This is a genomic window from Streptomyces sp. NPDC004721 (genome assembly GCF_053601495.1).
On sequence record NZ_JBSGBZ010000054.1, the window covers coordinates 1 to 52,022 of the forward strand.

45 protein-coding genes and 11 pseudogenes are annotated in these 52,022 nt (G+C 69.8%); 29 read left to right on the forward strand and 27 right to left on the reverse strand.

What is annotated here, in order from left to right; all coding sequences use genetic code 11:
• Positions 1 to 100 precede the first annotated feature (100 nt).
• Positions 101 to 334: pseudogene (locus ACWEK3_RS33630) on the forward strand (helicase associated domain-containing protein); the annotation flags it as partial.
• A gap of 334 nt (positions 335 to 668) precedes the next feature.
• Here ACWEK3_RS33630 and ACWEK3_RS33635 read toward each other — a convergent pair.
• On the reverse strand, positions 669 to 1,844 hold the full coding sequence (locus ACWEK3_RS33635) for a hypothetical protein (RefSeq protein ID WP_453251395.1): 1,176 nt from the start codon (positions 1,842 to 1,844) through the stop codon (positions 669 to 671).
• Between the two features lie 297 nt (positions 1,845 to 2,141).
• On the opposite strand from ACWEK3_RS33635, the gene tpg (ACWEK3_RS33640) reads away from it, so the two are divergent.
• Together tpg (ACWEK3_RS33640) and ACWEK3_RS33645 are read left to right on the forward strand one after the other, a co-directional pair.
• On the forward strand, positions 2,142 to 2,894 hold the full coding sequence (tpg, locus tag ACWEK3_RS33640; RefSeq protein WP_453251396.1) for a telomere-protecting terminal protein Tpg: 753 nt from the start codon (positions 2,142 to 2,144) through the stop codon (positions 2,892 to 2,894).
• 653 nt (positions 2,895 to 3,547) lie between these two features.
• Positions 3,548 to 4,990, forward strand: a pseudogene (locus ACWEK3_RS33645) (bifunctional metallophosphatase/5'-nucleotidase); the annotation flags it as partial.
• 138 nt (positions 4,991 to 5,128) lie between these two features.
• On the opposite strand, the gene ACWEK3_RS33650 reads toward ACWEK3_RS33645, so the two are convergent.
• Positions 5,129 to 6,628 carry an alkaline phosphatase D family protein gene (locus ACWEK3_RS33650; RefSeq protein WP_450546701.1) on the reverse strand — a complete coding sequence of 500 codons (1,500 nt, stop codon included), beginning with the start codon at positions 6,626 to 6,628 and terminating at the stop codon, positions 5,129 to 5,131.
• A 379-nt stretch (positions 6,629 to 7,007) separates the two neighbouring features.
• On the opposite strand from ACWEK3_RS33650, the gene ACWEK3_RS33655 reads away from it, so the two are divergent.
• Entirely contained in the window at positions 7,008 to 7,292 is a 285-nt protein-coding gene (locus ACWEK3_RS33655) for a putative quinol monooxygenase (protein ID WP_450546708.1), read from the forward strand.
• A 411-nt stretch (positions 7,293 to 7,703) separates the two neighbouring features.
• Here ACWEK3_RS33655 and ACWEK3_RS33660 read toward each other — a convergent pair whose 3' ends face one another.
• The 3 genes from ACWEK3_RS33660 to ACWEK3_RS33670 form a co-directional block, all read right to left on the reverse strand.
• Positions 7,704 to 8,978, reverse strand: a complete 1,275-nt coding sequence (locus tag ACWEK3_RS33660; RefSeq protein ID WP_453251397.1) for an RNA polymerase sigma factor — start codon at positions 8,976 to 8,978, stop codon at positions 7,704 to 7,706.
• A 9-nt stretch (positions 8,979 to 8,987) separates the two neighbouring features.
• Positions 8,988 to 9,389, reverse strand: coding sequence for a YciI family protein (locus ACWEK3_RS33665; RefSeq protein ID WP_376408818.1), 402 nt, complete (start codon positions 9,387 to 9,389; stop codon positions 8,988 to 8,990).
• Positions 9,390 to 10,278: 889 nt separating this feature from the next.
• Entirely contained in the window at positions 10,279 to 10,461 is a 183-nt protein-coding gene (locus tag ACWEK3_RS33670; RefSeq protein ID WP_450546710.1) for a hypothetical protein, read from the reverse strand.
• 1 nt (position 10,462) lies between these two features.
• On the opposite strand from ACWEK3_RS33670, the pseudogene ACWEK3_RS33675 reads away from it, so the two are divergent.
• Positions 10,463 to 10,619: pseudogene (locus ACWEK3_RS33675) on the forward strand (MFS transporter); the annotation flags it as partial.
• An 82-nt stretch (positions 10,620 to 10,701) separates the two neighbouring features.
• On the opposite strand, the gene ACWEK3_RS33680 reads toward ACWEK3_RS33675, so the two are convergent.
• From ACWEK3_RS33680 to tap, 4 genes are all read right to left on the reverse strand, one after another.
• Positions 10,702 to 11,001 carry a hypothetical protein gene (locus ACWEK3_RS33680; protein ID WP_450546709.1) on the reverse strand — a complete coding sequence of 100 codons (300 nt, stop codon included), beginning with the start codon at positions 10,999 to 11,001 and terminating at the stop codon, positions 10,702 to 10,704.
• Positions 10,998 to 11,774 carry a heavy metal-responsive transcriptional regulator gene (locus ACWEK3_RS33685; RefSeq protein ID WP_450546699.1) on the reverse strand — a complete coding sequence of 259 codons (777 nt, stop codon included), beginning with the start codon at positions 11,772 to 11,774 and terminating at the stop codon, positions 10,998 to 11,000. Before ACWEK3_RS33685 ends, ACWEK3_RS33680 begins: the two co-directional genes overlap by 4 nt.
• A 409-nt stretch (positions 11,775 to 12,183) precedes the next feature.
• The gene (tpg, locus tag ACWEK3_RS33690; protein WP_453251398.1) at positions 12,184 to 12,741 is read right to left on the reverse strand and encodes a telomere-protecting terminal protein Tpg; all 558 of its coding nucleotides are present in this window, start codon (positions 12,739 to 12,741) and stop codon (positions 12,184 to 12,186) included.
• A gap of 9 nt (positions 12,742 to 12,750) precedes the next feature.
• Entirely contained in the window at positions 12,751 to 14,985 is a 2,235-nt protein-coding gene (tap, locus tag ACWEK3_RS33695; RefSeq protein WP_453251399.1) for a telomere-associated protein Tap, read from the reverse strand.
• Positions 14,986 to 15,107: 122 nt separating this feature from the next.
• On the opposite strand from tap, the gene ACWEK3_RS33700 reads away from it, so the two are divergent.
• Together ACWEK3_RS33700 and ACWEK3_RS33705 are read left to right on the forward strand one after the other, a co-directional pair.
• Positions 15,108 to 15,368, forward strand: a complete 261-nt coding sequence (locus tag ACWEK3_RS33700; RefSeq protein WP_453251400.1) for a type II toxin-antitoxin system Phd/YefM family antitoxin — start codon at positions 15,108 to 15,110, stop codon at positions 15,366 to 15,368.
• The gene (locus tag ACWEK3_RS33705; protein ID WP_450547718.1) at positions 15,365 to 15,610 is read left to right on the forward strand and encodes a type II toxin-antitoxin system RelE family toxin; all 246 of its coding nucleotides are present in this window, start codon (positions 15,365 to 15,367) and stop codon (positions 15,608 to 15,610) included. The genes ACWEK3_RS33700 and ACWEK3_RS33705 overlap by 4 nt, the downstream gene beginning before the upstream one ends.
• 88 nt (positions 15,611 to 15,698) lie before the next feature.
• Here the strand turns inward: ACWEK3_RS33705 and ACWEK3_RS33710 are convergent, their stop codons facing one another.
• Positions 15,699 to 16,388, reverse strand: a complete 690-nt coding sequence (locus ACWEK3_RS33710; RefSeq protein WP_453251401.1) for a restriction endonuclease — start codon at positions 16,386 to 16,388, stop codon at positions 15,699 to 15,701.
• 76 nt (positions 16,389 to 16,464) lie between these two features.
• Positions 16,465 to 16,674 (reverse strand): hypothetical protein, encoded by a 210-nt coding sequence (locus ACWEK3_RS33715; RefSeq protein ID WP_453251402.1) that lies wholly within the window; start codon positions 16,672 to 16,674, stop codon positions 16,465 to 16,467.
• A gap of 293 nt (positions 16,675 to 16,967) precedes the next feature.
• On the opposite strand from ACWEK3_RS33715, the gene ACWEK3_RS33720 reads away from it, so the two are divergent.
• The 3 genes and pseudogenes from ACWEK3_RS33720 to ACWEK3_RS33730 all read left to right on the forward strand — a co-directional run.
• The gene (locus ACWEK3_RS33720; RefSeq protein ID WP_453251403.1) at positions 16,968 to 17,555 is read left to right on the forward strand and encodes a Tn3 family transposase; all 588 of its coding nucleotides are present in this window, start codon (positions 16,968 to 16,970) and stop codon (positions 17,553 to 17,555) included.
• Positions 17,530 to 17,709, forward strand: coding sequence for a hypothetical protein (locus tag ACWEK3_RS33725; RefSeq protein WP_450547722.1), 180 nt, complete (start codon positions 17,530 to 17,532; stop codon positions 17,707 to 17,709). The genes ACWEK3_RS33720 and ACWEK3_RS33725 overlap by 26 nt, the downstream gene beginning before the upstream one ends.
• A 668-nt stretch (positions 17,710 to 18,377) precedes the next feature.
• A pseudogene (locus tag ACWEK3_RS33730) lies at positions 18,378 to 18,766 on the forward strand (transposase); the annotation flags it as partial.
• Here the strand turns inward: ACWEK3_RS33730 and ACWEK3_RS33735 are convergent.
• Positions 18,744 to 18,911, reverse strand: a pseudogene (locus tag ACWEK3_RS33735) (IS5/IS1182 family transposase); the annotation flags it as partial. The pseudogenes ACWEK3_RS33730 and ACWEK3_RS33735 sit on opposite strands and share 23 nt — an antisense overlap.
• A gap of 22 nt (positions 18,912 to 18,933) precedes the next feature.
• Entirely contained in the window at positions 18,934 to 19,137 is a 204-nt protein-coding gene (locus ACWEK3_RS33740; RefSeq protein ID WP_450547723.1) for a hypothetical protein, read from the reverse strand.
• Between the two features lie 370 nt (positions 19,138 to 19,507).
• Between ACWEK3_RS33740 and ACWEK3_RS33745 the strand changes: the two genes are divergently transcribed.
• Positions 19,508 to 19,846, forward strand: a complete 339-nt coding sequence (locus tag ACWEK3_RS33745) for a hypothetical protein (protein WP_453251404.1) — start codon at positions 19,508 to 19,510, stop codon at positions 19,844 to 19,846.
• Positions 19,847 to 20,383: 537 nt separating this feature from the next.
• Here ACWEK3_RS33745 and ACWEK3_RS33750 read toward each other — a convergent pair.
• Positions 20,384 to 20,641: pseudogene (locus ACWEK3_RS33750) on the reverse strand (hypothetical protein); the annotation flags it as partial.
• 319 nt (positions 20,642 to 20,960) lie between these two features.
• Here ACWEK3_RS33750 and ACWEK3_RS33755 point away from each other — a divergent pair.
• The 3 genes from ACWEK3_RS33755 to ku all read left to right on the forward strand — a co-directional run bounded on the left by ACWEK3_RS33755 (position 20,961) and on the right by ku (position 22,568).
• Positions 20,961 to 21,383, forward strand: a complete 423-nt coding sequence (locus ACWEK3_RS33755; protein WP_453251405.1) for a DUF6233 domain-containing protein — start codon at positions 20,961 to 20,963, stop codon at positions 21,381 to 21,383.
• Between the two features lie 50 nt (positions 21,384 to 21,433).
• Positions 21,434 to 21,643 (forward strand): DUF6207 family protein, encoded by a 210-nt coding sequence (locus ACWEK3_RS33760; protein ID WP_453251406.1) that lies wholly within the window; start codon positions 21,434 to 21,436, stop codon positions 21,641 to 21,643.
• A gap of 64 nt (positions 21,644 to 21,707) precedes the next feature.
• Positions 21,708 to 22,568: a non-homologous end joining protein Ku gene (gene ku / locus ACWEK3_RS33765; RefSeq protein WP_450546168.1), complete on the forward strand. Its 861-nt coding sequence runs from the start codon at positions 21,708 to 21,710 to the stop codon at positions 22,566 to 22,568.
• A gap of 4 nt (positions 22,569 to 22,572) precedes the next feature.
• Here ku and ACWEK3_RS33770 read toward each other — a convergent pair whose 3' ends face one another.
• The 9 genes from ACWEK3_RS33770 to ACWEK3_RS33810 form a co-directional block, all read right to left on the reverse strand.
• The gene (locus tag ACWEK3_RS33770; protein WP_453251421.1) at positions 22,573 to 24,033 is read right to left on the reverse strand and encodes a protein kinase domain-containing protein; all 1,461 of its coding nucleotides are present in this window, start codon (positions 24,031 to 24,033) and stop codon (positions 22,573 to 22,575) included.
• Positions 24,034 to 24,849: 816 nt separating this feature from the next.
• Positions 24,850 to 25,146, reverse strand: a complete 297-nt coding sequence (locus tag ACWEK3_RS33775; RefSeq protein ID WP_390878766.1) for a hypothetical protein — start codon at positions 25,144 to 25,146, stop codon at positions 24,850 to 24,852.
• On the reverse strand, positions 25,143 to 25,340 hold the full coding sequence (locus ACWEK3_RS33780; protein ID WP_376407062.1) for a toxin-antitoxin system HicB family antitoxin: 198 nt from the start codon (positions 25,338 to 25,340) through the stop codon (positions 25,143 to 25,145). The genes ACWEK3_RS33775 and ACWEK3_RS33780 overlap by 4 nt, the downstream gene beginning before the upstream one ends.
• A gap of 155 nt (positions 25,341 to 25,495) precedes the next feature.
• Entirely contained in the window at positions 25,496 to 26,449 is a 954-nt protein-coding gene (locus ACWEK3_RS33785) for a PIN domain-containing protein (RefSeq protein WP_453251407.1), read from the reverse strand.
• 17 nt (positions 26,450 to 26,466) lie between these two features.
• Positions 26,467 to 27,216: a response regulator transcription factor gene (locus ACWEK3_RS33790; RefSeq protein WP_453251408.1), complete on the reverse strand. Its 750-nt coding sequence runs from the start codon at positions 27,214 to 27,216 to the stop codon at positions 26,467 to 26,469.
• A gap of 38 nt (positions 27,217 to 27,254) precedes the next feature.
• Positions 27,255 to 29,978, reverse strand: coding sequence for an ABC transporter permease (locus ACWEK3_RS33795; protein ID WP_453251409.1), 2,724 nt, complete (start codon positions 29,976 to 29,978; stop codon positions 27,255 to 27,257).
• Entirely contained in the window at positions 29,975 to 30,673 is a 699-nt protein-coding gene (locus ACWEK3_RS33800; RefSeq protein ID WP_453251410.1) for an ABC transporter ATP-binding protein, read from the reverse strand. Before ACWEK3_RS33800 ends, ACWEK3_RS33795 begins: the two co-directional genes overlap by 4 nt.
• Positions 30,670 to 31,374, reverse strand: coding sequence for an ABC transporter ATP-binding protein (locus ACWEK3_RS33805; RefSeq protein WP_384089925.1), 705 nt, complete (start codon positions 31,372 to 31,374; stop codon positions 30,670 to 30,672). Before ACWEK3_RS33805 ends, ACWEK3_RS33800 begins: the two co-directional genes overlap by 4 nt.
• Positions 31,375 to 31,388: 14 nt before the next feature.
• Complete coding sequence (locus ACWEK3_RS33810; protein ID WP_453251411.1) at positions 31,389 to 32,033, reverse strand: hypothetical protein; 645 nt, start codon at positions 32,031 to 32,033, stop codon at positions 31,389 to 31,391.
• Between the two features lie 184 nt (positions 32,034 to 32,217).
• Here ACWEK3_RS33810 and ACWEK3_RS33815 point away from each other — a divergent pair, with 184 nt between their 5' ends.
• The 3 genes and pseudogenes from ACWEK3_RS33815 to ACWEK3_RS33825 all read left to right on the forward strand — a co-directional run bounded on the left by ACWEK3_RS33815 (position 32,218) and on the right by ACWEK3_RS33825 (position 37,415).
• Positions 32,218 to 33,528 (forward strand): sensor histidine kinase, encoded by a 1,311-nt coding sequence (locus ACWEK3_RS33815; RefSeq protein ID WP_453251412.1) that lies wholly within the window; start codon positions 32,218 to 32,220, stop codon positions 33,526 to 33,528.
• A 732-nt stretch (positions 33,529 to 34,260) separates the two neighbouring features.
• Positions 34,261 to 34,969 (forward strand): annotated as a pseudogene (locus ACWEK3_RS33820) (aldehyde dehydrogenase family protein); the annotation flags it as partial.
• Positions 34,970 to 36,278: 1,309 nt separating this feature from the next.
• Positions 36,279 to 37,415 carry a hypothetical protein gene (locus ACWEK3_RS33825; RefSeq protein ID WP_453251413.1) on the forward strand — a complete coding sequence of 379 codons (1,137 nt, stop codon included), beginning with the start codon at positions 36,279 to 36,281 and terminating at the stop codon, positions 37,413 to 37,415.
• A 902-nt stretch (positions 37,416 to 38,317) separates the two neighbouring features.
• On the opposite strand, the gene ACWEK3_RS33830 is transcribed toward ACWEK3_RS33825, so the two are convergent.
• Both ACWEK3_RS33830 and ACWEK3_RS33835 read right to left on the reverse strand, forming a co-directional pair.
• Positions 38,318 to 38,518: a hypothetical protein gene (locus tag ACWEK3_RS33830; protein WP_365437305.1), complete on the reverse strand. Its 201-nt coding sequence runs from the start codon at positions 38,516 to 38,518 to the stop codon at positions 38,318 to 38,320.
• A 253-nt stretch (positions 38,519 to 38,771) separates the two neighbouring features.
• Positions 38,772 to 39,020, reverse strand: a complete 249-nt coding sequence (locus ACWEK3_RS33835; protein ID WP_453251414.1) for a Tn3 family transposase — start codon at positions 39,018 to 39,020, stop codon at positions 38,772 to 38,774.
• Positions 39,021 to 39,241: 221 nt separating this feature from the next.
• On the opposite strand from ACWEK3_RS33835, the pseudogene ACWEK3_RS33840 reads away from it, so the two are divergent.
• The 9 genes and pseudogenes from ACWEK3_RS33840 (at position 39,242) to ACWEK3_RS33880 (ending at position 46,751) form a co-directional block, all read left to right on the forward strand.
• A pseudogene (locus ACWEK3_RS33840) lies at positions 39,242 to 39,696 on the forward strand (SDR family NAD(P)-dependent oxidoreductase).
• A gap of 494 nt (positions 39,697 to 40,190) precedes the next feature.
• Entirely contained in the window at positions 40,191 to 41,201 is a 1,011-nt protein-coding gene (locus ACWEK3_RS33845) for an aldo/keto reductase (protein ID WP_450546151.1), read from the forward strand.
• A 56-nt stretch (positions 41,202 to 41,257) separates the two neighbouring features.
• Positions 41,258 to 41,677 (forward strand): SRPBCC family protein, encoded by a 420-nt coding sequence (locus ACWEK3_RS33850; protein ID WP_453251415.1) that lies wholly within the window; start codon positions 41,258 to 41,260, stop codon positions 41,675 to 41,677.
• Between the two features lie 183 nt (positions 41,678 to 41,860).
• Positions 41,861 to 41,962: pseudogene (locus tag ACWEK3_RS33855) on the forward strand (oxidoreductase); the annotation flags it as partial.
• A 363-nt stretch (positions 41,963 to 42,325) separates the two neighbouring features.
• Positions 42,326 to 42,793 (forward strand): MarR family winged helix-turn-helix transcriptional regulator, encoded by a 468-nt coding sequence (locus ACWEK3_RS33860; RefSeq protein WP_358862811.1) that lies wholly within the window; start codon positions 42,326 to 42,328, stop codon positions 42,791 to 42,793.
• 690 nt (positions 42,794 to 43,483) lie between these two features.
• Positions 43,484 to 44,455 (forward strand): annotated as a pseudogene (locus tag ACWEK3_RS33865) (MFS transporter); the annotation flags it as partial.
• Between the two features lie 239 nt (positions 44,456 to 44,694).
• Positions 44,695 to 45,741, forward strand: coding sequence for a TIGR03571 family LLM class oxidoreductase (locus ACWEK3_RS33870; protein ID WP_453251416.1), 1,047 nt, complete (start codon positions 44,695 to 44,697; stop codon positions 45,739 to 45,741).
• Positions 45,742 to 46,057: 316 nt separating this feature from the next.
• Positions 46,058 to 46,489, forward strand: coding sequence for a hypothetical protein (locus ACWEK3_RS33875; protein ID WP_453251417.1), 432 nt, complete (start codon positions 46,058 to 46,060; stop codon positions 46,487 to 46,489).
• 4 nt (positions 46,490 to 46,493) lie between these two features.
• Positions 46,494 to 46,751 carry an IPT/TIG domain-containing protein gene (locus ACWEK3_RS33880; protein ID WP_453251418.1) on the forward strand — a complete coding sequence of 86 codons (258 nt, stop codon included), beginning with the start codon at positions 46,494 to 46,496 and terminating at the stop codon, positions 46,749 to 46,751.
• Between the two features lie 12 nt (positions 46,752 to 46,763).
• On the opposite strand, the gene ACWEK3_RS33885 is transcribed toward ACWEK3_RS33880, so the two are convergent.
• Positions 46,764 to 47,399, reverse strand: a complete 636-nt coding sequence (locus ACWEK3_RS33885) for a helicase associated domain-containing protein (RefSeq protein ID WP_453251419.1) — start codon at positions 47,397 to 47,399, stop codon at positions 46,764 to 46,766.
• Between the two features lie 339 nt (positions 47,400 to 47,738).
• A complete protein-coding gene (locus ACWEK3_RS33890; protein WP_450547582.1) occupies positions 47,739 to 48,296 on the reverse strand; it encodes a hypothetical protein in 558 nt (185 codons plus the stop codon).
• 99 nt (positions 48,297 to 48,395) lie between these two features.
• Between ACWEK3_RS33890 and ACWEK3_RS33895 the strand changes: the two genes are divergently transcribed.
• From ACWEK3_RS33895 to ACWEK3_RS33905, 3 genes and pseudogenes are all read left to right on the forward strand, one after another.
• Positions 48,396 to 49,094 (forward strand): TetR/AcrR family transcriptional regulator, encoded by a 699-nt coding sequence (locus tag ACWEK3_RS33895; RefSeq protein WP_450547583.1) that lies wholly within the window; start codon positions 48,396 to 48,398, stop codon positions 49,092 to 49,094.
• A 1,327-nt stretch (positions 49,095 to 50,421) separates the two neighbouring features.
• A complete protein-coding gene (locus ACWEK3_RS33900) occupies positions 50,422 to 51,183 on the forward strand; it encodes an SDR family NAD(P)-dependent oxidoreductase (protein WP_453251420.1) in 762 nt (253 codons plus the stop codon).
• A gap of 485 nt (positions 51,184 to 51,668) precedes the next feature.
• A pseudogene (locus ACWEK3_RS33905) lies at positions 51,669 to 51,908 on the forward strand (IS982 family transposase); the annotation flags it as partial.
• Positions 51,909 to 52,022 lie beyond the last annotated feature (114 nt).

Sequence of the window (52,022 nt, forward strand, 5' to 3'; positions counted from 1 at the left end):
AGCGGCCTGGATCAACAAGCCGGCACCAGACGGTCCACTGATCCCGGCACAACGTTAGAACGATCTATCTGCCTTGATCCCTTTGACAGGTTCCGCGGGCAAGGCGCAGCAGGCGTTTCAGCGAGGTCTGGCGGCCCTCGCCCAATGGGTCGACCGGGAAGGCGCCACCCGGCCGGTACCACGCGGCCACAGCGAACAGATCACGGTCAACGGCGAGGCGGAGCCGACGGTTGTGAAGCTCGGTGTGGGGGTCTCCAACACCAAAACCCGCCGCGACAAACTCACCCCCGAACAGCGCAACGCACTACGAGAGTTGGGCGTCAACTGGGCCTGACCGCCTGCGGGCCGGTGATGCCCAGCCGAGCCCGCACAAGCGCAGACGCCAAGGAGCGAGCACTCAACCTTGCCGTACCGCTGCGAGTTACTGCCCGGGGCGGTCCCGTGCAACGTGCGACCGGGCACGGGACCGCCAAGCCCTGCCCTCCTGTCCGAGCCGGGCACTGAAAACCGTACGAAAACACACTGCCAAGCGCACCCTCAACAGCGCACAGGAAGCCGCAGGGGGCTGAGCCGGCAGACACACGGCCGTCGGGGCCGTTCCGGCTGTACCGGCACCACCCGGATCAAGGTGCCCTCAGCCCCACTGCCGCGCTGCGACAGGGGCGTCGTCAGGTCAGGGGCGTGAGCGCGGGCCTGCCGTTCGGGGCGATGCTGATGCGGTGGGCGGTCCAGGCGCCGTCCGTCGTCTGTCCGACGGCGACGGCGCCACCGGACGGGATCTGCGCGATCTCGGGCTCCGCGGCGGGAAGCAGGGTGCGCGACTTGCCGCCGTTGAGCGGGGTGGCCTGGAGCGGGCCGCCGGGTCCCGCGGACGTGCCGTACGGCGGCCGGTAGCTGGTGAGCAGCCACTCGCCGGCCAGACCGACGAAGGCGGTGCCGCTCGCGTACTGCGGTACAGGGACCACGGTCTGCGCGCCTGTCGGGTCGTCGCGGCGTACGACACGGGCCTGGTTCGCGCCCTCGTGGTACACGGCGATGTGCGTCGGGGAGAGCGCCGCCTGGAGGTAGAGCGAGTCGTCGTCGGTGGCGTGCGTGCTGATGGTGGTCATCGTGCCGGTGGCGAGGTCGAGCAGGCCGATGTCGAGTGCGTGGCGGAACCGGATGAGCGCGGACCTGCCGTCACCGGCCAGCACGGGCTGGTTCCTGGGGAAGAACTGGTTCTCCGGTGGGTCGACCGGAATGTCGCTCTGGATCGCCCCGTCCTCCGCCACGTGCAGGACGTGCAGGCGTGCGACCTGCCATACGTCGTCGAGCTCCTGAGTGATCAGAGTGGAGCCGAAGACGGCGGCGACGTCCTGCCCGGCGGGGAGGGTGACGTCGGTGGTCGCGCCGGTGGCCATGTCCTGCGTCTGGATCTGCCCGCTGGAGTAGAGCGGAGAGGTGAGGACCGTGTCGCTTCCGGCGGCGTAGTACCCGTATTGTCCCTGCGGAGCTCCGCCGTAGGTGTCCAGTGACCGCTCGCTGCCGTCGTAGCTGCGCCAGGTGTAGGCGCCTTCCGACCCGTCGGCATTCGCGCGGCGGTGCAGGTAGCCGGTGTTGCCCGCGGCGTAGAGGGAGTCCTGTACGTACTGGACCTGATCGGAGCTGCCGGTTGCGGCTGCTGACGGGGCGACGTCTCGGGCGGCGAGGGTGACACCGGACGTGCTGACGGCGCGCGCGTCGGGCGCGGCCTCGGCTGTCGCCCCGGCGGCGAGTGTGAGCGCCGCCAGTGCGGCCAGCGTCGTGGTGCCGCGGCGCAGGGCCAGGCGGTTGGGGGTGGCGGGAGGGAGCGGGTGCTTTCGCAAGTTCTCGAGCCTCCAAATGCATTGCGGTGAAACGACGTTGAAGCAGTCGACAGCAGGCGACTGCTTCTGTGGCGCGTGAAGCTAACACGTCACACAGTCGCACGTCTATTCGAATAACGTTTCACCGGAAAAGGGACTTACCTGGACTCACCGCTGCATGGGAGGCGGACAAACGGAGCCCACTCCGAGGTGGTGCCGGGGGCTGACCACTCCTTCGAGCCTGAGCCGTACGCCCCGAAACTGGACGCCATCCCGTGCGGGCCGACCGCACGGACAGGACCACGTCGCGTTTCCGACATGGCGAGAACGCGACATCGCAATGGATTGATCCGCCACGGGGCAGCGGGAAGCCGGCCCTGTCGGCAAGCCGCTTGGAGACCGGACGTGGGAGAGATCGCGCAGGGGCTGGAGCGTGCCTTGCGCACCCGCCCCGTCCCCTCAAGCACCGAGGCCCGCCTGCGGTTTCTGCTCGTAGCGCACCAGGGTTCCACCCGGAGGGTCGCCGCCGTGCTGGGGGTGTCGCAGCGCACCGTGCAGCGGTGGGTGACGAAGAAGCCCGGAGCGCGGCGTCCGCCGGGTCCGCTGCAGGTCCGGGCGATCGAGGAAGCGGTCCTGGCTCGATGGCAGCCCCGGATACGGGCCCGCCGGCGTGCGCAGGCCGAAGCGGAAGGCTTCGTCTTCCACACCAGGGCGCGATTCGGGTTCGCCGCACAGGCAGGATCCTCGGACGATCCGCGGGTGCGGTGGATCACCCAGTACCTACCAGGAGAGGTCGCCCGCGAGCTGTTCGCCGCCCGAGACGCCGGCGCGGGCGAACAGCAGCAGATGGTGATCCTCGCCCGCGCGCTGGGCACACCTACTTCCGCGACGGGTAAGCCGCGCCCACGGCCTGCCCATCGCCTTCAGCGACCTCGAGTTCGCCGACTTCTCGATCGGATGACCTCCCCTCCGATCGGGAATCGGCAAGGCGCGTTGAGCGGGCGCGTGTTCTCGGGCTCCGGCCGGGGCGTCCGGGTGCGTGGGCACCCTCCACGACCGCCGTCACGCTAGACAGAGGTGTGCTGCCGTTATCTCGCTATGCCCGCACCCGACCCCACAAGCCGCCAACCAGCACAGACGCCGGAACTACAACTGCCGTGGCTGACCTTTCCGGCCGGACATCGAATGGGTGGGAGCCCACTCCGCCGACCACGAGCACATCAGGGACGTCAACGACCGTAGCCCTGAACACCCGTGAGACTTCCTCACTCCCAATCTCCACCGCCGCTCGTCGGGTGACGAGATTCGAACTTGCGCTTTCAGCTTGGGAATCGGATTGATCACGGTGGTGAGTGGTCGTGCTACCTGGCTGTCGCGCACGAAAGGGACCAGTCGATGTCGTGCAACAGGTCAGCAACAGGCCGCCGTTGACTCCCGCTGACCGATCCATCAGGCACGGCGAGGCAGGAAAAGAATTTCCGGCTCCTGGCGCTCGTAGGTCACCCAGAGTTCGCATCTCGACAGAACACTCACGGCGGCCGTTACCTCAGCGTCGCGTTGCCTGGATGTGGGCATGACGAGTCCTCAGCGGCCACTTACCTCTCACAAGGAGCCGTAACACGATGTCCAACGCCCGCTTGCGGAGCAGTCGCCCTTGGTGGCGTCGACTGGCCACCGCGATTACCGCAGGCCTCGTCCTGACTTTGGCGTCGCCCACTGTCGTCATGGCGGATGACACCGTCGCCGAAGCGATTGACCCCGTCCCGGTGCAGCTGCTGTCGATCACCGACCTCCACGGCTACTTCGGCGACTACACCACGACGGTGCCGGGCGCCCACGCCGGTGAGGCGACCCAGACCGTCGGCGGCGGCGCCTACCTTGCAGCCCACCTGGACCGTCTCCGCGACCAGGCCGCCCTGCCCGAGAAGAACTCGATCCTGTTCTCGGCTGGGGACGACTTCTCCGGCTGGCCGTTTGAGACTGCGTTCTTCTGGAACGAGCCGACGATCGAGTACCTCAACCACATTGGTCTGCAGTTCTCGACGATCGGGAACCACGAGCTGGACCGCAACCTCGACTACCTCCGCCACATAATGGAGGGCACGTGCAAGGGCCGCCCCGACGGCGACCTGTGCTTCACCGACTCCACCGGGAAGCGGTTCCACGGTGCCGACTACGACTACTACTCGGCCAACGTCGTCGACGGCGCGACCGACAAACTGGTGGTGAAGCCGTATCACATCGAGCAGGTCGACGACGGTCATGGCGGCACGCTGCCTGTGGGCTTCATCCACGCCACCACGACCACCACGCCCGACGGAGGGCTCTCGTACTGGCCCTCTAACCAGTTGCGGGTTCTGCCGGAGGCGCAGGAGATCAACCGCTACGCGGCTGAGCTGCAGGCCCAGGGCGTGAAGGCCATCGTCGCGGTGGTGCACGAGGGATTCGCGCAGGCTGGCGACTTCTACAACGACTGCACGAAACCCTCCGGACCGATGGTCGAGATGAACAAGCAGATCGCGCCCGCCGTCGACGCCATCGTCACCGGGCACTGGCACGCCCTCGGCAACTGCATGCTGCCCGACCCGGCAGGCAACCCCCGCCCGGTCGTCGAGGCTGCCAACCACGGCCGCCTTATCAGCGAGATCAACCTCCATCTGGACCCCAAGACCGGCGACGTCCTGCGCGACCGCACCGTGGCCATCAATCACGCCAACACCCGCACCGTGACGCCGGACCCCGAGGTTCTGCGGATGGCGCAGTACTGGCGCGACCGGCTCGCTGCGCGACGCAACGAACCTGTCGCCGACATCGCTGGCGACCTCACCCGTACGTCTGCGGACGCGGAGGAGTCGACCCTGGGCAATGCCACCGCCGACGCGTTCCGGTGGGCAGCGCAGAAGGACGGCGGTGCCGACGTCGGGCTCGTGTTGCCGAACACCCTGCTGCGCGACCTTACCTACGCGCCGACGGCGAACCGACCCGCCGACGCCCCGGGCCGCGTCCTCTTCGATGAGATCATGTTCGGGTTGATCCACGAGACCGGTGGTTTCGGCGCGGCGCTCACCAGCGGCAAGGTGACCGGCCGCGAACTCGACCAGCTGCTGGAGAGCCAGTGGCAGCAGGGCGCCGGCGGTACTGTCACCTTCCGACCGCTTAGCGTCTCGAAAAACGTCAGCTACAGCTACGACCCAAAGGCGCCCGTCGGTCAGCGCGTCAAGCCCGTGGCTGCTGCGGCGCGGCTTCATCCATGCCTCGGACGCCGAGCGGCTGCTGGACAGCCCGGTGGCCCGGCCCCGTCTCGGCTACAGCAGCTGGACGCCAGGCTTTCCGGCCTGGATGTAGAACTTCTGGGCGTCCCACGCGGGCGCGTTCGGCCGGGTGACGAACTTGACGTCGCGTTGCGTGCTGGCAACACCCGTCGGCGTGATGACCGTGCGGATGTAGCCGCGGTAACCGTCGGCGTACTTCACCCAGGGGTTCTTCAGCCAGTTGTCCTTCGTGGTCTGGCTGCCCGGGCCGTCACCGGTCGAGGTGATGGACGTGACGATGAACTCCGTGCCGACGATCGGGCTGGTGGCGTCCGGAACTGCGAGCAGGGAGTCCTGGACGAGGGTCCAGTGCAGATCGCCGCTCAGGATGATCGGGCTGACCTGCCGGTCGTAGTAGGCCCGGTAGATGCGGTTTCGCGTGGGGCTGTTCGCTGTCACACCGCCCAGCTGCTGGCCTTGGGCGAGCACGTGCCAGGTCGTGCCGTGAGAGTTGATGCCGTCGATCAGCCACGCCTCCTGCTCGTTGCCGAGTTTGGAGACGGCCGGGTCATTGTCGGCGATCCGGTACTGCCGGCTGTCCAGCAAGTCGAACTGGGCCAGGTTCCCGACGGCGAACCGGCGGTAGATGCGCTGGTTGGGCCCGACGGGCGGGTCGCACCGGGTGGGCATGTTCTCCCACCACGCCTTGTACCCGGCGGCCCGACGGGCCAGCTGCTTCTGCCCACGGTCGACTCCGCCCAGGTAGTCGTTGACGACCTCGTGGTCGTCCCTGGTGACCGCCCACGGGAAAGCCGCGTGCGCGGCCTGCAGGTCCGGGTCCGTCTTGTACAGCGAGTAACGCAGGCGGTATTGGTCGAGTGTCTGGCAGGCCGTGCGGATGTCGTCCGGCACGAAGGTGCCGCCGCGGGGCGCGGCAGCGGTGATCGCGCCTTCGTAGATGTAGTCGCCCAGGTGGAATGCCAGGTCGAGGCCGTCCTCCGCCATGTACCGGTGCGCCGTGAAGTAACCGGTCACCCAGTTCTGGCAGGACACGTGGCTGATCGTGAACGAGTCGACGGGCGCGCCGGGTGAGGGCAGGGTCCGCGTGCGGCCGACCGGGCTCAGCTCGGAACCGCAGCGGAAGCGGTAGTAGAACCAGCGGTCCGCCGGCAGACCGCGCACGTCGACGTGGACGGAGTGGTTGTGCTCGGGCAGTGCGAAGGTCTCGCCTTCGCGGACGATCCGGCTGAAGGCCTCGTCGTGGGCCACCTGCCAGTGGACTGGGACGGGCTTGTCCGGCATGCCGGAACCGATCTCGAGCGGCCGCGGAGCGAGTCGGGTCCACAGGATCACAGAGTCGGGCAGGGGATCACCGGACGCGACACCGAGAGAGAAGGGGTAGCCGCCGAGATTGCCGATGCCGCCACCGGGTGCGGCCGCGGCGGGTGCGGCCTGGCCGATGGCGGTGGCCGCGGCGACGGCACCGGACAGCATCAGGAAGTTGCGGCGATTGGGCCCATGCGTGGCAGGGCCTGCGGATATATCGCTGGACAAGGTGGAGTCCTCGGTTCAGTGAGGCCGACAGGGCGAATGGTGATGACACACCGTTGACCAAGCTATGGATCTTGGTGACCCTTTCGATGACGCTCACGGGCTGAGATGAGCAACCCCGGATGAACACCACGTCAGTGGATTCGCCCGCTCCCACGCGCGCCCTCGGGACACGGCTCCCCGCGCACGCAACAGCGGCGCGTTACGGCGCCCCTGACTCCCGCTCGACCTCGGCCGAGCCCGAATCCACAACCGCATGCGGACTGTCCCTGGAGCGATACGCCCGGCCCGGCGTCGACGCCGTCGTGCTGGAGGCGATCCCCGCCGGTGCGGGGCAAGCGCGGTCGGCCCCGCAGGCGGCCGGATGTGGTCCTTGCCGACCGTGGCAGGCGAACTCGCCACTGTCCCGCTGGGGGTGGCGGAGAGGCTGCACGGCTTCCCCGGCTGTGAGCTCTACCTGATCAGCCAGGACGCAGCCGATCCGGACACGGTGCATGTCACCGAAGTCTGGCGGGACCAGGCCAGTGCGCAGGCAGCCCTCGCCGCTCCGTCGCTCGCCGACGGTCCCACCCCCGCAGATGTCCTCGCACTGCTGTCGACTTCGCCGCACCGCACGGACCTCACCATCCTGGGCAGGGTGGGTCTCCCGGCCGACGGCCAGCCCTGACGAACGAGCCTCCGACCATAGGCATGGGCCCCGCCCCGGGCCCATGCCTATGGTCGGTGCCCGGCGGCGAAGCTCAACGCCACCACCCGAGCCGGAGCCGCCCAGCGGATCAAGGACGGCGCGATCCCCGCCTCGGCATCAGCCGCTCCACGCTGTACCGAGAACTCCGCAAACACCGCGAAGGCGCCGCTGCCGAACCCATCGTCCAGGAAGGCTGACCAACGGGCCAGGCCATCACACTGCTGGTCAGGGATATCCGTTGTTTTTGCGGCCATTGCTACGGCGACCCCGAGTGGGTCTATCCTCCAGCTGTCCCGTCTCCAGAGATATGGTCCCTGTCTCAAGTGATCTGGTCCGATTCGCTTGCGATCTCAGGTGACCTGGTCCGCCGACGTCAGGAGCTGTCCTGCCTCACCGGGCTTTTACCGGTGGCTCACCTCCCGGTCGCGCGGCCAGTCGGGCGGCGCGCAGGCTGAGGTGGTGCCGCTCTGGGAGGCTGGTGGTGCGGCGGGCAGCGGTGCGGTAGTCGGCGATGGCGGCCTCCCGGTCTCCGGCGAGTTCGTGCAGATGGGCGCGGACCGCGTACAGCCGGTGGTGGCCGGCGAGCGCGGGCGTCGGGTCGGCGAGCATGGTGATGCCGGCGGCGGGGCCGTCCACCATGGCGGTGGCGACCGCCCGGTTCAGGGGGATCAGTGGGTTGTCGGAGATGCGGGCGAGCACCCCGTACAGGGCGAGGATCTGCGGCCAGTCCGTCTCGGCGGCGGTGGGCGCCTCGTCGTGGACGGCCGCGATGGCCGCCTGCACCTGGTATGGGCCGACCGGGCCGCGCGGCAGGGCGGCGGTGATCAGCGCGATGCCCTCGGCGATCGCGGCGGTGTCCCATCGGCTGCGGTCCTGCTCGGCAAGCGGGACGAGTTCGCCTTCCGGGTTGCTGCGGGCGGGCCCGCGCGCCTCGGTGAGCAGCATCAGCGCGAGCAGGCCGGCCACCTCGGCGTTGTCCGGCAGCAGCGTGTGGACGGCCCGGGTGAGGCGGATCGCCTCCCGGGCGAGTTCGACGCGCCGCAGCTCGGGGCCGGTGCTGCTGGCGTAGCCCTCGTTGAAGATCAGGTAGAGGACGTGCAGCACCGCGTCCAGCCGTGCTGGCCACTCGGCGTTGTTCGGCATCCGGAACGGGACTCCGGAGTCCTTGATCCGCTGCTTGGCCCGGCTGATCCGCTGGCCCATGGTCGCCTCAGGGACGAGGAAGGCGCGGGCGATCTCGCCGGTGGTCAGGCCGCCGACTGAGCGAAGGGTGAGCGCGATCGCCGAGGCCGGCGAGAGCACAGGGTGGCAGCACAGGAACAGCAGCGTGAGGGTGTCGTCGTGCGCGCCCTCGTCTCCGGCGTCGGCCCCGGGTGCGGACCGCCGGTCGGCCGGGACCTGCCCGGCCACCAGCTCCTCGCGCCGGCGGCGTGCCTGGTCGCTGCGGACCTGCTCGGTCATCCGTCGGCCGGCTACCTGAACCAGCCAGCCGCGCGGGTTGCGCGGCACACCCTCGGCCGGCCACTGTGCGGCGGCGTTCAGCAGGGCCTCCTGGACGGCGTCCTCGGCGGCGGCGAAGTCCCCGTAGCGGCGGGTGAGCACGCCGACGACCTGCGGCGCGAGCGTGCGCAGCAGGTCGTCGACGGCTGGTCCAAAGGTCGTCATAGAGGGTGTTCACAGCTCGGTGGGCGGGGCCGCCATGATCTGGCGCACCTCGATCGGCATGTTGAGCGGCCGCCCGCCCGGGCCGGGAGCGGCGGAGACGGCGGCGGCGATCTCGATCGCCCGCTGCTCGGTGTCGCAGTCCACGATCCACCAGCCGGCCACCCACTCCTTGGACTCCGGGAACGGGCCCTCGGTGACGACCGGCGCGCCGCCGCTGTGAGAGCGCACGATCCGGGCGGTCTCCGGCATGGCCAGGCCCTGGGCGTCCACCAGTTCGCCGGCGGCGGCGAGGCCGGCATTGGTCTCCTTCATGAACTGGATGTGGGCCTGGATCTCCTGGGGCTTCCACTCGTCGAGCTTGGGGAAGTCGACGTTCTTCTCGCTGAACTGCATCAGCAGCATGTACTTCATGGTTCTGCTCCTCGTTCGTCGTGCCCGCCCCCGGGCGGGGGCTGTCACGGGTAGGTAGAAGCACGCCCGGCGTTTTCGACATCCACGGCGGGAATCCGCGAAAAAACTTAGCGGCTGCCCCCAAGGGGGACGAACCCGCAGCGGCCCCGCGACCCTCAGCGCCCTCGCAGCCGCAACGATCGTGCCACCAGCCGACCACGGCCGCGCCGCCACCCCGTGTGTAGAGCCGACACCACGGTCGATATCGCCTCGCGCACGATCTGCGCGGCCATCCTGCGACGGGCCAGCACGAAGGCGGTCGACGCCCCCTGGCTCCTGGAGCAGGTCTCCCTCGCCTGTACTGATCACCCAGGCGTCGTGGTATCAGTTCGAAACGCCTCAGCCGGACCAGATCACCTGAGATTCCTGGCGCCTCCGCGTCTCACTTGATCCGGTCGCTCCAGGTCTGAGCCGGCTCCGCGGACCAGATCCTCTACGACGGGACACCAGCTTCCTCCAAGGCTCTCGGGTCACCTCCCAGGAACACGTCTGCCTGGGAAAACAGCCTCCCAATCCTTCAGACATCACAGGTCTTCCGGGAATTTCTGGCCCTCCCCCAGGTCCCTCACAGGTCTGTCCCCCAGGTGCTGGGGGTCTGGGGACAGCGGAGCGTGAGGCCAGTTCGCGCCGGAGCGGATCGTGCGAATGCTGCGCTACGACCGGGCGCGGGCGAGGCACGCAGCGAGCGCCCCGACGGCTTCGGGCTTGGTGGTGGCGATCCGGGCCGCGAACGCCAGCTGGTCGACATCGGCGCCGGGGACCAGGCGGGCGAGTTCGGCAGGTGCGCGGCTAGGGCGTGGGCGAGCCAGGCGTCGACGCCGGCCTGGACGACGTCGTCGACGTCCGGGCCTTAGACGGTTCCCGACGCCGCGACGGCGAGAAGCCGCTCGATGCGCCCCCACTCCGCCAGCTCTGTCTGACCCCGGACGTCGGCCAGGTCCTCGTGCCGCGAGTCCTGCCGCGCGTCGAACCGAGCTTCCTCGAGGGCCGCCGCGACGGCGCCGGCGTCCATGCCCCTCGCGCGGCGGCGCACGCTGGCCGGACTCGCGATGGCCTCGACCTTCTACCAGCCCGCGTTCGCCGCCCTGACCCGCTGGTGGGCACCCGACCACGTCCGCGCCCTGACGATCGTCACCCTCGCCGGCGGGCTCGCCTCCACCGTCTTCGCACCCCTGACGGCCCTGCTCGTACTCGCACTGGCCACAGCGGCAGCCGCTCGCCCATCCTCACAGGTCACACCACCGCCCGGACACCGGCAGTGCTCTCAGCCCGACTACGCGCTGTCCTTGGACGCGGGCTGGACCGTGGGCATGCCGAGATCGGCGCGTGTGGGGGTGGTGCTGCAGGTGGCTGCCTTACGGCGCCGACGTACGACGAAGAAACTCACGGTTGCGGCCGCGGTCAGCACCGCGAGGGCAGGCATCCACAAGGCACCGATCGCGGAGGTGACGCCGATACCAGCGAGGACGCCCAGCAGCGGTCCGGCGCAGCACACCGCGCAGGCGGTGAGTGCGGCCGCGCCGGCGCTGAGCGTGCCCCAGGGCCGGGACGGACGAGAGGACGAGGTGGTCATGGGGTCGCTCCGAACAGGTCGGCCAGCATCCCGGCGGCGCTCTCGGGCGCGCGCACGCTCAGATGGAGGGCATCAGGGGTCAGGTGCAGGGTGAAGTCGAAGAACGCGCAGCAGCCCTGCTCGGCCGCGGCGAGCGCGGCGAGCTGCCCGGCGAGGCCAGCGTCCGGCGGGAAGGACAGCTGCATCCCGTCGTCGATCTCCTCGTGCTGATCGGCCTTGGCGAGGAGGGTGCGCCACTGCTCGGTGCGCTTGCCCAGCTCGGCGCCGCCGAGGGTGCAGGCGACCGGGGCATCCCGCCACGCCTCCTCCTGCGGGCGGGACGCGGGGCGGGTTGGCGAGAGCGTCACCGGCACCGGCCCAGCCGCCTGGGTGGTCGTGGTGCAGCCGCAGTCCGGGCCGCACGCGCCCGTCGGCGCCGGGCCCGAGAGCGCGGCGTGGACCCCGGCCAGGTGGCCGGAAAAGGCGCGGAGCTCGGCGATCCGGCCGTCGGTGTCCTGGATCCGGTCGGCGACCAGCGGCAGCATTCGGGCCCGCACCGAGGCGCACACACCTTCCTCGCGGACGGCCAGCAGCTCGCGGATCTCTTCCAGCGCCAGGCCCAGCAGTTTCGCCGAGGAGATGAACGCCAACCGCTCCACCGCGTCCTCGCCATACACCCGGTACCCGGACGCGGTCCGCTCGGCCGACAGCAATCCGGCGGTCTCGTAGAAACGCAGCGTCGTGGCCGGAAGGCCGGAGCGTTCGGCCAACTGCGAGATGCGGTACGTCGTCACACCGCCGACGGTAAACCTTCCACCCGACTCGAAGGTCAAGCCCAACAGGTTCGCCCCGTCGGGAGCGGTCGTCATCCCGGTGGTCGTGCTCGACCGGCCGAAGGACTCAGAAAGAGCTCATCCGGCCTGGCTGAGGATGCGGCAGATGTCGGTGTCGGTGCACGACGCCGGGTCGGGACGCCCACCTCCTCAGCCGGACGGCCATCGAAATGAACGGCCTGCTCGACCGCGACCTTCCGACCCTGACCTGTGCAGCGGACGTCGACCACTACGAAGCCGGTGACGCCGCCTCCGGAGTAGGACGTGGGTTGAGCACGGTATCGCGTGCATGAGCATCTATTTTCCCGCGGATACGCGAGCGAGCCCGGACCAGTTGGTCCGGGCTCGCAGGTTGTTGGAGCCCCGGCTGCTACAGGTCGAACTCCAGGTGCTCGATGTCCGTGAAGCGGACTTCCTCCAGTTGGCCGGCGCGGCGGCCGTTGTCCTGGAAGTACACCTCCTTGAGCGCTTCGGCGGCGATCTCCTTGAGCTGCTGTTCGGTGGCGCCGGCCTCCTGGGCCTCGAAGAGGCGGGCGGCGTAGCGGGGCGGCAGGGCGACGGTCAGGTGCCGGATGCGGTCCTGGTCCGTCGACCCGATCGGCGCGGTGTAGCCCATGCGGGCGCGGGTGTCGATGACGATGCCGCCGGTGGTCGCCGCCTTCTGTCGGGCCTTGGCCCGGATCTGCGGCTGCCACCGCTTCCTCACCTCTCGCTCCAGGCGGGCTGCGAGGTCCGGGCGGGGCTTCTTGATCTGGTCCTTCACGTACCGCTCGACGGTGCGCTGGGAGATCCGAAGCATCTGGGCGACGGCCTTGGTGCTCTTGAGCTGCTTGACCAGGTAGCGCATCTGCGCGGGCGCGCTCTTGGGTGCCGGGCGGGTGAACGCTTTCTGCACCGCGGCGTCCAGGCCGTCCCCGAACAGGGTCATCGCCTACTCCTACTCTCCGTTGTCGACGTCGGTGACGGTGCCGTCCTTGATGTACCGGGCGAGGTTGAGCTCCGGGGCGTTGAACCGCTCGCGGACCTCTTCGCCCCACAGGACGGACTGGGTGCCCTCATGCTTGACCAGGCCGGGGTTGATGCCGAGCTTGAAGCCGCCGGGCAGCGGCTTGCCCTCCCTGTAGGGCAGGAAGTCCAGCGGCGAGGGCCCGTAGGCCGCGTACACGACGCAGTCGGACAGGACCGCGACCGGGTACTGCCCGGTGAACGCCGCGTGCTTCACGATCTTCCGGTGCAGGTTGACCCGGGTGCGGGAGATGACCGCCGCGCGAATGTCCGGCCGCCACGTCGGCCGGGACAGCGCCCGCCATGGGTCGCCCGGCCGCCAGCCCTCGCCCCGGGGCCTCTCGCGCAGCTTGCCCAGTCCGCCCTTCACCGTCGCCTTGATCGCCGAGACGACGATCGCCAGCTCCGGGTCACGTTCCTTGTAGCCGTCCATCGCCGCCAGGAAGTCCTCCGGCGCCAGGTTGGCGTCGACGCCGAGGTCGGCCATCGTGGCAAGGTAGGCGTCCCGCAGCCGGTTGTACCAGCCGTCCAAGTAGCGGCCGTTCTCCCGCCGCACCCACGCCTCCACCGGCCGTACCTCGTAGCCGAGTTCCACCGCGTACGCCACGGTGGGCGTCGCGTACCAGGCCGGCCCCTCGGGGCGCTCTCCCTTGGGCGTGAATGGGCTGGGCAGCAGCGAGCCGTCCAGCTCCACCCACTCCTTGCCGACCTTCACCTTCGACAGGTCGACGTGCGACAGGTCCACCAGCCACGAGCCGGGCAACTTCGGGTCGAAGACCGGGTTCGTGATGTGCGTCGGCGCTCCGAGACCGACGGGCAGGCCGTTGGCGCCCGCCGCGAAGGCCATGTTGACGTCGATGCCGACCAGGTGCCGCAGGGTGCACTCGGCATCCGTCATCGGCCGCGCCCAGTCGTACGCCTCCTCGAACAGCTTCTCCGCCGGACCGCGCACGTGGAAGCGCGGCAGGTCCTTGAGCAGCGGGTGGCCGTCCGGGGCCTCGCACGGCGCGCAGTCCACTGGATCCTTCCCCAGCGAGCCGGGGTTGTGCTCGGAGTGCCGCTTGCCGCCGGCGTCCGGCTCGGAGGCCCGGGTCGCCGGGTGCAGCGCGGTCATCAGCTCCAGCCCGGTGACGGCGGTGGAACCGCGCGGCGTCATCACCCGGGACGCGTAGACGCCCAGCACGCGGGCGAGTTCGGCCGGCGGGAGCTGCCCGGCCTCGCCCCAGTGCCGGGTGTCCAGCGCGTTCCAGGACGGGATGCACAGCTGGACGCAGGCCCGCTCCGAACCCTGTGCGGGGCGGTAGATGCGCGCCCACGGCCCGAAGCCGCGCTTGGTCAGCTTCCATTCCGCGCGGATCAGCTGCTTGATCACCTTGTGGCCCTCCGGCAGGCGCCCGGCGAGCCGCTCTTCCTCGGTGAAGGTCGCCGGGAGACCGTAGCGCTCCAGCGCGGCCACGGTGAGCACGAGCAGCGGATCGGCGTCCTTGCCCGGCCCCGAGAGCTTCGGCTGACCGAGCTTCGCCTCGCGCAGCGTCCAGTCCACCAGGGCCGGGATCGACTTGGCGGGCACGTCCAGGACCAGGCCGCCGGTGCAGTACGCCAGCACCTGCCCGTCTTCGACGTCGACGACCGCAAGCGGCCCGTTCTCGAACCGCGGGTCGGTGCCGCCCACCGGGGTGCCGGCGGGGGCCGCCTTCCGCGCGCCGAGGCGGCGCGACGTCGGCGACGGCCTGGTGGTGCGCGCCGGGCGGGGTGTGGCGGCCGGCGCAGCGGCGGCGGGAGCAGGGGCAGGGGTCTGGGTGTTCTCGTGTGCGGTCATGGCCGCGGCCTCGGGGGCCTGGCCTGTGGACAGAGTCCCCGCTTCCTGCGGCGCGGGTGCGCCGGTGAACGTGGTGGGCACTGGGGCGGCCGGCTCCTCCGGGGCGGGGTAGAGCTCCGCGAGCTGCCTGAGTAGCCGTGCGTACGCCTCACGCTCCGGGCCGCGCGGCTCGGTCGGCTTCTTGGTCGACTCCCACCCGGACACCGTGGCCCGGCGCACCTGTAGTGCGGCGGCGACTTCGTCCAGTGTCAGGCCGTGGGCGGTGCGCAGCCGCTTGCGTTCTTCCGCCGACGGCAGTGGAGAGCGGGATGCGACCAAGGCGTCGACTGCGTCGAACAACTCGGACATGGAACACCTCCTGACCCAGAGTCTACCCCATTAACCGTACGGATCGCGTACTTTTACCGTACAAATTGCGTACGAAGCTCGTTCGATGGTCGAAAGGTGCACACTTCCGTAAGCTGGTGTGCATGACGGAGACGACCTACTCGATCGTGGAAGCCCGTGCCCGCCTGGGCGCTATCGCGCGCGAAGTCAGCGCCACCCGTGAACCGGTCGCCATCACCGACCACGGACAGACCGTCGCCATACTGGTCAGCCCCGCCGACGCCCTGGAACTGCAGGAGCTGCGGGCCCTGGCCGCCTACCGGGCCCGCCAGGCCAGCGGCGAGGACGCCGGCGTCTCCCATGACGAGGCGTACCGGCGCGTGTTCGGCGGTACTGAGGCGTGAGCTACGAGGTCATCTGGGAGCCCGAGGCCCTCACCCAGGCAGAGCGGTTCGCCAAGGACGACCCCGACGGGGTACGGCAGGTGTTCACCGCCGTCGGCCGCCTCGCCGACAACCCCCGCCCCGACGACGCCTTCGGCAGCGCCGACCTGCTCCGCATCCACGTGGCCCGCTACCGCGTGATGTACGAGATCAACGACCAGCAGATCCGCGTCAGTGTCATCCATCTCGGACGCGTGCGTTGACCAGTCCCATCAGCCAGGCCAGAGTCCCGTCACACCTCTGGGGCAGCTGGCCTCACGTCTTTCGTCAGGCGGCCACTGGGTGTCACGGTCAGGCAGACGGGCGCCGCCTGGTGCCGCCGCCGCTTCCGTTGAGCGGGATCAAGGTTTCCAGATGAGCGCCCTTGACCCAGGAGCCCAGCAGGTCGCGGTGCAGGGCCACGATGTCCTGGCGCAGCGCCAGGCCCAGCGCGGCCTTCGTGAACGTGCGGCAGGTGGTGACGAACAAGGCGACGTCCGCGCCGTGTTCGAGACGGGCGGTGCCGACGAACTTCTGCATGTCCTGCGAGGACACACTCCGGTGCGGCGCATACTTCTTGCACTGGACGACCAGCTTGCGGCCGTCGGCCAGGTAGCCGACGACATCCGCGCCCAGGTCACCGCTCTTGCCGCTGACGACGACCTTCGTGCAGCCGTCCCGCCGGCACAGATCGGCGACGTACGTCTCGAACTCCTGCCACGACAATGCGTCGACCTCGGCCATCGACAACTCCCGCGCCCTGGCCTCCTCCTGCGCCCGCCACGCGCGGTCCTGGCCGACCGCGAGACGGTGCGCCCGCAACAGCGCCCAGATGGCTCCCACCGCCACGGCGGCGGAGAGTACGACCACCAGGACGGGCCACACCGCCGCCCAGTGCCCGGCCACCCATACCGCGGCGGCCACCGCCGCCACCGCACCCCAGCCCTGTAACTGCCTGCGCGTCCGTTTCTTCAAGCGCCAGCGCCGTCGACGTGCTGCCATCACTCCCCCACTCCCCAGACCCGTGATCCGCAGTGGGCGCCAGTTGGCGCCGGCCGGCTCCTGCGTGTGCGGGGGCTCATCGACCGGCCTGGGTGACGCCACTCGCAAGCTGTCCCAAGATGTTCAAAATCCCCTGGCCCGCAGGGGTGGGTGCGATCAGGACGCCCAGCGCCAGGACGATGACGACGGTCAGCTTCTCGTCGAAGCGACTGCGGGCCTCCGTGCGCCGCCGCAGCCGGAAGAACACGATGACTGCGAGCAGCACCGCCACATTGATGGTCAGCAACCGTCCCAACCTCCCCCGACCACCGGCCATCACCATGCCGGGACAGCAGCACGCCGCCCCAGCCTTCCTGTGTAGCGGCGTCGCGGTGATGTCGGAGGCGGGTTGCCGACGAATGGCACAAAGCCATCGGACCTGGCCGAATACCGCGCAGTGGATCAATCGTGGACGGGCACGGCAACGTATGCGACTTTCATGTAGCCGGGCCCCCGTCTCCGGACTGCCGCTGTGGGCGCCGATCTCCGCCCCGCTTGCTGCTCCTCACCGTCCCCGGGCCGTGCTGCCCAGGCAAGATCATGGGGAAACCAGCCGGGCGACAGACTGCGCTCCGGCTCGGCACAGCCGAGGCCGAGCAGGTGCTGCGGCGCTTCACCCGCGGCGGCTCCAAGCACCCCACCTACCAGGCCCTCGAAGAACTCGGCCGCGCCGTGCGCACGATCTTCGCCTGCGACTACCTCGCCAGTCCCGGCCTGCGCCGCGAGATCCACGGCGGGCTCCAGGTCGTCGAGAACTGGAACAGCGCGAACACCGTGCTCCACTACGGCAAGGACGGCGCCCTGACCGGCCCGGACATGGAGCACGCCGAAATGTCGATGCTCGCCCTGCACCTGCTCCAGTCCGCGCTCGTCCACGTCAACACCCTGCTGGTTCAGCAGGTCCTGGCCGAACCGGCCTGGGCGAAGAAGCTGAGCGACGAGGACCGGCGCGGACTGACCGCGCTGTTCTGGTCCAACAGCGGCGGACACCGTCGACCGACCACGTACGGAGAAGAGATGAAGGACTTCCAACACCTCGTAGCCCCGAGGATGAGCGAGGCTGGACCGCCGGGCCCTCTGCCCAACAGGCAATCCTGCTGCCATGGTCGTGCCCATGCCGGATGGTAGTGCCCTGATGGGGCTTATAGGTGCACTGAGCGGAGCCGCGATCGGCGCAATCGCCGCGATCTACGGACCTCTCGTTTTGAAGAAGAAGGAGCGCCACTGGCAGGAACTGGCGCGCGAGGATGATCAGTACACCACGCGGGTCACACCTTTCTGACATACGGCCGGTTGAAGACACGACGGTGGTTCGACTACCTGAACGTCACCGTCAGTCACTTAGCGCGGATGCACGCGAAAGCCCGTCGCGGTCAGGGACGCTGTTGGTAAGTCCGAGGCCTACGTGACGACGACCCATACGACCGGTTGGGGTTTGGGCAGGCCGTCGTCGTCTTCGAGGTGGGTTCGTGTCGTTGCTTGGGGTGGGCTGGCGGAGATTCCGGAGGAGCGGATGGCCCGTGCGGTGCTTCCCGAAGGTTGCCTGAGTAAGTGCGTCCGCCCCGCGAAGCTCCCTCAGGACAACCGTCAACGTAGCCCCCCACGTAAGCCGTCAGAGGCGGGTCCAGTAGGTCGGGCCTGGAGCAATCGCCGCTCCAGCAACAGACCAGGCCAGCAAGCGTTCCCGCAAGTCAAGCGGTGGGCCTTTGACAGTCATCAGCCGTGTGGCAGTCGAATGACTGGGAGCAGCGCGCGTCCGGACTACCAGTTGCTTGACGGATGTGGCTCTCACTCAGGCGCACGAGACTCGGGTTCTCAGCGGATGCGACGTCGTCCCTCAGCGAGGAATTGCCCGCGCCGTTGACTGTCCTGTGACAAACGAACCATGTGAAAGGCAGAGTGAACCGTTCCGGGTTCGGTAGGGACTCGATCACTTGAGAGGATCGAGTTATGGCACGTCCTTCCCAGTACCCGCTTGAGCTGCGCCGTCGTGCGGTGCGGATGGTCGCCGAGGTGCGGCCGGAGTACGACACCGAGTGGGCCGCGATGAAAGCGGTCGCCCAGAAGTTGGGCATCGGCACGACCGAGACGCTGCGCAAGTGGGTGCGGCAGGACCAGATCGACGCGGGTGCCCGGCCGGGCGCCACGACGGAGGAGTCGGCCGAGCTGAAGCGGCTGAAGAAGGAGAACGCCGAGCTCAGGCGGGCGAATGAGATCCTCAAGGCTGCGGCGTCTTTCTTCGCGGCCGAGCTCGACCGGCCACACACACGCTCGTAGCGTTCATCGACGAGCACAAGGGCCGCTTCGGCGGCGGGCGGCGATGGCCTGTTCGGCCAGTGCCCGGACCTTCGCATGAGACCGATTGACGGCCTGCTGACCGGCGGAAAGGCTGTCCCATCGGCCGCGGTAAGGGAGACGGACCATGCCGTCGGCGCCTTGGTAGCCGTCCTTGTCCGCCCAGCAGGAGCCGGCCTCGGCAAGAGCGTTCCGGGCCAGCAACTCCGACTCAGCCCAGCGCCGGGGCGAGACGGCTCAGCGGCACCTTGCGGCGGTGGGGGCGCGCCGCGCTGGTACGCAAGCCCATCAGGTGCGGAACCGACACCTCCGGGACCCGCCTCGCCGGTGCGTGGATCTCGTACGCCTCCGGGACCATGGGGACTGCGGCGGGGCCGACGGGAGCGGTCACCTCGTGCAGAACCAGCTTGCTCATGTCGTACTCCTTACGCATCGCCCGGCAGGGCGCCCGCCCCACTCGGGAAGCCAAAGCGGAACTTCGCCACGTCAGAGCTGACAGTGCCGATCGGGATGACGAAGCCGAGACTCACGCCGCCAACGCTCGATGGGTCCAGTGGTGTCGGCCAACGTCCTCGCCACCGTGAAAGCTCTCGGTCACGGAAAAGAGAATGACCCGCGATCATGAGAACCGCCTGAAGCTGTCCTAAGAAGAGCGAAAAAACCGTATATGCCGAGATAAAGATGGCTACACGGGTCGCCCTGGGCACCCAGGCATCGCGCTGTCCTCCGGCGAGGGTCACGGCCCGGCGCGGCGACATCGCCTCGACGTGGGCGGCAATCGGAACGTGAACTCGATCTTGCCCATCGCGTATATCACCCATTCCTCCAGGCAGGAGTCCGGATCAGGACTCCGTGGCTGGCCTGCCTTGTTCGATCTGGTGGATGAGGCGCTTGAGCTGGGTGACCTCGTCCTGCAGGGCGCGGTCGCCGGCCGAGGTCAGGGAGAGCCAGGTGCGGGCGCGCTTGCCCTCGTAGCCCTTCTCGATGTCGACCAGTCCGGCCTTCTCCAGGACGGCCAGGTGCTGGCTGAGGTTTCCAGCCGTGAGGCCGAGGGCCGTGCGCAGAAAGCTGAACTCGACCCGGCGCGCTCATCGAACAGGGCTCCGACTGACGCCGAGCTCTAACGTCGAAGTGCCCCGCTCCGTGACAGGACGGCAGGGACTGGGCGGCCCCGTCCACGCCCTGGTCAGGGGTCGCCCATACCTCGGTCGTTGTCGACCAGAGCCCGAATCCGGCGGCGACGTCACCGCCCCGGTGATGGTGTCATCCAGAGTGGCGACCAGGGCCACAGGTGTGATGCTGCAGGCGTCGGCGAGGCAGTCGCCGGCTTCGGCGGCCAGTGTCGGCACGGCGGTCGGCACGCATCTAGGCGGCGCCAGCCGGAACCGTCCGACCAGTGTCTCCCTCCCGCCTGGCGTCGCCACGCTACGGCGGCGCGGCGGCCCCGGCCGACGCGCAACCACGGCGAGCGCGCACCGATCCCCGGCTGCGTCCACGCCGCCCATCCCTTCTCCCTCAACTCCGGTCAGGACTGGGCGAAAGCGGCCGCAACGGGGATGTCAGGAGACCCGGCCAGGCCGAAACCACGTGGTGACCTGCATAGATCGGAACCGGTTCTTCGGGCCGCGCAACAGGAGACGCAACGTAAGCCGCAACCGATACCGGACGACTCCCCGAGCACGGGCCAACTGCCGCAGTTGGGTGCGCGCCGCCGACGCCGAGGGGACGGTCTTCCAGTGGGGGTGCCACCACAGACGTACGGACAGGCGCAGCAGGCGGCGGCGCAGCGCCGTGGTGTCGCGAGGGCGGGGCGCGGCGAGCGCGTCATAGGCGGCGTTCCAGGCGTGCTGCACCTGGACCAGGTCGTCGGGGAAGTCGGTCGCGTCCCTACCAGCATTAGATCGCTTGTTCGATTTTATTGTCGCTTCGGACACACCGCTTCCCAGGCTGCCAAACCATGGTCGTGGCTGCACGCAGCGGGGGCGGAGGCATAGTCGGCCTCATGGTCGGGGTCGTGGCCGCCCCGACCATGACGGCCACGGGGCGTAGCGCTGACGCCTTCGCGGCAGTCCCGGCCGACGCGCAACCAGGCGAGGCGCCCCGGCCCTCAGCTGCATCCGCACCACCCACCCCGCTCACCCCTGGGTCAGGGTCAGACACGACCGGACCGTGCCGTACGTCGACGATCAGGCCTCGCCCGCAACGTCGTCACCGCCTGACCCCTCTAGAATCGAACATGTGAACGATCTGCCGCCTGACCTGCCACGTCTCCGCACCCTGGAGACATGGCTCGTCCTCATCCTGGACCGGGTACGGCAGCAGATCGCCACAGCCGAACGCCGCGAGCAGGAGCGCCAGCGCGGTGAGCAGGCCCGGCCGGCCGCACCCGACTGGATCCTCGAAGGCGGCCTGAACCGTGACTCGCCGCCCGTCGCCGTTCACGTCGGCGGCTGCCATATGGCAGGCAAACGCTGGAAAGGCGTACCCCGGGACGTCGCCTTGCGAGCATTGAGCGAAGGCATCGAGGCCTGCGGGCACTGCCGGCCTGACGCTGAACTCGGCTACCTGGATGGCCAGGCGCTGCGACGGGCAGAACGACGCCAGGTACTCCGCCAGTCCGCCGCGGCGGTGGAGATGGCCGGGCCTTACTCGGTCGGGTGAAGCCGCCGGGATCGGAAAACCTCTTGGGGTGTCGGCGCGTAGTGCCGGGCATGGAGCCGATCAACGAAGCACATGTGGTGGAGCCGGGACCGGCCGTGGTGGAGATCGCGGCATGCGACGACCAGACCGCCTTCACCGTCCAGGAGCTGCTCGCCACGCAGTGGGCGACCGCAGCGGCGGACCGTACCGCCCGGGATCCGGGGCAGCCCGGAGTGCGGCTGCGCTGCTACCTGGACGTGCGCCAGACGCCCGGCTCATAGAGGGCGCGGCCGGCCCTTCCTCGTGCCGGGCCGGGCTGATACTGCTCGGGGCTGGAGGTGTGTCATGCCCCCGCATGTGTGGGCCGGTGCTATCTCGTTCGGGCTGGTCAGCGTCCCGATCGCCGTCCTGGGCGCAACCGAGGATCACAGCGTTCGCTTCCGCCGGATCCACACCGTCGACAACGGCCTGGTGCGCAACCGCTACTGGTGCGAGATCGAGGACCGTGAAGTCTCCTACGGGGAGATCGGCCAGGGCTACGAGATGGCCGGCGGCCGCATCATCCCGCTCACCGACGAAGAACTGCGGCAGCTGCCGCTGCCCACGGCGCGCGCGATCGAGCTGGTCGGCTTCCTCCCGACCGCCGACGTCGACCTCCTTCGGATCGGCCCCGGCTACTACCTCCAGCCACAAGACCGCGTCGCCGCCAAGCCGTACGTGCTGCTGCGCCGGGCCCTGCAGCGCGCCGCGAAAGTGGCGGTCGCGCGGCATGCGTGGCACGGCCGTGAGCGGCTCGGTCTTCTGAGGGTTCGCGGGGACGTGATCGCGCTGCACACGCTGCTGTGGCCGGACGAGATCCGTGACCCTGCCCGGGCGGCCCCTGGCCCCGCGGTTCTGGAACCGGGCGAAATCGACGAGGCCATGACCCTGGTTGAGATCATGTCCCGCGACAGCATCGACGGACCCGAGTTCACCGACCACTACACCCAGGCCCTGCGCGAGGTCGTCGAAGCCAAGCAGGAACACCGCCGGCTGCCACAGGCCCCGCATCCGGCAGCCCGGCCGGGCCAGCTCGTGGACCTCATGGCCACGCTGCAGCAGTCCGTCGACAAGGCCGCCCGCACCCTGCGGACGATCGAGGACGCTGCCCGCTGGCCGATCTCCACCCCCGGTGCGGCAGAGCGCTCGAGCCGCGCCCAAATCTGATCGCCTAGTCGGCTTCCCCGACCAGGGACGCGAGGTGATCGAGGAGCCGATCGAACTCAGGGGTACTCGTGAACTCCTGGTGCTTCTCGGCGTCGGCGAGTTCGTGCCGGATGTCGCGGACCCGTTTGCGTACGTCCTTGGTCTTGTCCTTCCCCTTCTCTCTGCCCTCAGCCAGCTTGTCCTGGGCTTCGGAGACCTTGTGTTCCAGATCGTCGGCGAGGTGCGGGTCGAGCCGACCTTCGCCGACGGCAGTGCTCAGTTCCTGAGACACCTGGGCGAGCAGCACCCCCGGATCGTTCGACAACGCTGCGGGAGTGTCGACGGCAGCGGACGGGCTCGACAGAGGAGAAGCACCTGAAGCAACGGATGGCGAGGACGCGGGGTCGGTGGTGGGCGGCACTGCTCCCTGGGTCGCGGCAGGGGGGTCGGCAGCGGCCACCTGTGCGGAGTCCGGCTGGAAAAGCAGGTATCCCACGGTCGCCAGGGCGGCCGCTGCCAGTCCCGAGATCACTGCCGTGCGCGGCCGGGAGTCACGCCTGCGGGATCGTCGTGTGGCAGGAGCCGGCAGCACGGCCGTGCGCCCCACCTCGGCGGCCGGTCGTGAGGACGGCGGTGATGTGGGCTGTGCCGTCGCGGCCGCGCTCGACCTTCCCGGAGCGGACAGCCAGTCCGCGACCTGTTCGGCGCCGGGGCGCGCTTCCGGTTCCTTGACGAGCAGCGCCAGGACGAGTTGTTCGAGCTCCGCCGGAAGCTCCGCCCCCACGCTGTGCGGGGGCAACGGCGTCTCCTGGACATGCTGGTAGAGCAGCGCCGTCGGAGTATCCGCGCGGAACGGGGGGTGCCCGGCGAGAAGCTCGTACAGTACGCAGCCGAGCGCGTACATGTCGGAGGCAGGACCGGCGTCCTTTCCGAGGGCGCGTTCGGGGGCAAGGTAGGAAACCGTTCCCACGATCATGCCCGCGCTGGTGAGGGCGGCCGCTGTGTCATCGGCGAGACGGGCGATACCGAAGTCCACCACCTTGACCGTGCCGTCCGGAACCTGAAGGAGGTTGGCAGGCTTGATGTCGCGGTGGATGATGCCCTGCTGGTGCGCGGCGGCCAGGCCTGAGGCGGTCTGGCTGCCGATGGCAGCCACCTCGCGGGGCGTGAGAGGCCTCCCCGAGGCCAGCCGCTCGGCGAGACTGTGCCCCTGGACCATCTCCATGACCAGGTACAGGCGGCCGTCGGCCTGGCCGAAGTCGTATACGGCGACGACGTTGGGGTGGCTCAAGCGAGCGGTCGTCTGGGCCTCCTGGTGGAAGCGGGCCGCGGCCGTCGGGTCAACGCCACCGGCCAGGAGGAGCTTGACCGGGACCGGGCGGCCGAGGACCTCGTCGCGTGCGCGCCAGACCTCGCCCATTCCACCTCGGCCGAGGAGCTCCTCGAGCTGGTACCGACCCGCCAACAACACGCCGAACGCCCCCATAACCGTCAGAACCGAACTCACAGGTAGGCACCATGCCGGATCGCAGCTGCCGGCTCATCACGGTATCGGGAGCACATTTCGTTCGCGAGATGAGACACCGCCCGGTCAGGGCCGCTGATCGTGCGGTGGCCGGGTTGCGCGCCAATGCTGATGAGGCCCGATCGCCAAGGCCTCACGCTATCAGGCCGTGATCCACTCGAGTGGAGAGCCATCACCGCGGCTGGGTGCCCGCCGGGTGGGAAGGGCGTCGGCGGCAACGCGCCTACGCGTGTTCCTGCCGCACCGCGAGAATCGGGCGATGACCGTGACACCGAGTGGCTTTGTACGTGAGAACGAACAGGAGTCGCTTGTCGCCGACTTCGGGAGTCACTGCGTCGCCGCGCTACTTGATCAATGTCGATGAGTTTGGGAATCACTCAGGGCTCGGTGCACGGTTGGGCGGCCACCTGTCGGTGAATGCACGAAGTTGCCTCCGTTGCCGTTCTTCCTCCGCGATGCGGTCGCCGAGCACGGCTTGATCGACGTACGCGGGCGACGGCGGCGAGGACCAGGCGCTGAAGCTCGACCGGCTCCAGGTCCTGGACCTCCCACTGCTACCGGCTCGTCTCGGAGGGTCTGATCCCGTACACCGCGCCGACGTACCGGCGTCTGTCGGCGCGTCTTGCCCAGGCCCGCCGGGAGGAGTGTTCCCCGATCTGGTCGACCCGTTGCGCGAGGCTCACGTTCCGGCTCGCGCGCTCATCGACAATGACGTCGCAGCAACTCGTGTACAAAGCCACTGCAGGCAGCTCGGCCTGCCGCCCGGCTTTTCGGGGGCTAGAGATCTTGGACGGCGCGCAGGGCCTGGTCCACCCGGGCCATGGCCGCAGCGTCGACGGGGCCGAGGAGTTTCGCTCCCTCGAACCGGTTGACCCGTAGTTGTGTGATGTTGACGGCGACCGCGGTGCAGGGGATCGGATCGCCGATCACCACCGACATGGCCGTGTCGGGATACCGCCCGTTCTCGTGCAGCACGATCACGAGGAGAGCGCCGTAGGACTCTTCCAGGCCGGTCAGGCTGATGATCAGGACGTTGCGGCCATCGGGGAGGGCCCAGATCTCACCGCGCTTCACAGGGTGTCGCCCTCGCCCGCCAGGTCGTCGCCGAGGCCGAGCGCGGCGAGCTGCCGCGCGGCGTCGAGGGTGGCGGAGCGGCGGGCAGCGCGCACGACGTACGCGTTGACGCTCATGCCCGCCTCCGCGGCGGCCGCCCTGATCGAGGGGGCGAGTTCATCGGGGATACGCAGGGTCATAGTGGTGACAGACATGGTTGCAAGAATAGCCACCGGCTCACGGTGGCATAAGAGCCTGATCCGCCCGGACCCGCAGGGTCGGGGTTCGCGCTCACGTGCGCGCCCAGGGCAGCCGAAGCCCCTCGTGGTCGCCGTCGGTCAGCGCCGACGTCGGTGCTGCACCGTGCGGCTCATACGGGCTCGATGAACGGCAGAGCGACGGCAGCCAGCTTGGTCTGCAGGTTGATATCACTGGTCGCGACGTACCACGCGGATCCGGGGTACCGGGACTGCAGTATCAGTGTGGAGGCGACGAAGCGGTCGTCCGGCACGGTCAGGTCGAGCCAGTCGGGCAGCGCGTCGGACTTGGGCTCGATGTACTCGAAGACGGCGTGGACGTCACCGGCGACCTTCACGCCCCGGGTGACGTCGCCGTTGTTACGCAGTCCCTTCGGACGCCGATCGGCCTTCTTCGCCGCCTCGCGCAGCGGCTCTGTCCGGCCGGCGCGCTTGTGGTCGTCGAGCTCGCGCAGCACCACCGGCAGCAGGTGCGCCATGTAGCGGGGGCCGATCTGGCTGGCGTAGATAGCCAGATCGGGATTGTCGATCAGGGCGTTGGTGTCGACCACCAGACGGACCCGCCATGGGTCGGACGGCAGGAGCTCGGTCAGGTCCCGAAGCTGTTGCACCGAGGCCTGCAGCTGCTTTACGGCCTGAGGGATGTGCTGCGGGACGGAGCAGTCGCTCCAGGTGCCTTCGCGGACCAGCCAGCGCTCCAGGTGCTCCAGGCTCTCCTTGAGCTTCTCCGCTGCCTCGGGCGTGGGGTGGGGGAACAGCAGACGAAAGCGCGGCTCCCAGTCCCGCAGCCGGCGCAGCAGGTCCATCCGCCAGCCTTCCAACGCCGGAGTGCTCGGGCCCCAACCCCAATCCGCGACGCCGAGGAAGACGAAGCCGTATCCCGGCTTGTTTGGGTTGACGTACTGGATCTCGGAGTCGTTCAGCACGGCGACATAGTCGGACTCCATCGCCTCAAGCTCCTGAAGGAGGCGCTCTGCGTACGTCGAGGGCAGGGCCCGCTCGTACAGGGACGCGGACCGATTGCGGGTCAGCGGGCGCAGCACCCCGGGGCGCAGTGGGTTCGCCACGCCTCCATCCTGCGGCGTCATGTCTCCAGTCGGTAGCCGTGGCCGCGCAGGGTGGTGATCCGGGGAAGCCGGACCGGTGCCGTCGCGGTGGTCTCGGCTTCGGTGAGGCGGCGGCGCAAGGAGGCCATGGTGACATCGAGGGTCTTGGTGGGGCCGAACCAGTTCTCGTCCCAGACCTGCGCCATCAGTGTCTCCCGACTGACCGCGGTGTCCGCGTGCCGGGCGAGCACCGTGAGGAGGTCGAACTCTTTGGGGCGCAGCGTCAGTTCCTGCTCGCCGAGCAGGCAGCGGCGGGCGGCGGGCTCCACGGTCAGGTCGCCGAGGCGAAGGGGTTGTTCCTGGGGCGAGGCGGCCGGGTGGCGGCGCAGATGGGCGCGGAGCCGAGCCAGCAGGACAGTGAGGCTGAAGGGTTTGACCAGGTAGTCGTCGGCGCCGGCGTCCAGTCCGGCGACGACGTCGATCTCGGTGTCGCGCGCGGTGAGGATGATGATCAGCAGGTTGGGGTAGCGGGTGCGCAGGCGGCGGGCGAGGTCGAGACCGTCGGCGTCGGGCAGGCCGAGGTCGAGCAGGACGACCTCGTACCGTGTCCGCTCGGCCTCGGTCAGTGCGCCCGTCCCGGTCCTGGACCAGGTGGGCGCGTATCCGCCGCCGGTCAGGCCGGTCTCCAGGTGGCGTCCGATGGTGTCGTCGTCCTCGACGATGAGGACGCGGACACGGGCTCGGTCCGAACCGACGTGGCGGTCCGGCGGCGGGGTGGGAGTGCGCATGGCAGGCAGCGTAGGCTGCCTGCCCGGACCACGGGGGGTCACAGTTCGCGCAGTTCCTCGACGACGGGCCGGTGCGAGCGGCGTACGCCGTTGAGGGCGGCGGCTGCCACGGCGGCGAGGGCGACGAGCACGGTGGCCGTCACGTACGCCCAGGGCACGGCGATTGTCTCTGGCGGCGGGTCGAAGACGCCGGTGAGTACCTTGACCAGCATCTGGGACAGTACCCAGCCGCTGAGGGCGCCGCCGGCCAGTCCAGCCGCCGTGAGCACGACCGCCTCGCTGAGGACCAGGCCGCGCAGCTGCTGGCGGGTCGCGCCCAGGACGGTTGCGATGGCGAAGGTGCGGCGCCGTTCGGCGAGTCCCAGGGCGAGGACGATGCCGCCGGCTCCGGCGGCCAGCACGATGGCGTAGGCGAGTTCGATGCGGGTGAGTCCGGACAGGTCCACGGAGGTGAGGCTGGAGCCGACCGTGGAGCGGGTCTGGGTGAGGTCGGTGACCGTGGCTGTGGTGCCCAGGCGCCGGCGCAGGGCGGTAGCCACCTGCTTCTGGTGTGTGCCGCCGGTGTCCACGAGGAAGGCGCCGACGGCGTCGCTGCCGGTGGCCTTGGCGATGTAGGAGGCGTTGGCGACGAAGAAGCTGTCCTTGGGGGCGGTGGGGAACTCCTTGACGATGCCCGCGTAGTGGAAGGGCACGGTGCGCAGTGCCTTGGTGCGGGCGTCCTGGATGCGCAGGCGGACGGTGTCGCCGGGTGAGAGCTGGAAGTCCTTCACGGTTTCGGCGCTGACCAGCAGCGCGTCGGGCCGGTGGGCGAGGGTGGCCATGAGCTGCCTGGCGGTGCCGCCGGAGAAGTAGGCGTCTTGCAGTGAGGTGGCGGTGGTGATGGTCGTGGGCCGTACGCCGTAGAGGTCCTGCAGGTCGGAGCCGACGTAGGCGAACCGGTGCTGGAGCGGTTCGACGTGCCGCGCTCCCGGCACGGCCAGGGAGCTTGCGGCACTGGGGCCGGTGCGCGCTCCGGGCGGTTCGGTGATGGTGACGTCGGCGCCGTTGGTGAGGCGGGCGTCGGCCTCGGCCTGCTGCTTGTAGGTGGCGTTGAAGGTGGCCGTGGACATGGCGAAGGACAGGGCGAGTGCGAGCAGTACGACGGAGCGGGCCAGGGTGCGTCGGCGGCGGGTCATGGTGGCCGCGGTCATGCCTGCCAGGGGGCCGGTGAGCGGCCGGGACAGGCGGACCAGGCCGCGCCGTGGGCGGGCGAGGGCGAGCATGGCCAGGCGCCACAGCAGGAGGGCGCTTCCGGCCCACAGCAGACCCGGGCCGAGGAAGGCCCAGTAGGACACGGAGATGCTGGCCACGCCTTCGGGAGCCAGCACGAGCGCGTACTGGTTGCCGCTGGAGGCGCGGAAGACGAGCAGAGAGGCAGCCAGGAGCAGGAAGTCCAGGCCGCAGCACATCCACCAGGGCGATCGGGTGCGGCGGCCCACCTGCTGCCGGGCCCGGGCCACGGTCACGGCCCGCAGATCCCGAAGCGCGGGTGCGAGGATCGCGATCGCCGCGACGATGACGCCGAGTGCGAGGGCGGCGGCGAACCACACGGCGGCTGAGCCGACGCCTGCCCCGAACGACGCTGTCCCGAAAGCGAGTTGGCCCACCAGGGCGGCGACGCCGATGCCGAGAAGGCCGCCGGCGAGCCCGGTCAGGGTGACCTCGATTCCGGCCAGGGCCGCGATCTGGCGGCTCCGCAGCCCGCGAACGCGCAGCGCGGCCTGTTCGCGCCGCCGCCGCTCGGCGCCCGCCCCGGCCACGGCGGCGGTCAGGGCGGCGGCGAGCACCGCGCCGGGGACGCCGAGGAACAGGAAGAGGATCTGCGCGTACAGGGCGTCCTGCCGGGCGGCGTCGAGCGCGGCGCCTTGATTGTCGCCGACGAGTGCGCCGCCCGAGCCGGCCGCCTCCAGGTGGTGAGCGGCGCCGGTGACGGCGGTGAACGCGGCGGCCGGGTCGGCGGGCAGACGGGCGTCGCGGGCCACGTGGATCTGCGTGGTGAGGGCCGCGGGGTCGGCTGCGGCGACCGGTGCGGTCAGCGTCCTGAACAGTCCGGCGGGCAGCAGGATCACGTTGTCCGGCGGGGCTGCGGGCTGCGACTGGGGCGGCGCGCCGACCTTCTGGAACAGCGAGTCGGCCTGCGGCAGGTCGATCACCCCGGCCACCCGAACCTGGGCCCTCGAGGCTCCGGGCAACGCGATGCTGACTGCGTCACCGGGCGCCACGTGGAGGTTGGACGCGGTCTGCTGGGCCAGCAGCACCCCGGAGGAGGCGCCGGTCAGGTGACGGATCGTCTGCGGGAAGAGTTCCTGGTAGCCGTTGGGCAAGCCGAGCACCACGCCCGGGCCGGTGGTCTGCGTGCTGCCACCGGAGACGGCCTTGAAGCCGTTGCTGCTGGCGAAGCCGACCGGAATCGCGGCCCGCACCCCTGGCATGCTCTGCACGGTGTGCAGGACGGAAGCGGCGTCGGCGCCAGGCTGCACCTGCACCTGCCAGTCCACGGCCACCGAGCGCACCGCCCGCTGTGTCATCGTCGACTTCGAGGCGGTCAGGAAGGAACCGAGCGCCGCCACCAGTGAGACGGCCAGCGCGATTCCGGCGACGGTGGCCAGCAGTCGGCCCGCCCGGCGGCGGACGAGGCCGCCGGTCCAGAAGGCGAGGGTGCCGGACCATGCCGTGGCTGTGGCGAGGCGTGCGGTGACGCGGCGGGACGGGTTGGCGTTCATGACCTCTCCTCGGCCGGGTCGAGCAGGCGTCCTTCGTGCATGTCCCGGTGCACGAACAGGCGTTCGGCGACGGCCGGGTCGTGGGTGGTGATGACGAGCGCGGCGCCGGTCTCTTCGGCCGCCGTCATCAGGACGTCCAGGACGCGCTGACCGGTGGCCCGGTCGAGTTGTCCGGTGGGTTCGTCGGCCAGGATCAGCCGGGGCGCTCGCGCCACGACCCGGGCGACGGCCACGCGCTGGCTCTGCCCGCCGGACAGTTCCTCGGGGAGCCGCTCGGCCAGGTCGGCCGCGCCGACCGTGGCCAGCGCGGCGAGCGCGGTCAGGCGGACGCGCTCCTCGGGAACGCCGGCGAGCACGAGCGGCAGTGCGGTGTTCTCCACGACGTTCAGGGCCGGGATCAGGCTCGGCCCCTGAAATACCAGGCCGATCTCGCGCGGCCCGGCCAGGGCGGGCCAGGAGACCTCGCCGCTGGTGGGTCGTTCGAGCCCGGCCAGCAGGTGCAGCAGGGTCGACTTGCCCGACCCCGAGGGGCCGGTGATCGCGATCCGGTCGCCGGCCTTCACGTGGAAGGTGGTGCCGTGCACCGCCACCACCGCGGTCTCCCCGCGCCCGAAGGTCCGTGCCGCGTCCCGGCACTCGACGAGCACGTCCCCGACACCCGGGTGCGGGAAATCGTCCACAGGGCTGGCGTTCATGACGTCTCGATCCTTCCGTCACGCAGGGCGATCACACGGTCGGCGATCCGCACAGCTTCCGCGCTGTGCGTCACCACCAGGACCCCGCGCCCAGCCTCGGCCCGCTTACGCAGCAGCTCCAGGACGCGCTGCTCGGTGGCGCCGTCGAGTTCGCCGGTCGGCTCGTCGGCCAGCAGCACGTCGGGATCGTTGGCGAGCGCGACGGCCAGACCCGCGCGGGCGAGTTCGCCGCCGGACAGCTCCTGCGGCAGGGCGTGGGCGCGGTGGGCGAGCCCGACCTGCTCGAGCAGGACGGCGATGTCCGCGCCGTGGCTGCCGTCACCGGCCGCCGCGGTCCGGGCCAGCCGGACGTTGTCACGGACACCGAGATGGGGCAAGAGGTTGCCCGACTGGAGCAGGACGCCGATGCGGCTCGCCCGCAGCCGGGCCCGCTCGGCCTCCGGGCGATGGCTGATCCGCACTCCGCCGACGTGCACGTCGCCGCCCGACGGCTCGTCGAGCCCGGCCAGACAGGCCAGCAAGGTGGACTTTCCGGAGCCGGAGGGACCGGTGACGGCGACGGTCTCCCCGCGCCGCACCCGCAGCGAGACCCCGCGCAGGGCCAGCGTCTCCTCCTCACCGGCCCGGTAGAACCGGTACAGCTCATGCGCGTCCAGGACGACGTCCAGGTCGTCGGCCTGCGCGTCGCGCGCGGCGGTCATGGTGTCCATGGCGGTCACCGCCACGTGAAGGAGTCGGTGACGACGCGCCACGGATCCACGTTGTCGGCGTCCACCGGCCCGGACAGGGTCACATCCACCTCGTGGCCCTGGCGGTAGAACGCATACCGCTCGAAGGCGTCGCGCACCACCTTGCCCGTGACCGGGTCGGGAGCCGAGTCGCCCTGGTATGTCAGCAGAACCACCTTGCCGGCGTGGCGGGAGACCACGGAGACCTTGCCCAACGCGAAGTGCGGCACGGTCCGCCGCAGCCGGGGAACCGTCTGCGCGGTGACCGACCCGGTCGTGGGAGCGGAGGCGGCGGAGGCGGCCGACACGGGCGTGACTTCGACGCGGTTCAGCTTGTCGGTGAAGGAAGTGACGGTGCCCTTGCCGGTACGGGCCCAGCCCTCGGGCACCTTGACCGAGAAACCGCCGCGGGTCGGGGCGAAGGCAACGTACGCCTGGTTGTCGGGGATGTCGCCCGCCGGATTGGACTCGGTCGCCGGCGCGGCGGGCGACGACGAGGTCGTACGACCGCCCGTCGACGGATTGCCCGATCCGGCGGAGCTGCTGGAGCCCCCTGATCCACCGCATGCGGTGATCGTGATCGACGCCAGGGCGGCGCCGACGACGGGGAGGACGATGCGTGTTCGGTTCATCGTGATGCTGCCCTTCTGCCAAGACGGGCGCCCGAAGCCGGCACCCGTCAGGTGCCCGCAAGGGACGGTCATGTCCGTGACGCTAGGCAGCGCGTGGTTAAGGATCGGATCTCCGACGGTTAGACGACGGCAAAACCCGCGTCGGGCGTGCGGACGGGCCCCGGCGGGTCCCGATGATGGGGGCATGAGACAGCGTGTGCTCCGTGTCGCCCTGGTCGCCGTCCTGGTGGCCCTCGTCCTGCTGGCGGTGCCGCTGGCGACGGCCATGTGGGCGTACTTCTTCGCCGACGAGCGCAACGAGTTGGAACGCGAAGCGCTTGTCGCCGCCGTCCGGGTGGGCCCGGACTTCGCCGCCGGTGATCCGGTCGAGCTGCCGAAGAGCGGGGAGGTCCGGCTGGGCGTCTACGACACGAGGATGCGGCTGCGTGCGGGCCACGGCCCGGCCCGGGCGGACACGGAAACCCGCCGCGCGGGCGCGGGAACGGTCGTGCGTGGACACGTCGGCGCTGACCTCGTGGCCGCGGTTCCCGTCTCCCAGAACGAGGAGGTCATCGGCATCGTTCGCGCCGCGTCCCCGGCACGCGACGTGTGGGGACGCGTTCTGCTCGGATGGCTCGCCCTCGGAGGCGTGATCCTGATCGCCCTCACCGCCGCAGTCCTGGTCGCCCGCCGCCAGGCCCGCGCCCTGACGGCCCCGCTGGAAGCCCTCTCCCGCCAAGCCCGGGCGGTCACCGAAGGGGATCTCACGGCCCGCGCCGCGCCCTCACCCATCGTCGAGATCGACCAGGTCGCCCGCACCCACAACGCCATGGTCGAGCGGCTGGCCCAGCTACTCCAGCGCGGGCGGGACTTCACCGCGAACGCCTCCCATCAGCTGCGCACCCCGCTGACCGGCCTGCAGCTCGGACTGGAATCCGCTCTGACCGATCCCCACGCGGATCCACGCGCGGCCCTGCAGGAGGCGCTGGAGAGCACCGGCCACCTGCACCACACCATCGACGAAGTACTGCGTCTGGCCGGGGCCGGGCAACCGGCCACGCAGACGCCCGCCGCGGTCCAGCCCCTGAGCGGTGTTCTGGGCTTCGCCGAGCAACGCTGGCACGGTCTGTTCGCCGACACGGGCCGCCGACTCACGGTCGCCGCCGAGCCGGAAACCCAGGATGCTCCCGTACCCGGCCGGACCGTGGGCCAGATTCTCGACGTTCTCCTGGACAACACCCTCCGGCACGGCCGGGGCAGGGCCGAGGTGACCGCCCGGTCCCTGGGCGACACCATCGCGATCGATGTACAGGACGAGGGAAGCATCCGCACCGACCCCGCCGTGCTCTTCGACCGCGGTCACACCACCGGCGCCGGCGCCGGCATCGGACTCGCCCTGGCCAAAGACCTGGCTGAGACTGCGGGCGGCCGACTCGCTCTGGCAGGCACCGACCCGACGACCTTCACCTTGTTGCTGCCTCCCTGTGGGGTGCCAGAAGTAACGCATAGCCTTTGAACAGGCACTTTGCAGCCCCGCTCGAGCATGGCAGGGTCGGGCTGCACGACGTTGCGCGTGCTCCACCGGGTCTTCCCTGATGCTTCTCGGACTGCTCCTGCTGTTGACGCGGTCGGAGGAGGCCAACAACGTCGAACTGCTCGCGCTGCGTCACGAGGTCGCGGTGCTACGCCGCCAACTCGGCGTCCGGCCACGCCTTGCCTGGCCGGACCGCGCCGTGCTCGCCTCTGGCCCGATACCTACCGGGCAGGCTGCGCCTGCACCGTCTGGTCAGCCCCGGCACCCTCCTGGCCTGGCACCGACGTCTGCTGCACTGGAAGTAGGAGCAGAAACCCGCGCGCACCGGCCGACCGCCGATCCCCGAGGAGCTCACCGCCCTGATCCTGCGCCTGGCCAGAGAGAACCCCGCGTGGGGCTCGACCCGCATCCAGGACGAGCTGCGCCGCCTCGGCCCACCGCGTGGGCGCCTCGATGATCCGCCGCACCTTGCGCAGCGCCGGCCTCGGTCCCGCACCCAGACGCGGCCCCAGCACGGGGCCCACATGGCGCGAGTTCCTCCGCGTCCAGCCCTCCGGACTACTGACCGCGGGCTTCTTCCACGTCGGCACCGTGATCTTGAAGCGGCTGTACGTGTTCGCGGTCATGGAAGTCGGCACCCGCACCGTGCACATCCTCGGCGTCACGGCCCATCCCACTGCGACCTGGGCCACCCAGCTCGCCAGAAACCTCATCGCCGACCTCGACCTGGCCGCCGACGCAGCGGTCACCGCCGGGTTCGGTTTCCGCCGGCGAACGCTGCATGGCGATCAGCGCCCTGGTGGCCGTCGGCGGCATCGCCGACGAGCTGGTGGACAAGATCGCCAAGCGCACCGTCTCCATCAAGACCGGCGACGGCACGAAGAACTGCGACATGGGCCCCTTGGTCACCAGGGCCCACCGCGACAAGGTCGCCTCCTACATCGACGCCGGCGAGGCCGCCGGAGCGACCATCGTCGTCGACGGACGCCAAGTCGCAGCCGACGGCGGGCCGGACGGCTTCTGGCTGGGCCCCACCCTGATCGACGACGTGACCACCGACATGAGCATGTACACCGACGAGATCTTCGGCCCCGTGCTGTCGGTCGTACGCGTGGACAACTACGACGGCCCGCTCGATCTGATCAATGCCAACCCGTACGGCAACGGCACGGCCATCTTCACCAACGACGGCGGCGCGGCACGACGCTTCCAGAACGAGGTGGAGGTCGGCATGGTCGGCATCAATGTGCCGATTCCGGTACCGATGGCCTACTACTCCTTCGGCGGCTGGAAGAACCCCCTCTTCGGCGACACCCACGCTCACGGCACCGAGGGCGTGCACTTCTTCACCCGCGGCAAGGTCGTCACTACCCGCTGGCTCGACCCCAGCCACGGCGGCCTCGAACTCGGATTCCCTCAGAACGTCTGGATCACTGAGAAACTCGGTTCTGGCCACGCGTGTGCTGACGCGGGGCCAGACGCCTGTGCATACAGGAGAAACGGGTCGGGAGAACGTCGGCAAGGACCTGTGGGAGTCCCGCCAGGGAGTTGATCCCGGCGGACACGACCCGGCACTGGTCGTCCTGGCCGTCCCGCTGGAGTGTGACCTCGCGCTTATCACAGGTGCCGTACTGGGTGATCCAGTGCGGAAACTTCGCCCGGGAGTAGCCAGGAACGTCGTCCTCGTCGGCCACGACCAGGTCCCCGAGCAGCTCACGGGCCTCGACCGCGTCCGGCGGTTCGGGGAGTTCACGGAGGGACAGTGGCTGACCGGGGAGGGCCTGACGGGCGTGTGGGGACGGCCACGGTGGCGGTGGCGGGTGCGACGGGCAGCGCGAGCCCGGCGACCAACGCGTGGCAGCCCCCACCGAGCTTGGGTCACCGCCGGCGTTTCGCCGAACGGGCACTTGTCTATCGCGCTGGATCGGGCGACGGCGAGCGCGGCCGTTCCGCCCGGTGGACGCTGCCACGTACCGCAGGCCGCCCAACGGAGAATCGTGCGGCTCTGCGGGAACTCCCACGGGGCAGCCGGCGTCTCCAGTGATCATGAGGAAAAGTGTTGAAGCACTGAGTGGTACGGGGGTGGCCCTGGCCGGTGGATTCGTCGGGCTGCTGGGATGGGCCGCGGATGCCGAACTCCGGGCGCGTGCCGGATTCAAAGCAGGGCCGGACTGGGGTGTGCTGTACGCGGAGCTTCCTCTGACCGTTCTCGTCGGAGTGGTAGCCGCTCTGTCAGCGTGGTTGCTGCCCCGACGGTGGATGATCGGGCCCTCCGTTGTCGGGTACGCAAGCCGGGTCACGCTCGTTGCCATAGTGCTGGCCGGATTCTGGCTGGCCGTCCAAGGCTGGTACGCAGGACTACCCGAGCCAGTGCCGGACCACAAGCCCTAGTGTGATGCCGTTCATGGCTGCTCCCCGTAAGTACTCTGACGAACTGCGCGAGCGCGCGACGCGCTTGGCGGTCGAGGCGCGTAAGGGGCGGTGACGTAGTTGCCGCCGGGCTGCTCCTTGAGCGCCCGGATCTGGCCAGCGATGTCGTCGTCGCCGCTGATCAGGCGACGGTTGTACCACTCCCCGACGCTGGTAAGGCGGCGTATCCGGGTGACTGGCTCACCAGGCGATCTTCGACAACCTTCCGCAGGATGGGTTCCGGTTGCCCGGCCGGAGCGAAGGACGGCGGGTGCTCTTCGTCGTGCGCGGCGGCCATACCGCCCGGAGCTCAGGAGCAGAACATGGCAGCGAAGACGGATGTGCTGATACCGGCACTGGAAGACGCCCGTGACGCCCATGCCGCGGTCGTCGACCGGTTTTGGACGGGTGCGACCCTCACCCCGCCGGGCACCGACCGGCAACGGCTCGAAAGTCAGGCGAGCGAGGCGCAGTACTACCTCGGGCGCATCGACGCCCGGATGCGCGAAATGCGCCCGCCCCGTGGGCCGCTGTCGGCCGCCGGGCAGCTGATGCGGATGGTGACCCGCGGCGCCGTGCGGGTGAGCGTACTTCCGCTTCAGGTGGGGGTGTCGGCCGTGACGGAGATCGTGCGCGGTAAGAGGCCGGCCGATGAGCGCCGGCTGCTGAGGGCCGCCGAGGACGAGTACACGGCCGCAGCCCGGGCGCTGGCGACCTGCCAGGCAGGCAAGGACATCGCCGAACGGCTCAACGACCAGGAGACCGCCGAGCTGCTTGCCATTCTCGGGCGGCAGGGTGAAGTGCTGCTGGAGACCGGCGAGGAGAACCTCGCCCGACGGGCCAGGGCTGTGGCGGCGGCGGCCGAAGGTCCCCGCCCGCCGCGGGGAGAAGCTGTCGAAGGCGGCAGCCGGCTGCAGGCGATCACGCGCCAGGTGCGGGCGGCCACGGCCCGGCTGCGGGCGCTGCCCCAACGGGTCACCGGACGCATGAGGGGCCCGGGCGGGGGAGCCTGGCGGGAGATGACCGCCGCCACCCGTGTGGCCGAGAAGGTGCAGGGCGCGATGGCCCGCGAGGAGGCCCTGCCCGTCCCCGGCTTCAGCCGGCTCGGCGTCACGGAGATCCAGCAGCGCCTGCGCGGCCTGTCCCAGACGGAATTGACGGTGATCGAGGGCTACGAACGCGCACACGCCGGCCGCTCCGGGGTACTGAACACCATCCGGCACCTCCGCCAAGCCGAGCCCTGGGCCGGCTACGACGCGATAGACCCCGAACGCATCAAGATGCACCTGCACGACGTGCCCGACGACGTCGTCCGGCAGGTGCTGGAGTACGAGCGGCACCATCGCCAGCGCGACACGTTGATCAACGCGGCCGAGGCCGTACTCCAGACGACGCCCGAAGCCACCCACAGAACGGAAGCGGACGCCCTGCGCGCGGTCACCCGCGACGAGGAGCCGTGAGCCGACTACAACGCCATGAACCCGGACGAGAGCGCTACTACGCCCACCGCCCCTGTCGCCTCCCGCTGTGCCCCTGCGCCGGCTCGCCCGGCACGGAGCGCGGAGGCCCCGCCGACGCGCAACGAGACACCGAGGCGCCCGGTCCCCCGCCGCGCCGACCGCCAGCCCTGCCCGCCCCACTTCCCTTTTCCCTGTTCTGAGGTCGGCTGCGACATAGGGGGATGTCGGGCTTCCGACCACAGCCAGGCAGGAGTGGGTACCTGCTGATACGCCATCCCGGGCGCGGTCACGCGCGGACAGTTGTCGGCGCGGATGTCGGCCTGGTCCAGGGCGGTGTTGTCGCACCGTGACCGTGGTCGGGTCTTGATGGTCGGTGGTGTGGTCGGGGGCGTCGGCTCGTCTGGCTCCTACGTGCAGCGCCGGGCAGGCCGGTGCCGCACCGTATGGGAGGAGCGGGCCGGCGATGACAGACGTGGACGCGGGCAACGGCGACCGGACAGCGCTGGCCGTGCTGACCCAGTACCGGATGGACCACCGAGCAGATGCACCTCATCCTCAACCCCGATGTGCGGATTGAGCAGACCCGGCGCCGGCTGGCCAAGCTGCGCGCCTAGGGTCTGATCGATCGGATCACCTCCGCAGGCCGGACGGACAAGGGTGTGGTTTCCCACCCAGTACGGCAACGCACCCGCCGTGGCAGCGGTCACGCATCAGCGAAGGGGCAGGCCCGGCATCCGCAGCCCCAGCCAGCCGAGAGCCGGCACGCTACGGCCAGCTGGCTGGCATCTGCCCCGTCCGCTCGTCGACCAGCGTGATCCTGACGCCGTACAGATGGCCATACGCGCCGACCAAAGCCGGACAGACTCGGCACATGGAGCCTCAGCCCGCCGAGCACTGACCCGCTACGGCCAGCTGGCCAGCGTCTGGCCCGTCTCCTCGTCGACCAGCGTGATCTTCGCGCCGTGCAGATTGCCGTACTCACCGACCCAACCGGAGAACTTCCAACGCGCCGTCGCCTCACTGGCCCACCAGCCCTGCAGCACGATCCGAACGCCGACAGTCAGGGTGAGGTAGTAGCGCTGTGGCTCATCGCTGAGTCTCATCGCACCAACCCTCCTGATCGGTGTAGACCCGCAGCGGCGAATTCGGTCAGCACCTCCCCCAGGTCGGCCAGGATCCCCTCCAGGGTCATCGACATGCCGGAGGACGGCCACCACACGGCGAGGGTGATCGCGGCACCTGCCCACCCAGCAGCGACCGCGGCCAGGGTCGATGACCCGGTGGTCAGGCAGGGCGCACCGCAGACCGAGCACGGCCCACTGCTCGCCGCCTCACCGCTCGTGGCCGCACCCGGCATCACGCGGCCTGGTCCAAGCCGACGACGTTCAGATCCCCTTCGCGCAGCAGGGTGAAGTCGACGTCGAGCTTCGGGTCGTACGCGTCGGGTTCGATGCCGAGTTCGTGCGTGCTGTACTCGCCGAACCGTTTGATGTACTCGGTCAGGCACGGCGAGATATGGGCCAGGTCCTCAGGATCGATCTCCCATCCCTCTTCCAGCAGCTGGCGGACGCTCTCGGAGATGTCCAGGGCATTGTGGAAGATCACCGCTTCTCTGAACTACGACACGGCTCAATGCGGCCGACGTCGGTACCGCCGAAGGGACGGCCGACCTGATCCGGCAACTGCCCGACGCGGCCGAACATCCGCAGCAGGTCGTAGGCGCGGACCTGGTTCGTGATGAGCGATCCGGCGACACGGAGATCTTCGAAACCAGGCCCGTGTTCGAGATCCCCGACGCGGACTGGCTGCGCCTCCACGAGGTCAACGTGCTCTCCGGCGTGCGCCTGGCACGTCACTACACGCCACGGATGGCCCGGCGCGGGTGGGGCCGCGTGATCTTCGTCAGCAGCGAGGCCGGCGTCCAGACGCCGACGGACATGGTCCACTACGGGATGACCAAGACGGCGCAGCTGGCCGTGTCCCGCGGCATGGCCCACGAGGTCGCCGGCACCGGGTCACGGTGAACTGCGTGCTGCCCGGACCGACGATGAGCGACGGCGTGCTGGCCATGTTCGACGAGCTCTACCCCGGCCTCGACTCCGGCGAGCAGGAGCAGCGCTACCTGGCCGAGAACCGCACGGCCGCTTCCCTGCTCAAACGCCTGATCCGCCCCCACGAGGTGGCCAGCATGATCACTTACGTAGCGTCGGAGCAGGCCGCGGCAACCACGGGCAGGGCGCTCGGCGTCGACGGCGGTCTCGTCCCCACGATCCTTCCCTGAGGCGGGCGCTCGGCATGGAGCCGATACCCGTGCCGGACGGCTCGCACCCGACGCGTCCGCGGAGGTACCGGCCGGGAGCCCCGGCGACTCGCGCAGCGTCCCCCGCGGGATGCGGTACACCGTCGTGTCGGCGCGGGCAGGCGGCCATCGTGCGGACGCCTTCGGCTTGCGAGCCCCGGCGGATCGCAGTGGGGTTCACGCTGAGGAAGGCCCGTGCCTCATAGGCCGGCGCCCGAGCCCGGATCGACCGGTCGGCGTGTGTGTGGCAGCCAACACTTGCATTACCTAGCGTCTGCAATTATTGTTCTTACCTGTAAAGCGCTCCTGCATTCATATGCATCCTGCGCCCGGCTCTGACGAGACGCCGCCGTGCAACCACTGCCACAGCTCCGTCGGCAGAGTCGCCAACCGCAGAGGCATCCGTCCAATAATGCCTCACCCCCGTGCCGGGGATGCCCTCACACCCCGGCACCACTGATCGAAAAGACGCTGTCATGTCCCTTAAGGAAATCCTTCCCGGCCGTCTAGGCTTCGGCACCGCCCCGCTCGGCAACATGTTCCGCGCGATCCCCGACGAGGAGGCCGCCGCCACCGTCGAGGCCGCCTGGGACCAGGGCATCCGCTACTACGACACCGCCCCCTTCTACGGCGCCGGCCTCTCGGAGTCCCGCCTGGGCGAGGTCCTGTCCACCAAGCCCCGCGACGCCTACGTCCTGTCCACCAAGGTCGGCCGCGTCATCCTCGACGAGCTGGAGGAAGGTGCCCGCGACCTCGGCGAGAAGGGCGGCCTGTTCGAGCACGGCAACCCCAACAAGATGCTCCACGTGTGGACCGCCGAAGCGACCGAGCGCTCCATCGAGGACAGCCTCAAGCGCCTCGGCGTCGACCGGCTCGACATCGTCTGGGTCCACGACATCGCTCAGGACTTCCACGGCGACCTGTGGCTGCAGAAGTTCGAGGAGGCCCGCACCGGAGCCTTCCGCGTTCTGTCCCGGCTGCGCGACGAGGGCGTCATCAAGGCCTGGGGTCTGGGTGTCAACCGCACCGAGCCCATCGAGCTCACCCTCGCCCTCGACGAGCCGCAGCCCGACGGCTTCCTCCTCGCTGGCCGCTACACCCTCCTCGACCACGGGCACGCCCTCCAGCGGCTGCTGCCGATGGCCCAGGAGCAGAACGTCGACATGGTCGTCGGCGGCCCCTACAGCTCCGGCGTCCTCGCCGGCGGCACCCACTTCGAGTACCAGCAGGCCCCGCCGGAGATCGTCGAGAAGGTTTCCCGCCTGAAGGCCCTGGCCGCCAAGCACGGCGTCTCCATCAAGGCCGCCGCCCTCCAGTTCTCGCTCGCCCACCCGGTTGCCGCCGCGGTCGTCCCCGGCGCCACCCGCCCCAGCCGGATCGCCGAGGACGTCGCCGCCCTGAACGAGACCGTCCCGGCCGCGTTCTGGACCGACCTGCGCGCCGCCGGCCTGGTCAGCCCGGCCGCCCCGCTGCCCAACGGCGCCTGACCCCCAACCCCCTCCCCGAAACCCTCGCCCCAGCACCAGGATCCAGGAGAAAGATCATGGCCTCCACCTCCGTCAGCCGCATAGTGCCCGCCTCCCCCGACAAGGTCTGGAGCCTCATCGGCGGCTTCGACGCCCTGCCCGACTGGCTCCCCTACATCCCCGAGAGCACCGCACTCGAAGGCGGCCGGGTCCGCCGGCTGAAGAACCCCGAGGGCGAGGTCATCATCGAGCGCCTCGTGGACTTCAACGAGACCGAACGGCACTACAGCTACGCCATCCTCCAGGCCCCGTTCCCCGTCAACGGCTACGTCTCCACCATCCGGGTCCACACGATTCCCGGCCGGGACGACATCGCCGAGGTCCAGTGGTCCGGACGCTTCAACCCCGACGACGCCGGCGAGGACGAAGTCGTCGACCTCTTCACCGGCATCTACCGCGACGGCCTCGACGCCCTCCACAAGACCCTCGCGGCCTGACCCCCGGCCCCGCCCGCCGCGGGACCTCATCGCGCAGCCCGGGTACACGCCCCGCGTACCCGGGCTGCGGTGTGCCCGGCATGCCTTCCACACCAAGCACGGTATCGCCGCCGAGGCCTGGAGCCCCCTGGCCCAGGAGGCTCCAGGCCTCGGCGACGCGGCGATCGTGGGAATCGCTGAGGCGTATGCAACATGGTCGTCTACCTCGCCTCGCCCTACGCCTCCGCCGCCACCGGCGGCGCCCTGCGCGTCGACGGCGGCTATGTCGACTCCATCCTTCCCTGAGCCGTCGCCGACCACGGCGTCCCCGCCCGCCCAGTGCCAGGCCTGCGGCTCCTTCGAAGGCCGGACCCGCTTCGAGCGGGTCCGCAAGGAGACCGGCATGCCCGGGGCAGCCGTCGGCCTGATCACCGCGCATGACCGACCGACGGACCACACCCCGACCTCGCCCGCCGGCAGATGCGCGCCGGGGTGCCGCGCCTCGCACGGCGTCAGGTTCCCTCACCGACGGCGGCCGGGGCGTGCCGCCGTCGGTGAGGGAACCCGGGCTGACAGATGATTGCATTAGCTCTATATGGGCTGTAGCCAATATTTCACTCCATGGCTTATCCTGCATTCCAGCCACACCCGGAAGGAGACCTGGACCCCATGACCGCCACAGACCCAGCACTCACCGCCCTCGCCAGCGGATGGGGCGCCCTCTCCCTCCTGCACGGCAGGATCGAGGCGCACATCGAGCGCGCACTGCAGTCCAAGCACGGCCTGAGCGTCCGGGAATACTCGCTGCTCGACGTGCTGAGCCGCCAGCACGACGGCGAAGGCGGCCATCTGCAGATGAAGCAGGTCGCCGACGCGGTCGTGCTCAGCCAGAGCGCCACAACCCGCCTGGTCACGCGCCTGGAAGACCGCAACCTGCTGTCCCGATACCTGTGCCCGACCGACCGCCGCGGCATCTACACCAACGTCTCCGAGGCCGGCCTGAAGCTCCTGGAGGAAGCCCGGCCGACCAATGACGCCGCCCTCCGGGAAGCCCTCGACGAGGCCGCCAAGAACCCCGAACTGTCCTCGCTGGTCGCGGCGGTGGAAGCGGTGGACGCTCCGTCGCGACGCCCGTAGACCCGAGCGACCCGATCGACCGATTCCAGCAGTGCGCGGGGACCCTGCAGCCACCGGTCGGGCAATGAGCGTGTCACGCGGCTCGCACTGGCACCTCTACCGGGCGGGGCGGAAACCCGCCGGTTCGGCCTTGGCGCGCCCTTGAGCGATGGGGCGGCGAGCAGGTTCCGGGCCGCCGGGTCACCGGACCGCCGCCGCCAGGCGCCCAACGTGCAGGGCAGGCCCTTCGTCGCGCGGCGCGCGCACGCGATCGCCGCAGGGGTCGGCTCAGGCGGGGCAGCACCGCCCAGAGCGGCCGCATCCGTCGCAGGCGGGTTGGCCACGGCCCTCGGTCGGCCTCGAGACCGACCGCGGACACCGACGCCCCCCACCCCCGCACCCCCTTTCACACCCCACGCGTAACGGCGGATCCGCACGACGGCGGAGCCACTGACACGAGCCGGTCGATGCCGCTCAGAGCTCATCGGCAGCCGCACGCGCAGTGTCGGCGTCGGGCGCCATCGCACAGTTCTCCGCCCCCCACTGCGTCCTGCCTGGGCGCGGGCAGGTTTGCGACACACAAGCCAACCCTGCGCGCTCACCGACACACCCCTGCGCCCACACATTGCCCGCGCTTGCACTTGTGGGCGTCTGCAATTATTTGGAGGCGTGCAAGGCGCTCGTTCAAGTAATCACAGAAGGGCTGAGCCCATACCCCTCGCACTCCTCGCCCTGGCTGTCGGGGCCTTCGGCATCGGCACCACCGAGTTCGTGATCATGGGCTGCTGCCCGAGATCGCCGCCGACTACGGTGTCTCCATCCCAACCGCGGGCCTGCTGGTCACCGGCTACGCCCTCGGCGTCGTCATCGGCGCACCACTGCTGACCGTGCTCGGCACCAAGGTCAGCCGCAAGCGGATGCTCATGCTGCTCCTGGCCCTGTTCGTGCTCGGCAACGTGGTCTCCGCCCTCGCCCCGACCTTCGGGCTGATGCTGACCGGCCGCGTCGTCGCCTCCCTCGCCCACGGCTCGTTCTTCGGCATCGGCTCCGTCGTCGCCGCCGATCTGGTCGCTCCGGACAAGAGGGCCGGCGCCATCGCCACCATGTTCACGGGACTGACCATCGCCAACATCGTCGGTGTGCCGCTGGGCACCTACATCGGGCAGGCCACGGGCTGGCGCACCACCTTCGTCGTCGTCGCCGCGCTCGGCGTGGTCGGGCTGCTCGGTGTCGCCAAGCTCGTGCCCGCCACGCCGCGGCCCGAGGGCGCGCACCTGCGCCGGGAGCTGACCGCGTTCCGCAACCCGCAGGTGCTGCTCGCAATGGCGATGACGGTGCTCGGCTTCAGTGGTGTGTTCGCCGCGATCACCTACATCGCGCCGATGATGACCCGTGTCGCCGGCTACTCCGACGGCGCGGTCACCTGGCTACTGGTGCTGTTCGGCGTCGGCATGTTCCTCGGCAACCTGCTCGGCGGGCGCTATGCCGACCGCGCGCTGATGCCCATGCTGTACGTCACCCTCGGCGGCCTCGCCGTCGTGCTCGCGCTGTTCACCTTCACCGCGCACAGCAAGATCCTCGCCGCGATCACCGTCCTCCTGGTCTGTGCCGCCGCTACAGAAGCGCCTGCTGGACCAGGCCCACGGAGCACCCACCCTGGCCTCGGCCGTCAGCATCGGCGCCCCCAGCTGGGCAACATCGTCATACCCAAGTCGGTCACCCCGGCCCGTATCCGCGAGAACTTCGACGTCTTCGGCTTCGAGCTCACGGCCGATGAGATGCAGGCCGTGGCCGCGCTCGACCGCGACCTGCGCACCGGCCCCCACCCCGACGAGCTCAACTGAGCCTGCAGCCCCCTCCCGCTCCGTTCCGGGCAGACCGCCCGGAACGGAACCCTGTGTCCGCCCCCGGAAGGACCCGCCATGGCATCCCCCCATCCCGCACTCGCCCGCCTGGCCCCCGCCGACGGGCGGCTCACCCTCGGTCTGGAACTGCCCCTCGACAACGACTGGGGTCCGGCGCGCCGGCGCACCGACCGCGCGGCCGGCCGCCCCTTCGGCGTCCCCGACCTGACCGGGCACACCCGGCTCGCGCAACTCGCCGACCGCCTCGGCTTCGCAGCCCTGTGGCTGCGCGACGTCCCGCTCTACGACCCCGCCCAGTTCGGCGACGCCGGAAGCGTCTTCGAGACCTTCACGCACCTCGGTCACCTCGCCGCGATCACGGAAAACGTCGTACTCGGCACGGGCGCTGTCGTCCTGCCCCTGCGCGAGCCCCGGCTGGTCGCCAAGGCGGCGGCCACCGTCGACGTTCTGTCGGGCGGCCGCATGCTGCTGGGCCTCGCCAGCGGCGACCGCCCCGTGGAATACCCGCTGTTCGAACGCGACTTCCAGACCCGCGGCACGGCGTTCCGCGAAGGTGTCGAGACGCTGCGCGCCGCCTGGCGCGGCGGCCCGCTGGAACTGCCCCGGGTCGGCCTCGGCGCGGACCGGCAGTTGGAGGTCCTCCCCAGGCCGGTCCATACGACGGGGATCCCGATCGCCGTCGCCGGAGGCGCGCAGCAGACGCCCGAGTGGATCGCCGAGCATGCCGACGCCTCCCTCAACTACCCCCGTGAACTTGGCGCATTGCGGCTGAAGATCCGTGAGTGGCGGCAGCGCACCGAGGACGGCGGCAAGCCGTACCTCACCCCCATGGTGCTGGCCCTCCAGGACGACGCCGACGCCCCGGCCCGCCCCATCCGACTGGGCCTCAGCACCGGCCGCAAGGCCCTGGTCGACCACCTGGAGACGATGGCCGGCCTCGGCGTCGCTCACGTCTCCTTCAACCTGCGCCCCAACGACCGGCCCATCGACGAGGTGCTGCACGAGCTCGCCGAGGACGTGCAGCCCTACTTCCCCACGCCGCCGGCCACGCCCGCCGACTTCGGCAGCCGGCTCGAAGCCACCGTCCCGAAACAGCGCGGCTGAACAATCCGTACGCCGCCCTGCCACCACCTCAGCGGACTTGCCGGTGTCGGCGACCTCATCACCACCTGCTCCTCACCGCTGTCCCGCTGCGCTGCACATCGAACCGGCGGAGCAGCTGAGGAGTGACTTTCGCGAAACGACGAGGTTGTACAGCAATCAAATCCATAGCCGTTTACTACGGTTCCGCTTTAAGTCGAACCCATTCCGATCGAGTGAATCAGAGAACACAAAGGGCCTGATATCCGTCAGGGTACCGAGTATGCGAATACATTGAAATGGAGATGCTTGACGATGAGTGAAGACTTAAGGAGCGAGCATGGCGGCGGCACAACAGGCCACTCCGATCACGCCTCAGGTGGCCATGACCCTGGCCGCCATCGCGGCAACTGGAGCGACTCCGCGCCCGTCTGGGGAAACCCTTCAAGCCCAGACCGATCGGATCAAGCTCGGCATCTCCCGGCAGTTCTCCAACTCCCCCCTGACGAAAAACTGGACACCGACGTGGCTCGCGCTGAGCCCGGACAACGCGAACATGGCGTACATCGCCAAGAACAACGACGGCTCGAACCAGTTTGCCGTGGTCGTCCGCGGGACAATCGCCAGCGTGACCGACATTCTCGAAGATCTCGACGTCGGCACGGTGGTGCCGTTCACCGCCCGGGACCGGCGTCGTCAACATGTATGTCACCAACCCCCTGGGCACCTCCCCGGCCGTCCCGCTCGGGCAGTTCGCCTACGGCCGGCCTGAACCCGTGGTGGTCACCGGCATCACACCGGACAGGGGCAAGGCCAACGACTCGGTCACCATCTCCGGCGCGGGCTTCGCGAAAGGCGCCACCGTGCATTTCGGGAAGAACGCCTCGCCATCCGTCCAGGTCGACTCGGACAAGATCGTCGCCAAAGCACCCCCGTCGGGCAAGGCTACGAGCACGACCGTGGACATCACCGTGACCGTGAACGGCTACTCGTCCCCCACCAGTCCAGCCGGCGAGTTCACCTACACCGGGTGACACCGGAGTCGGTCAGGTCACTGGTCCCGGACAGCGGTCGCCCCGCGGTCCGGGACCACATCGCGTCCGTGAGCCCAGTGGCCCGAACGCCGCTTCGCCATCGAAGGCGCCCGCGGCCCGGGCGGCACGCCCGCCCAGCAGCTGGCCGACGTAGGCGAGAACGTGGTCGGCGGCCTTGGCCTCGTCGAGGCGGTTGTGGGTGGCGAGGGAGCGCTGCTCGGCGAGGAAGGCTCCGGTGGGGGTGGTGGAGGGGGCGGCGAGGTGGCCGTGCGTGTGGTGGTAGTCGGCGGCGGCGGTGAGGCGGGCGCGCCAGGCGGCCTGGTGTTTATCCCAGATCATGGCGAGGGCGTCGAGTTCGGCGGTGAAGTCGGCATCCAGGCGGCCGGTGTTGTGGGCGTCGCGCAAGGTGGTGATGAAGCGGCCGACCTCGAAACCGACCGTGTCGATGTGGTCGGTGGGGACGTCGAGGTGGCCGTGGGCGTCGTGGAAGGCCTGGGCGGCGGTGAGGCCTTCGCGGCGGGCGCGGGAGAGCGGGCCGCGGGGGTTGAAGGAGATCAGGTCCATCGCGCGGGCGATGCGTTCGGGGTGGACGGTGAAGTCGAAGTGCCACCGGTGGGCGATGATGACGCTCGTCTCAAGTACGTCCACCGGCACCGCTTCGCCACCCGAGGTGGCCGTGGGCGTCGTGGAAGGCCTGGGCGGCGGTGAGGCCTTCGCGGCGGGCGCGGGAGAGCAGGCCGGGCGGCGTCGATGCACGACAAGAGCCGCACGGATTGGGAAGGTTGCGAAGCGATCCTGGGCCCGTGCGGCTTGGGTTCATCCTGCCGTGTCCGTGGATCTGGCGCGCGGCCCCCAGACCCCCAGCCTGGCCAGCCTCATGGCGCCGAACGCCATCCGCCGCACCGGCCTGCCGCCGAGCCGGACCCTGTCGGGCACATCCCGACTCGCGGGCCGCGCCTGGTCGTCGCGATCCTTGGTCGACACGGGTCAACTCCTGGGGGTCGAGCGGGACAGGCGGATCGCCGAGACGAGGAAGAAGATCCCGCCGAGCGTGGCGTAGCCGGCGAGAGCGGTCAGCGAGGGGTCGTCCTGTGAGGCGCCTCGAATGAAGGACCCGCCGGCCAGGACCGAGATGCCGCCGCTGACGATCATGGCCCACTGGCCGCCCATCGACCGGCGCGCGACGCCCACGAAGAGCTGGATGAGGCCGGAGACGACCGCCCACGCGCCCCAGACACGCAGCACGTCGGCGACGCCCGAGGTGCTGGCGACACCGACGCCGACGGCGGCGAACGCGCTGATGGCCATGTTGGCGTACAGGCCCTTGACCGGCCCGGCGGCGCGCGCCGACCTGGCGTCGACGACAGCCGCGGCCACGTCGAAGACGGGATAGAGGAACAGCAGCAGCTTGGTCCCGACGGTGAGCTCGGAGCCCGACACCAGCAGGAGCGCGGCCCACGCGGAGGCGAAGACGAAGCGGATGACGTACAGCCGGCGCAGGGCGGGCGTGGCGCCGATGTGCTCGGCGGAGGCGGTGGATGCCATGGGGTTCTCCAGTTTGCGAGATAGAGAGAACGATCTCTCTTGCTTGCAGCCTGGCATACGTTTTCCGCGAATACAAGAGAGAGCGTTCTACCCGCTACAATGGGTGCTATGACAAAGACGGAAGCTGGCACAGGCACGGGCAGGCGAGTCTCCGAGGCCCGGGAACGGCTCCTGAGGACCGCCGGACAGCTCTTCTATGCGGAGGGCATCCACACGGTGGGCGTCGACCGGCTGGTCGCCGAATCGAAGGTCACCAACGCCACCTTCTACCGCCACTTCCGCAGCAAAGAAGACCTGGCCGTCGCCTACATCGGAAGCGTCGACCTGGCGATCCGCACCCAGATCGGCTCCCTGATGGCCGCGGACGTGCCGACTGACGGCATCCTGCGGGGCATCGGTGCGTCCCTGGTCGAGCAGATCCGCTCGCCCGGTTACCGCGGATGCGCCTTCCTCAACGCGGCAGCGGAATTCCCGGATCCCGACCACCCGGTCCACCGTGCCATCGTGCAACACCGCGAATGGTTCCTGCAGACGATCACCAGACTGTTCGCCGAGATCACGGCCGCACAGGCCGAGCACGCCGGGCGGCACTTCGTCATGCTCCGCGACGGCGCGATGAGCGCCGGCTACCTCGGCGACCCCGTCCTGGCCGGCGAGACCCTGCTGCGCGGCATCGAAGGACTGCTGCGGATCCACACCGCCCGTGGGCTCGACGAGCGCGCCGCCTCCGCACCCGGCCAGGCCTCCTCGGCGGCCACGACGGTCTCCGACATCGAGTGCTCGCCGCCCAGCGCGTAACCGCGGCCAGGGGCGACCAGCCACGTTGAGCGCCGAGCGGGCTGCGGTCTACTGCCGGAACCTCGGCCCGTTGTCGGTCGGCAGTGGCGGAGCCAGGGGCAAGGCGGGGCCGATCTCCGTGACTTCTCGTGGCAGCGTCGGCCTTTCCGCTGGCCCCGTCTCCATCTCAAGTGGGACAGGACGCTGGTCCGCCAGGCGTCAGGAGGGCAGGCGCGGCAGTGATTATCCTGCCAGCGGTCCCTCAGCCAGTTCTGGGCACGTCGCTCCTGAGTCCCAGGCTGAACGTGAAGGCAGGCAACGTACTCCGGCAAGCCCTGAGGAGAGACGGCGCGCTCAGGAAGCAGCGGCGAAGTACCTCAACAGTCCACAAGAGACCTTTGCGGAACGTCCACCTGACACCCGCCGGAACTCCCCATACGTGGCCCCTCAAATGAGGACCTGCCGCTACCAGCAAGGCATGGACGACCACTGCTACACCCACAAGCAGGTGCACTGATCGTTCGCACCGCCTCGTCGAGGCTGTCGTCAGCGAGCGCCGACGAGACCGCGCCACGAGGTCATCGGCCGCATTCCTGCCTCGAGTCGGACGTGGCGGACCCGGGGCCGGGGCCCGTGGTGCGTTCTGGGTGCGGTCAGTTCTCTTCGGCCGCGGTGGCGGTGCGCCAGTCGGCGGCTTCGGCATCGGTCATGAGCAGCACCTGCGTCGCCCGCGCGCTCGCCGTTGACCTCCGGCGCCCCAGGGAGAGGCCAGCCCCGCCGAACAAACTGACGCCAGGCGCGGCAGAGGGTGCGGACGGTTGTCGGCCGGGTTGTCGGAGGGGATTTTCACGCGCGCAGCGAGGTGGCCGCGAGCCCGACGGCGGTCATGGCCGTACCGACGATGACCAGTGGCTTGCCGACCCGGTGCGCCAACCGGCCGCTGACGATCCCGGCAGGCCGACCCGGTACGTACGTGCCCGGAAGAGGTGGACGCCAACCAGCGGCCGGCGTCCGCACCGGTCCACCGCGCGCTCCCCGGTTGAGAGAGACGGGGATCCGACGCGCGGACCGCTCCCGATCTGCGCCCGATGGCGGCTCCCGTCCGAACCCGCGGTTCACCTCACGCCCATGTGACCGCCTGCGGGTCGCCTGTCCCGGTCGCCGCCCGTGAACCGTACGGGCCAACACGTACTGCCGTCCGAGGGATGCGGCGGTTGGATCCGGCGCGGCCGGGACACCTTCCTTGCCGGAGCACACGGAATACGCCCTGCCCGAGGGGAACCGGTGCCTGCGGGCTGCGCGCCGCATGCCCATCGCTCATCCGTGTGATTGCAGGAAGGACCTTGACGTGTCTGACCCCGTCGTCCTCATCACGGGCGCGCTCACCGGTATCGGCCGCGCCACCGCCCTCGCCTACGCCCGCCAGGGCGCGAACCTCGTGGTCTGCGGCCCGGACGCGGGTGAACAGCTTGCCGGGGAGTTGGCCGGCCTCGGCGTCCAGGCCGAGTTCGTGCGGGCCGACGTGCGCTTCGACGCCGAGGTGAGGGACCTCGTCGACCGCGCGATCGCGCGGTTCGGGCGGATCGACGTCGCCTTCAACAACGCCGGCACCGAGGGAACACCCGGCCCTGTCACCGAGGTGACCGACGATGCCTACCAGGCCACCTTCGATACCAACGTCAAGGGAACCCTGCTGTGCCTGAAGCACGAGTTCCGGGCCATGAGGGCACAGGGCGGCGGCAGCATCGTCAACGTCAGCTCCACCTTCGGCCTGATGGGTTATCCCGGGGCGGCCTTGTACGTCGGCAGCAAGCACGCCGTCGTCGGCATCACCAAGGCCGCCGCCCTCGAAGGCGCCGATCACGGTATCCGGGTCAACGCGGTCGCGCCCGGCTACACCCGCACCGCGATGTACGACCGGTTCACCGGAGACGACACAGCACGTGACGCGGTCGACTCGGTGCTGCCCATGCACCGGGCCGGCACCCCGGAGGAAATCGCCGCAGCCGTCCAGTTCCTAGGCTCGGACAAGGCGAGCTACGTCACCGGGCACATCCTGCTGGCCGACGGCGGCCTCATGGCAGGCGGGCCCCTGTTCCCAAGTTCGTGAACCACGGAGCCGGCACCGGCTGTGGCGGCCCCGGCGGAACGCGCTGCAAGCACGAGTCCGATCCGGCGTCCCGATCGCATCGTCCTGACACCGCCGAGGGCCAGGCACGGCGACCCGTGTCGTACGTCGCCGATCAGGCCTCGTCCGGCCACGTCGTCACCGTCTGGCCCTGCTCCTCATCGATGAGGGTGATGCGGGCGCCGGCATAGTGCCGTACTCCCCCACCCATGACGAGAACTTGCGGCGAGCGGTCGCCTCGCTCCCCCACCAGCCCTGCATCACCAGACGGCCGGCCGCCATCACGGTCAGATAGAAACGCTGAGAGTCATCCACGGCGGCCGCTCTCGTCGTCGATCACAACGATCGGCCACACCCGATTGGATCCTCGAAGGCGGCCTGAACCGCGACTCACCGCCTGTCGCCGTTCACGTCGGCGGCTGCCATATGGCAGGCAAACGCTGAAAAGGCGTGCCCCGGGACGTCGTCGCCCTGCGGGCGAGCCGGAGCGACCCGGCGCCCAGCTGTTCAAGCCGTTGCGGCAGGTCATCGAGTCGGTCAACGAAACCTTCAAGGGCCAGCTCAACCTCGAACAGCACCGAGGACGCACACCGGGCGGCGTGATTGTCCGCGTCATACAGCGCATCCTCGCTCTGACCGCCGCGATCTGGCACAACGATCACACCGACCAGCTCGTCCTGCGCTCATTGACCGCCTACGATCACTGACCCCTTGGAATCGATCATCTAGTGTCCTGCGCCGGGAATTCGATCAAGATATGTGGCGAGGCGTTGCAGGATCTCGTCGGCGTCCTTCGTCCAGACGAAGGGCTTCGGGTCCTT

Excerpts from the sequence above, each read along its gene's own strand:
- ACWEK3_RS33665 (WP_376408818.1), bottom strand. The coding sequence starts at position 9,389 with ATGAAGTACATGCTGCTGATGCAGTTCAGCGAGAAGAACGTCGACTTC.
- ACWEK3_RS33780 (WP_376407062.1), bottom strand. The coding sequence starts at position 25,340 with ATGTCTGTCACCACTATGACCCTGCGTATCCCCGATGAACTCGCCCCC.
- ACWEK3_RS33810 (WP_453251411.1), bottom strand. The coding sequence starts at position 32,033 with ATGAACCGAACACGCATCGTCCTCCCCGTCGTCGGCGCCGCCCTGGCG.
- ACWEK3_RS33680 (WP_450546709.1), bottom strand. The coding sequence starts at position 11,001 with ATGACCACCTCGTCCTCTCGTCCGTCCCGGCCCTGGGGCACGCTCAGC.
- ACWEK3_RS33760 (WP_453251406.1), top strand. The coding sequence starts at position 21,434 with ATGGAGCCGATCAACGAAGCACATGTGGTGGAGCCGGGACCGGCCGTG.
- ACWEK3_RS33770 (WP_453251421.1), bottom strand. The coding sequence starts at position 24,033 with ATGGGGGCGTTCGGCGTGTTGTTGGCGGGTCGGTACCAGCTCGAGGAG.
- ACWEK3_RS33740 (WP_450547723.1), bottom strand. The coding sequence starts at position 19,137 with ATGAGCAAGCTGGTTCTGCACGAGGTGACCGCTCCCGTCGGCCCCGCC.
- ACWEK3_RS33845 (WP_450546151.1), top strand. The coding sequence starts at position 40,191 with ATGTCCCTTAAGGAAATCCTTCCCGGCCGTCTAGGCTTCGGCACCGCC.
- ACWEK3_RS33860 (WP_358862811.1), top strand. The coding sequence starts at position 42,326 with ATGACCGCCACAGACCCAGCACTCACCGCCCTCGCCAGCGGATGGGGC.
- ACWEK3_RS33710 (WP_453251401.1), bottom strand. The coding sequence starts at position 16,388 with ATGGCAGCACGTCGACGGCGCTGGCGCTTGAAGAAACGGACGCGCAGG.
- ACWEK3_RS33870 (WP_453251416.1), top strand. The coding sequence starts at position 44,695 with ATGGCATCCCCCCATCCCGCACTCGCCCGCCTGGCCCCCGCCGACGGG.
- ku (WP_450546168.1), top strand. The coding sequence starts at position 21,708 with ATGCCCCCGCATGTGTGGGCCGGTGCTATCTCGTTCGGGCTGGTCAGC.
- ACWEK3_RS33720 (WP_453251403.1), top strand. The coding sequence starts at position 16,968 with ATGGGGAAACCAGCCGGGCGACAGACTGCGCTCCGGCTCGGCACAGCC.
- tap (WP_453251399.1), bottom strand. The coding sequence starts at position 14,985 with ATGTCCGAGTTGTTCGACGCAGTCGACGCCTTGGTCGCATCCCGCTCT.
- ACWEK3_RS33825 (WP_453251413.1), top strand. The coding sequence starts at position 36,279 with ATGGCAGCGAAGACGGATGTGCTGATACCGGCACTGGAAGACGCCCGT.
- ACWEK3_RS33875 (WP_453251417.1), top strand. The coding sequence starts at position 46,058 with ATGGCGGCGGCACAACAGGCCACTCCGATCACGCCTCAGGTGGCCATG.
- ACWEK3_RS33700 (WP_453251400.1), top strand. The coding sequence starts at position 15,108 with ATGACGGAGACGACCTACTCGATCGTGGAAGCCCGTGCCCGCCTGGGC.
- ACWEK3_RS33660 (WP_453251397.1), bottom strand. The coding sequence starts at position 8,978 with ATGACGACCTTTGGACCAGCCGTCGACGACCTGCTGCGCACGCTCGCG.
- ACWEK3_RS33800 (WP_453251410.1), bottom strand. The coding sequence starts at position 30,673 with ATGAACGCCAGCCCTGTGGACGATTTCCCGCACCCGGGTGTCGGGGAC.
- ACWEK3_RS33790 (WP_453251408.1), bottom strand. The coding sequence starts at position 27,216 with ATGCGCACTCCCACCCCGCCGCCGGACCGCCACGTCGGTTCGGACCGA.
- tpg (WP_453251396.1), top strand. The coding sequence starts at position 2,142 with ATGGCGAGAACGCGACATCGCAATGGATTGATCCGCCACGGGGCAGCG.
- ACWEK3_RS33805 (WP_384089925.1), bottom strand. The coding sequence starts at position 31,374 with ATGACCGCCGCGCGCGACGCGCAGGCCGACGACCTGGACGTCGTCCTG.
- ACWEK3_RS33815 (WP_453251412.1), top strand. The coding sequence starts at position 32,218 with ATGAGACAGCGTGTGCTCCGTGTCGCCCTGGTCGCCGTCCTGGTGGCC.
- ACWEK3_RS33725 (WP_450547722.1), top strand. The coding sequence starts at position 17,530 with ATGGTCGTGCCCATGCCGGATGGTAGTGCCCTGATGGGGCTTATAGGT.
- ACWEK3_RS33850 (WP_453251415.1), top strand. The coding sequence starts at position 41,258 with ATGGCCTCCACCTCCGTCAGCCGCATAGTGCCCGCCTCCCCCGACAAG.
- ACWEK3_RS33830 (WP_365437305.1), bottom strand. The coding sequence starts at position 38,518 with ATGAGACTCAGCGATGAGCCACAGCGCTACTACCTCACCCTGACTGTC.
- tpg (WP_453251398.1), bottom strand. The coding sequence starts at position 12,741 with ATGACCCTGTTCGGGGACGGCCTGGACGCCGCGGTGCAGAAAGCGTTC.
- ACWEK3_RS33795 (WP_453251409.1), bottom strand. The coding sequence starts at position 29,978 with ATGAACGCCAACCCGTCCCGCCGCGTCACCGCACGCCTCGCCACAGCC.
- ACWEK3_RS33895 (WP_450547583.1), top strand. The coding sequence starts at position 48,396 with ATGGGTGCTATGACAAAGACGGAAGCTGGCACAGGCACGGGCAGGCGA.
- ACWEK3_RS33890 (WP_450547582.1), bottom strand. The coding sequence starts at position 48,296 with ATGGCATCCACCGCCTCCGCCGAGCACATCGGCGCCACGCCCGCCCTG.